The sequence below is a fragment of the Rhodoferax sp. GW822-FHT04A08 genome (assembly GCF_058801025.1).
This window is the reverse complement of sequence record NZ_JBXAMW010000011.1, coordinates 112,776-156,420: the sequence shown is the minus strand read 5'-3', so window position 1 is coordinate 156,420 and position 43,645 is coordinate 112,776. Positions and strand designations below refer to the sequence as shown.

Annotated in this window: 47 protein-coding genes, 1 tRNA gene and 1 pseudogene (1 of these 49 running past the window's edge); 19 read left to right on the top strand and 30 right to left on the bottom strand. The window is 60.7% G+C overall.

Annotated features, from left to right (window positions below; genetic code table 11):
• Together AC1RMF_RS19730 and AC1RMF_RS19725 are read left to right on the top strand one after the other, a co-directional pair.
• Positions 1-794 (top strand): annotated as a pseudogene (locus AC1RMF_RS19730) (hypothetical protein); the annotation flags it as partial.
• Between the two features lie 332 nt (positions 795-1,126).
• Entirely contained in the window at positions 1,127-1,501 is a 375-nt protein-coding gene (locus tag AC1RMF_RS19725; protein ID WP_342616509.1) for a hypothetical protein, read from the top strand.
• A 57-nt stretch (positions 1,502-1,558) separates the two neighbouring features.
• Here AC1RMF_RS19725 and AC1RMF_RS19720 read toward each other — a convergent pair whose 3' ends face one another.
• From AC1RMF_RS19720 to dmeF, 3 genes are all read right to left on the bottom strand, one after another.
• A complete protein-coding gene (locus tag AC1RMF_RS19720; protein WP_493143725.1) occupies positions 1,559-1,765 on the bottom strand; it encodes a CsbD family protein in 207 nt (68 codons plus the stop codon).
• Positions 1,766-1,932: 167 nt separating this feature from the next.
• Positions 1,933-3,087, bottom strand: a complete 1,155-nt coding sequence (locus AC1RMF_RS19715; protein ID WP_342621104.1) for an MFS transporter — start codon at positions 3,085-3,087, stop codon at positions 1,933-1,935.
• Positions 3,088-3,129: 42 nt separating this feature from the next.
• Positions 3,130-4,101 carry a CDF family Co(II)/Ni(II) efflux transporter DmeF gene (gene dmeF / locus AC1RMF_RS19710; RefSeq protein WP_493143724.1) on the bottom strand — a complete coding sequence of 324 codons (972 nt, stop codon included), beginning with the start codon at positions 4,099-4,101 and terminating at the stop codon, positions 3,130-3,132.
• A gap of 86 nt (positions 4,102-4,187) precedes the next feature.
• Here dmeF and AC1RMF_RS19705 point away from each other — a divergent pair.
• The 3 genes from AC1RMF_RS19705 (at position 4,188) to AC1RMF_RS19695 (ending at position 5,158) form a co-directional block, all read left to right on the top strand.
• Positions 4,188-4,264, top strand: a tRNA-Arg gene (locus tag AC1RMF_RS19705).
• 189 nt (positions 4,265-4,453) lie between these two features.
• Positions 4,454-4,630 carry a hypothetical protein gene (locus AC1RMF_RS19700; RefSeq protein ID WP_493143723.1) on the top strand — a complete coding sequence of 59 codons (177 nt, stop codon included), beginning with the start codon at positions 4,454-4,456 and terminating at the stop codon, positions 4,628-4,630.
• Positions 4,631-4,780: 150 nt separating this feature from the next.
• Positions 4,781-5,158 carry a hypothetical protein gene (locus AC1RMF_RS19695; protein ID WP_493143721.1) on the top strand — a complete coding sequence of 126 codons (378 nt, stop codon included), beginning with the start codon at positions 4,781-4,783 and terminating at the stop codon, positions 5,156-5,158.
• Between the two features lie 90 nt (positions 5,159-5,248).
• On the opposite strand, the gene AC1RMF_RS19690 is transcribed toward AC1RMF_RS19695, so the two are convergent.
• Positions 5,249-6,784: an amino acid permease gene (locus AC1RMF_RS19690; protein WP_493143719.1), complete on the bottom strand. Its 1,536-nt coding sequence runs from the start codon at positions 6,782-6,784 to the stop codon at positions 5,249-5,251.
• Positions 6,785-6,814: 30 nt separating this feature from the next.
• Positions 6,815-7,582 carry an SDR family NAD(P)-dependent oxidoreductase gene (locus AC1RMF_RS19685; protein ID WP_493143718.1) on the bottom strand — a complete coding sequence of 256 codons (768 nt, stop codon included), beginning with the start codon at positions 7,580-7,582 and terminating at the stop codon, positions 6,815-6,817.
• A gap of 140 nt (positions 7,583-7,722) precedes the next feature.
• Here AC1RMF_RS19685 and AC1RMF_RS19680 point away from each other — a divergent pair, with 140 nt between their 5' ends.
• Positions 7,723-8,766: a helix-turn-helix domain-containing protein gene (locus tag AC1RMF_RS19680; protein ID WP_493143716.1), complete on the top strand. Its 1,044-nt coding sequence runs from the start codon at positions 7,723-7,725 to the stop codon at positions 8,764-8,766.
• Between the two features lie 159 nt (positions 8,767-8,925).
• Entirely contained in the window at positions 8,926-9,591 is a 666-nt protein-coding gene (locus tag AC1RMF_RS19675) for a VIT1/CCC1 transporter family protein (RefSeq protein ID WP_342616517.1), read from the top strand.
• Here AC1RMF_RS19675 and AC1RMF_RS19670 read toward each other — a convergent pair.
• The gene (locus AC1RMF_RS19670; RefSeq protein WP_493143714.1) at positions 9,568-11,169 is read right to left on the bottom strand and encodes a methyl-accepting chemotaxis protein; all 1,602 of its coding nucleotides are present in this window, start codon (positions 11,167-11,169) and stop codon (positions 9,568-9,570) included. The genes AC1RMF_RS19675 and AC1RMF_RS19670 overlap by 24 nt on opposite strands.
• 242 nt (positions 11,170-11,411) lie before the next feature.
• Between AC1RMF_RS19670 and yihG the strand changes: the two genes are divergently transcribed.
• Complete coding sequence (gene yihG, locus AC1RMF_RS19665; protein WP_493143712.1) at positions 11,412-12,311, top strand: 1-acylglycerol-3-phosphate O-acyltransferase, YihG family; 900 nt, start codon at positions 11,412-11,414, stop codon at positions 12,309-12,311.
• Here the strand turns inward: yihG and AC1RMF_RS19660 are convergent.
• Positions 12,308-13,573 (bottom strand): nitronate monooxygenase, encoded by a 1,266-nt coding sequence (locus AC1RMF_RS19660; RefSeq protein ID WP_493143711.1) that lies wholly within the window; start codon positions 13,571-13,573, stop codon positions 12,308-12,310. The two genes, yihG and AC1RMF_RS19660, sit on opposite strands and share 4 nt — an antisense overlap.
• A gap of 212 nt (positions 13,574-13,785) precedes the next feature.
• Between AC1RMF_RS19660 and greB the strand changes: the two genes are divergently transcribed.
• A complete protein-coding gene (greB, locus tag AC1RMF_RS19655; RefSeq protein WP_493143709.1) occupies positions 13,786-14,343 on the top strand; it encodes a transcription elongation factor GreB in 558 nt (185 codons plus the stop codon).
• A gap of 13 nt (positions 14,344-14,356) precedes the next feature.
• On the opposite strand, the gene AC1RMF_RS19650 is transcribed toward greB, so the two are convergent.
• The 8 genes from AC1RMF_RS19650 to AC1RMF_RS19615 all read right to left on the bottom strand — a co-directional run bounded on the left by AC1RMF_RS19650 (position 14,357) and on the right by AC1RMF_RS19615 (position 20,970).
• Complete coding sequence (locus AC1RMF_RS19650; protein ID WP_493143707.1) at positions 14,357-16,603, bottom strand: RelA/SpoT family protein; 2,247 nt, start codon at positions 16,601-16,603, stop codon at positions 14,357-14,359.
• A gap of 100 nt (positions 16,604-16,703) precedes the next feature.
• On the bottom strand, positions 16,704-16,907 hold the full coding sequence (gene rpoZ, locus AC1RMF_RS19645; protein WP_342616523.1) for a DNA-directed RNA polymerase subunit omega: 204 nt from the start codon (positions 16,905-16,907) through the stop codon (positions 16,704-16,706).
• Positions 16,908-16,922: 15 nt separating this feature from the next.
• A complete protein-coding gene (gene gmk, locus AC1RMF_RS19640; RefSeq protein ID WP_493143705.1) occupies positions 16,923-17,543 on the bottom strand; it encodes a guanylate kinase in 621 nt (206 codons plus the stop codon).
• A gap of 82 nt (positions 17,544-17,625) precedes the next feature.
• Entirely contained in the window at positions 17,626-18,396 is a 771-nt protein-coding gene (locus tag AC1RMF_RS19635) for a response regulator (protein ID WP_493143703.1), read from the bottom strand.
• Between the two features lie 196 nt (positions 18,397-18,592).
• On the bottom strand, positions 18,593-19,216 hold the full coding sequence (locus AC1RMF_RS19630) for a chalcone isomerase family protein (RefSeq protein WP_493143701.1): 624 nt from the start codon (positions 19,214-19,216) through the stop codon (positions 18,593-18,595).
• 16 nt (positions 19,217-19,232) lie between these two features.
• Positions 19,233-19,973 carry a flagellar basal body L-ring protein FlgH gene (locus AC1RMF_RS19625; protein ID WP_342616527.1) on the bottom strand — a complete coding sequence of 247 codons (741 nt, stop codon included), beginning with the start codon at positions 19,971-19,973 and terminating at the stop codon, positions 19,233-19,235.
• Between the two features lie 39 nt (positions 19,974-20,012).
• Positions 20,013-20,540, bottom strand: a complete 528-nt coding sequence (locus AC1RMF_RS19620) for a cell division protein FtsI (RefSeq protein WP_342616528.1) — start codon at positions 20,538-20,540, stop codon at positions 20,013-20,015.
• 46 nt (positions 20,541-20,586) lie between these two features.
• The gene (locus AC1RMF_RS19615) at positions 20,587-20,970 is read right to left on the bottom strand and encodes a hypothetical protein (RefSeq protein WP_493143699.1); all 384 of its coding nucleotides are present in this window, start codon (positions 20,968-20,970) and stop codon (positions 20,587-20,589) included.
• Positions 20,971-21,313: 343 nt separating this feature from the next.
• On the opposite strand from AC1RMF_RS19615, the gene AC1RMF_RS19610 reads away from it, so the two are divergent.
• Positions 21,314-21,511 (top strand): hypothetical protein, encoded by a 198-nt coding sequence (locus AC1RMF_RS19610; protein ID WP_342616530.1) that lies wholly within the window; start codon positions 21,314-21,316, stop codon positions 21,509-21,511.
• 15 nt (positions 21,512-21,526) lie between these two features.
• Here the strand turns inward: AC1RMF_RS19610 and AC1RMF_RS19605 are convergent, their stop codons facing one another.
• A complete protein-coding gene (locus AC1RMF_RS19605; RefSeq protein ID WP_493143698.1) occupies positions 21,527-22,444 on the bottom strand; it encodes a YicC/YloC family endoribonuclease in 918 nt (305 codons plus the stop codon).
• Between the two features lie 79 nt (positions 22,445-22,523).
• Between AC1RMF_RS19605 and AC1RMF_RS19600 the strand changes: the two genes are divergently transcribed.
• The 6 genes from AC1RMF_RS19600 (at position 22,524) to AC1RMF_RS19575 (ending at position 27,824) form a co-directional block, all read left to right on the top strand.
• Positions 22,524-23,525, top strand: coding sequence for a serine/threonine protein kinase (locus AC1RMF_RS19600; protein ID WP_342616532.1), 1,002 nt, complete (start codon positions 22,524-22,526; stop codon positions 23,523-23,525).
• Complete coding sequence (locus AC1RMF_RS19595) at positions 23,522-24,436, top strand: PP2C family protein-serine/threonine phosphatase (protein WP_342616533.1); 915 nt, start codon at positions 23,522-23,524, stop codon at positions 24,434-24,436. The genes AC1RMF_RS19600 and AC1RMF_RS19595 overlap by 4 nt, the downstream gene beginning before the upstream one ends.
• Positions 24,437-24,475: 39 nt before the next feature.
• On the top strand, positions 24,476-25,204 hold the full coding sequence (gene rph / locus AC1RMF_RS19590) for a ribonuclease PH (protein ID WP_493143697.1): 729 nt from the start codon (positions 24,476-24,478) through the stop codon (positions 25,202-25,204).
• Between the two features lie 20 nt (positions 25,205-25,224).
• Complete coding sequence (gene rdgB, locus AC1RMF_RS19585) at positions 25,225-25,839, top strand: RdgB/HAM1 family non-canonical purine NTP pyrophosphatase (protein ID WP_493143695.1); 615 nt, start codon at positions 25,225-25,227, stop codon at positions 25,837-25,839.
• Positions 25,840-25,916: 77 nt separating this feature from the next.
• Positions 25,917-27,089 carry a radical SAM family heme chaperone HemW gene (hemW, locus tag AC1RMF_RS19580; protein WP_493143733.1) on the top strand — a complete coding sequence of 391 codons (1,173 nt, stop codon included), beginning with the start codon at positions 25,917-25,919 and terminating at the stop codon, positions 27,087-27,089.
• Between the two features lie 48 nt (positions 27,090-27,137).
• Positions 27,138-27,824, top strand: coding sequence for a CBS domain-containing protein (locus tag AC1RMF_RS19575; RefSeq protein ID WP_493143693.1), 687 nt, complete (start codon positions 27,138-27,140; stop codon positions 27,822-27,824).
• A 7-nt stretch (positions 27,825-27,831) separates the two neighbouring features.
• Here AC1RMF_RS19575 and AC1RMF_RS19570 read toward each other — a convergent pair whose 3' ends face one another.
• The 4 genes from AC1RMF_RS19570 to gspF form a co-directional block, all read right to left on the bottom strand.
• Positions 27,832-28,533, bottom strand: a complete 702-nt coding sequence (locus AC1RMF_RS19570; protein ID WP_493143692.1) for a type 1 glutamine amidotransferase — start codon at positions 28,531-28,533, stop codon at positions 27,832-27,834.
• Positions 28,534-28,549: 16 nt separating this feature from the next.
• A complete protein-coding gene (locus tag AC1RMF_RS19565; protein ID WP_493143690.1) occupies positions 28,550-29,788 on the bottom strand; it encodes a DUF3443 family protein in 1,239 nt (412 codons plus the stop codon).
• Between the two features lie 10 nt (positions 29,789-29,798).
• A complete protein-coding gene (locus AC1RMF_RS19560; RefSeq protein WP_493143688.1) occupies positions 29,799-30,251 on the bottom strand; it encodes a DUF2844 domain-containing protein in 453 nt (150 codons plus the stop codon).
• 77 nt (positions 30,252-30,328) lie between these two features.
• On the bottom strand, positions 30,329-31,558 hold the full coding sequence (gene gspF / locus AC1RMF_RS19555; protein WP_342616540.1) for a type II secretion system inner membrane protein GspF: 1,230 nt from the start codon (positions 31,556-31,558) through the stop codon (positions 30,329-30,331).
• A gap of 87 nt (positions 31,559-31,645) precedes the next feature.
• Between gspF and AC1RMF_RS19550 the strand changes: the two genes are divergently transcribed.
• Positions 31,646-32,413, top strand: a complete 768-nt coding sequence (locus tag AC1RMF_RS19550; protein WP_493143687.1) for a heparan-alpha-glucosaminide N-acetyltransferase — start codon at positions 31,646-31,648, stop codon at positions 32,411-32,413.
• Positions 32,414-32,424: 11 nt separating this feature from the next.
• On the opposite strand, the gene AC1RMF_RS19545 is transcribed toward AC1RMF_RS19550, so the two are convergent.
• From AC1RMF_RS19545 to gspG, 10 genes are read right to left on the bottom strand one after another with little or no spacing between them, the layout of a single operon-like run.
• Positions 32,425-33,819: a GspE/PulE family protein gene (locus AC1RMF_RS19545; protein ID WP_493143685.1), complete on the bottom strand. Its 1,395-nt coding sequence runs from the start codon at positions 33,817-33,819 to the stop codon at positions 32,425-32,427.
• Positions 33,820-33,830: 11 nt separating this feature from the next.
• Positions 33,831-35,927, bottom strand: coding sequence for a type II secretion system secretin GspD (gene gspD, locus AC1RMF_RS19540; protein ID WP_493143684.1), 2,097 nt, complete (start codon positions 35,925-35,927; stop codon positions 33,831-33,833).
• A gap of 4 nt (positions 35,928-35,931) precedes the next feature.
• A complete protein-coding gene (gene gspN / locus AC1RMF_RS19535) occupies positions 35,932-36,741 on the bottom strand; it encodes a type II secretion system protein N (RefSeq protein WP_493143682.1) in 810 nt (269 codons plus the stop codon).
• An 8-nt stretch (positions 36,742-36,749) separates the two neighbouring features.
• Positions 36,750-37,241, bottom strand: coding sequence for a type II secretion system protein M (locus AC1RMF_RS19530; protein ID WP_493143681.1), 492 nt, complete (start codon positions 37,239-37,241; stop codon positions 36,750-36,752).
• Positions 37,241-38,485 (bottom strand): type II secretion system protein GspL, encoded by a 1,245-nt coding sequence (gene gspL / locus AC1RMF_RS19525; RefSeq protein ID WP_493143680.1) that lies wholly within the window; start codon positions 38,483-38,485, stop codon positions 37,241-37,243. The genes AC1RMF_RS19530 and gspL overlap by 1 nt, the downstream gene beginning before the upstream one ends.
• Before the next feature lie 13 nt (positions 38,486-38,498).
• Positions 38,499-39,476, bottom strand: coding sequence for a type II secretion system minor pseudopilin GspK (gene gspK / locus AC1RMF_RS19520; RefSeq protein WP_493143679.1), 978 nt, complete (start codon positions 39,474-39,476; stop codon positions 38,499-38,501).
• Positions 39,473-40,162, bottom strand: coding sequence for a PulJ/GspJ family protein (locus AC1RMF_RS19515; protein ID WP_493143677.1), 690 nt, complete (start codon positions 40,160-40,162; stop codon positions 39,473-39,475). Before AC1RMF_RS19515 ends, gspK begins: the two co-directional genes overlap by 4 nt.
• Entirely contained in the window at positions 40,162-40,548 is a 387-nt protein-coding gene (gspI, locus tag AC1RMF_RS19510) for a type II secretion system minor pseudopilin GspI (RefSeq protein ID WP_493143675.1), read from the bottom strand. Before gspI ends, AC1RMF_RS19515 begins: the two co-directional genes overlap by 1 nt.
• Positions 40,545-41,048, bottom strand: coding sequence for a prepilin-type N-terminal cleavage/methylation domain-containing protein (locus tag AC1RMF_RS19505; protein WP_493143731.1), 504 nt, complete (start codon positions 41,046-41,048; stop codon positions 40,545-40,547). Before AC1RMF_RS19505 ends, gspI begins: the two co-directional genes overlap by 4 nt.
• A complete protein-coding gene (gene gspG / locus AC1RMF_RS19500) occupies positions 41,023-41,460 on the bottom strand; it encodes a type II secretion system major pseudopilin GspG (protein WP_342616549.1) in 438 nt (145 codons plus the stop codon). The genes AC1RMF_RS19505 and gspG overlap by 26 nt, the downstream gene beginning before the upstream one ends.
• Positions 41,461-41,506: 46 nt before the next feature.
• Here gspG and AC1RMF_RS19495 point away from each other — a divergent pair, with 46 nt between their 5' ends.
• Both AC1RMF_RS19495 and AC1RMF_RS19490 read left to right on the top strand, forming a co-directional pair.
• Positions 41,507-41,956, top strand: coding sequence for a type II secretion system protein N (locus AC1RMF_RS19495; RefSeq protein ID WP_493143673.1), 450 nt, complete (start codon positions 41,507-41,509; stop codon positions 41,954-41,956).
• Between the two features lie 67 nt (positions 41,957-42,023).
• Positions 42,024-43,645: the 5' portion of a PAS domain-containing protein gene (locus AC1RMF_RS19490; RefSeq protein ID WP_493143672.1), read on the top strand. 826 nt of this gene lie beyond the right edge of the window; only the first 1,622 of its 2,448 coding nucleotides appear in the window; the start codon lies at positions 42,024-42,026; its stop codon lies beyond the right edge, outside the window.

The window sequence follows — 43,645 nt, the reverse complement described above, 5'->3', positions numbered from 1 at the left end:
GGCTTTACCCTGATATTGAAACGTACATCCGAAGAGGCAAGTTGCCAGATGTTCACGTTCAATTAGTTCAAACAAAGGCAAATATCATGAAAAATTTGATTGGCACTGTGGCCGCGTTTGTTGCTGCCACATTGGTTGCCGCATGTGGCGGCGGCGGTGGCGGTGGCGGGACATCTGCAGCAACGGGACCAGTTGCCTCAACTAACACATTTAATTTGCAGTCAGGTTATGCCAACCTTGCAAGTGCAGGTTATACGAAAACCTTTTCAATAAGCGGAAGTTGCTCGGGCTCGCTTACGTTAACGCGAGGTGCGGCAACGACCGCAACAACATTTGAAGGTAGTGCAGCTAATTCAGGAACATCTGTAAGCACGCTAACCTTTACAAATTGCACGCCGTCGTCAACGGTGGCAACTTCAATTCAATACTATGACTCAAACTATTTGCCACTAGGATATTCAATACAAGGTGGTAGTTACGCGGTTTATGCAACGGCACCGGTCATTTCAAATGCCGCCAAGGTTGGAGACGTTGTAGTTGTGGGAAGAATAAATCTCTATACGGATAGTACAAAGGTTACCAGCGCTGGGCATGTCGATGAAACGTACGTAGTTGAACCTGACACATCGACGACGGCCATCGTGAATTTAATTGACAAGACTTACAACAGCAGCAATGTACTTACTTCCACTGAGCAGGATAGATATAGGGTCGCAGCCAATGGTGCATTAACCCCATTGTCTTTAGATATACAGTTTTCAAACGGTTCGACAAACCATTTTGTTGGGAATTAGTCGTTTTTGACTCTTGTGCCTTATTTGCAGCTACGGCGTGGTATTGGGCACTGGCCGGATTCGATGTATATTGGTTGTGCCGCTGTTCCAATTGGCTCAAATCGAGTTCTGGTTCAACAGCCAAGCCTGGAGCCAACTGAAACGGAGCAGGCATTGGCTGGAACTTTCGCCACAACAATGAAAAGCTTGCTACTTCAAGGTTGCGAGCTTTTTCGATTTTGACCTATGTGCGCCATATGTGACATATAGAACAGACCGCCATGGCTGGTGCATTTAAAACCGGAAGGTGCGCGCATCAATCCGTGAAAGGCGCCAAAAGCAAGGTGGGTGGCATGAATTTCAACCAAATGCGGGTCATTCTGGGTGTATCCAGTCTCAAGGCCTATGTGACGGCGCCCAAGGAGTTCCACGTGATCGGGATCGTGCGCTTGGGTCAGGAGTATGGGCTGTTGGCTACCGATGCCAGTGGCGTCTACTTTCGCGTCAACGGCTCCGTGGTTCAGGAGCTGGACGGTGGCAGGGTGCGGCGGGCGATTGACTATGCGTATGGGGAAGGAGGGCGATTTGCCGCAAGCGGGCCTCACTCTGCCATGCAGCCTGCCCCCGTCGTGGCCACCAAGGTGTCCATCCGAAAGCACCGACAGATCACTGAGGGTGCGTCGCAGAGGGCCACCGCAGAGATGGAGTCCTCTGCAAGTAGCTCCTGATCGGCGCGTGAGAAAGAAGGCGCTTACGGCGCCTTGGGATGAAGGCGCACGCTGTGTTTAAGGTCGCTTGCTGGCGTGTTTCACCGCATCTGTGAGGTCCTTGACTCCTTCTTTGGCGTTTCCGATGGCCTTTTCCGCGTTGCCAACGATCTGTTTCTGCAAACCATTGGCTTGCATCTCCTTGTTGTCGAGTGCCTTGCCGGCGGCTTCCTGCACCTTGCCTGTGAGGTCCTTGGCGCTACCTTTGATCTGTTCCTTGTTCATACTGGCTTTCTTGAAAGTGAATGGGAGTGCTGTGTGTGCCTGGGCATCACAGGGGTCATGCTAGGGTTTGCAAGACCATCCTTCCGTGCGCAGTCACACATAAGCCGCAGCAATCGGGCGCCGGCGTCGTAACCGGCGTGCCGCGCGGACCTGACGCTCCAAAGTTCTCAGTGGCTCTGTGGTTTGGCCAGCAAGGCCATCAGTGCCAGCCCGCATAGCGCGGCACTGCCGTAGAACGTGAAAGCTGCACCATAGGTATCCCATAGCCAGCCGGCTAGCGTACTCGCTATCAACATGGCGATACCGCTGAGCAGGTTGAAAAAGCCGAAGGCCGTGCCACGCAAGTCGGCTGGCGCGGTATCGGCCACCATGGTAGCGAGCAGTCCCTGGGTGATGGCCATGTGAATCCCCCAGAGAGCGATACCTGCAGCCAGTGCAAACCAATGGGTACTCCAGGCCAACACCAAGTCTGCGCCAACCATCACCAGCAGGCCTGCAGCCAGCAATAGGTTGTGGTTCAGCCGGTCAGACAATTTTCCGAAGGGATAGGCGCATGCCGCGTACACCACGTTCATGGCCACCATGACCAGCGGAATCCAGGCTATGGCAATACCGGATTGCTGAGCGCGCAGCACCAGGAACGCTTCACTGAAGCGTGCCAACGTGAACGCAAACCCAATGCCTACGGTCCACCAATAGGCACTGCTTAGACGCCTCAGATTGACGGTAGAAACAGGATTGCTGCGTTGACCGTGGTTGGACGAAACCGGTTCACGAATGCCTAGGCAGAGCAGGGCAACTGCCATCAGGCCGGGTATCACGGCAACCCAGAACACTGCGCGAAAGTCGTTGGCCCAGAGGAGCATCAGACCCACGGCAAGAAGCGGTCCCATGAACGCGCCCACAGTGTCCAGCGCCTGGCGCAAGCCAAACGCAGCGCCGCGCAGCTGGGCAGGCGCGATATCGGCCACCAGGGCATCACGTGGGGCGCCCCTTATCCCTTTGCCAACGCGGTCCAGCAATCGTGCGGTAATCACGATGCCGGTAGAGGACGCCATGGCAAATAGCGGTTTGGTGAGCGCCCCCAGCGCATAGCCGGCAACGGCCAGCGCCTTGCGTTTGCCAAGGTAGTCGCTGATGACGCCGGAGAACACCTTGACGATGAGTGCTGTGCTCTCGGCCAGGCCTTCAATCAGCCCGACGGTCAGTGTCGAAGTGCCCAGCACGGTCACCATGAATAGTGGCAACAGGCTGTGAATCATCTCGGACGAGATGTCCATGAGCATGCTCACGCCGCCCAGCACCCAGATGCCCGCGGGCATCTGCTTCAGTATGCTGGTTTTGCCTGCAGCCACAGTGGTGACTCAGGCAGCGGTTGGTGGGTAACGAAGCACTTCAATGGTGGCATGCACGATTTCTTCGTGCACAGCCAGACGCTCCCGGATATGGCTGGGCGTGAGGTCTGGGTCCTGGGTGACCACGCTTACAGCACAGGCATAAACGCTTTTGCCTACGCGCCAGACATGCAGGTCGGTAATGCGTGTCTGTGCCTGCGCGTCTTCGGCCAGTTCCACCACTTCGCGTATTTCCTGCACCACGGGGTGGTCCATTTCACGGTCCAGCAGCACCTTTGCAGTCTCTGCCAACAAGCCCTTGGCCCATACGGCTACCAGTACCGCGCCCAGAAGCCCCATGACCGGGTCCAGCCACGACCAGCCCAGTACCCAGCCGCCAATGAGTGCGGCAATGGCCAATACCGAAGTGGCTGCGTCGGCAATGACGTGAATGTAGGCGGACTTGAGGTTCAGGTCATGCGATCCGCCGTGCTCATGCGCGTGGTCTTGGTGAAGATCGTGAGTGTGGTGAGAGTGATCGTGATGGTGCGCCTTGCCCAGGATGAGTGCGCAGACGATGTTGACCAGCAAGCCCAGCACGGCAATGGCTATGGCTTCACGGTACTGAATGGGCTGGGGCGACAAAATACGCTCCACCGAGCCTACGATCATCAGCAGCGCCACGCCCATCAGGAAAATGGCACTGGCAAAACCGCCCAGCACCTCAATCTTCCAGGTGCCGAAGGCAAAGCGGTTGTCCCGTGCATAGCGCCGCGCTGCAGAGTAGGCGAACGCACTCAGGCCAATGGCGATGGCGTGGGAACTCATGTGCCAGCCATCCGCCAGCAGGGCCATGGAGTTGTACCACCAGCCCGCGCCGATCTCGATCACCATCATGGCAGCGGTGATCCACATCACCAGCCGGGTGCTGCGTTCGGCCAGCGGATTGGTCTGGTCAAACACGTGGTCGTGCATCCACAGGGAGAGGTCAGTACTTTGCATAAAGGCGTCCTTTGTGGACCATTGTGCCACCCGAGGGTTTTGCAAGGCTTAAAAGCCGGAAATCTTGTGCTATACTTCGAGGCTTAGCGGCTGTAGCTCAGTTGGATAGAGTACTTGGCTACGAACCAAGGGGTCGTGGGTTCAATTCCTGCCAGCCGCACCAAACGATGCCCCTCAAGCAGCAATGCTTGAGGGGTTTTTCGTTTCCGAAGCGTGACGAAGCTTGGTCCTGCACCACTGCGTTCATCGCTAAGCCGTGAAAAGCGAGGATTTTTAACCTCTTTTTGGCGCAAGCCCAAAAAGGTATATCCGCCAGACTCTTCGTACCTCATATCTTGGTAGGGAAGTCATCATGGCCATCAATTCGGTAGGAAGTGCGGCACCTGTCAAACCCATTGTTCCCTTGGGTTCCAACGTGCCAGCGGCAAAGGCTGCCGAAAGCAAATTACCTTTCAGCAATTCGGAACCCAAGCCTGTAACCAACACGATGGGCCAGCCCCTCGGGCAGATGTTGAACACCAAGGCATAGGTCTGCTACTTGGCGGGTGTGATTGACTGAGCCAAGGCAAGGTGTTCTGAAGCGATGCCTTGTTCTTCCTGTTTTGTTTAAGTCGGCTCAATGGAATGCCGATGTTAAAGATGGATGGAAGTTCGTATCCTTTACACCTATCCAAACGCTATGGACATTCACAACGCTTCCAGCATTGGCTCCTCCGGAAATCCAAGCCTTGTCGCAGGGGCAGCGGATCGCCCCAGCGCTTGGGCAGCGATTGGTGACAAGAGGTCTGCGGCTGTGGCTGCCAAGGCAAGCCCTCAGCCGGTCGCTGTGGGTGATCAGGTCACGATCAGCGAAGAGGCGCAAAACAAACTGAATGCGGAAACAGCCGGCACTGCGAATACTGACGCGCCGTCCGATATCAAGAAATTCGCCTACGGAGCACTGGGCTTGGATCGTCCGACGGCGGAGTCGGCAGCTCTCCCCAATGACAGCTTCACCTACGGGCGCTGGGCGTCAGCGGCGCTCACAACAGCCGCTATCGTATCTGTGCTCATTTGATTGCGCTGGCAAGCAGACTCCCGCGATGCGGGGAGTTTGAAAACGGACTCAGAAAGGTGGCCCCACTTTCTTGGCGCCACCTAGGTCAACTTATTGCGCAGCAGGTTCCACGAATTCGGATTCGATTTCTTGCATGTGCGATTGGCGTTCCGCAATGCGTTTGCCAATGGGTGGGCCGGCAAAGGTCTTGCGCACGCCAAAGACGAACCAGATGAGGTTCAGCAGCACGATGAGTGCTACCGTCACGTAGGCCACTTTTTCGTTGGGGGGTTGCATGCCCACATAGGCCAACACCAGTGCGCCAACAGTCCCGAACAGGGCAAACGGCTTGGACCACACGCCCAGGGTGAATGGGCCTTTTTTGGTCCAGCCCTTTCCTTCCACCAGGAAACCTGCGGCGATGGGCATGGCATAGGAGATGAACAGGAACACGGCAGAGCCAGCGCTGAGCACGGTGAAAGCATCGCCATACAGCGTGATGGAGATGGCCAGAATGGCGGTGACCCAGATGGCAGCGCCCGGAGTGCGTTGCACATGGTGCACTTGCCTGAGCAGACGCGAGCCGGGCAGGCCACCGTCACGGGCGAAGGCATACATCATGCGAGAGCAGGAGGTCACTGCAGCCAGACCACATACGAAGTTGATGAAGAACATCAACACCTCGATGGTGACGCGCAGCGGCGTGGGGATGGGGGCAAGAATGGCTTCAAAGAATCCAGTGCCCATCCTCATGCCCGCAGTGATATCGGGCATCACCAGCACAAAGCTGCACACCATTACGTAGCCGAACAGTACCGACCACAGCACCGAGCTGATGATGCCCTTGGGCACGTTCTTGGCGGCTTCATGGGTTTCTTCGGCAGTGTGGGCCGAGGCGTCAAAACCGGTGATGGTGTAGGCAGTCAGCAGCAGGCCAGAGAGAAAGGCCATCACCAGTGTCTGCTGCGGCCAGGCACTGCCTTCGGTGCCGGTGAGGTTGGTGAAAGTGAACAGACGGCTGAAGTCGAGCTTGCCAGGTGCATAGGCAATCAGCGATACCACTAGAACCACTGTCACCACAAAAATCAGATAGCCCGACAGGTCAGTGATGCGGCTGGCAATCTTGACAAAGCGGTGATTGAGCAGTGCCTGCAGGCCCGTGATCACGGTCAGGAACAGGGTCTGGTGCATCCAACCCAACGATTCCGGTGCCACACCAAACATAGGCGCGATCAAGGTCTTGAAGAACGGGTCATAGGTGCCGAAGTTGATCGCCGCCACCACAAACACCAGACCCAGCAGGTTGAACCAGGCGGTTAGCCAGCCCCAGCCCTTGCCGCCCAGAATGGAGCCCCAGTGATACAGGCCGCCCGCAGTGGGGTAGGCCGATGCGATCTGCGCCATGGAGGCCGCAACAATCATGGCAAACAAACCACCCAGGGGCCAGCCAAGCCCGATGGATGCGCCACCAGCGGCGGACAGACCCATCTGGAACGAAGTGATACCGCCCGAGAGAATGCAGATCAGCGAGAACGAAACCGCAAAGTTGGAGAAGCGGCCCATGCGCCGCGAGAGCTCCTGCGCATAGCCCATCTCATGAAGGAGTTTGACGTCCGGGTCCAGGGTTGTGGCAGCGTGAGTATTCATTGACAAGCCTTTCTGCAAGTGTGGAAAAAATTAAGCTGCGGTAAAGCAGTTATCGACGAAGAGATGGGCGCCGTTGACGAAGCTCGCATCGTCACTGGCAAGGAACAGTGCAGCCTTGGCAACTTCTTCGGGTTGGCACAGGCGGCCTTGCTGAACGGAGAGAGCGTCCACGGTGGCGTCAAAGCCGTGCTCCGCCAGCGCCTTGATTTCGCGTTGCCCGTGGGGCGTATCTATGAAGCCCGGACACACCGCATTGCAGCGGATGCCGCGGTCCCGGTATTCCACTGCCACGGCGCGCGCCAGCATGGCGCAGGCTCCCTTGGTCATGCAATACAGCACTTCCAGCGGAGTGGCTGCCACAGATGAAATGGACGCCGTGCAGACAATGCTGCCTTTGCCGGTAGCCAGCATCTGCGGCAACACTGCGCGCGTCACCATGAACATGCTCTTGACGTTGATGTCCATGAGCCGGTCGTAGTCTTCATCGGTGGTGTCCAGAAAGGGTTTCACAATAATGGTGCCCGCATGGTTGAACAGCACAGAGATGGGGCCGAAGTGCGCCTGTGCGCCCGCCACGGCCTGCTCCACTTGCTCACGCTGCGATACGTCCGCGTGAAAAAATGCAGCCTCTCCGCCTGCTTGCAGGATCTGGGCCACCACCGCTTCGCCAGCGGGCGCGTTGATGTCCATTACCGCAACGCGTGCGCCTTCTGCTGCAAACAGCAACGATGCTGCGCCGCCAGCGCCTGTAGCGCCTCCTGAAATAAGGGCGACCTTGCCCGCCAATCTGCCTGCCATGTATACGTTCCTCAGAGGGGTGAACCGATGTGTTGAACGCAGTTTAGGAATAGCGGGTTTTCCGCACTATCCCGGATTGGCAAAAAAATTGCTTAATTGCCCGGGCCCGAATTCAATGTTCCCGACAGACTGGAGCCGCCTTGACTACCAACCTTGCACCCCAGCCCAATCCGGGGCATTTCCAGACCTTCCAGTGCAACGATACGCACCAACAAGCGGCCATGCTGCAGGCCTGGAACCAGTCGTACTGCCAGTTGTCGGCAGGCCACTTTGAAGGCAGCGTGACCGAGATCGATACGGGTGCCGTGCGAGTCATTGTGGAGCGGCTCAACCGTGCGGTGCTACAGCGTGGTGCGTTGTCACCCGATTGCATTGCAATCGGTGTGCCGCTGCAGTTGCATGGACACGCGCGCCTGTGCGGACACGTCAGCCATGTCAATGGACTGCATATTTTTTCGGGCAACAGCGGCTTTGAATTCTTGTCGCCCGAGCGGCATCTGGTGGTGGATATCGAGTTTTATCCGCGGCGCTTTGCCAACCCGGCCCTGCGCAGGAGTCTGGATCGCATTGCCGCGCGATTGGGGAACCAGTCGACCGTGCTGGACCTTCCTGCGCAGCGCATGGAAGCAACGCGGAACACTTTGCGCACGATGCTGGAAGCAGTAGCCGCTTCCCCCAATCTGCTGCACAACGCGGCGGTACGCCAGGCATTTGAGAAGTCGTTGGTGTATGCGCTGTCGGACCTGCTGGAAGTCGATGCACATATTGCAGGCGCACCAGAGTGCAACCCGCCGCGCAGCTGGCGCCTGGCGCAGGCGGCCCGCTCACACATCGAACAGACGTCGCGGGATTGCCCGCTTTCAGTGGCTGAGCTGGTCGCAGCATTGGACGTCAGCCGGCGCAATCTGCAGTACGCGTTCCAGGACGCGCTGGGTATCAATCCCGCCAGCTACCTGCGGGTGGAGCGGCTCAACCGTGTGCGCCGCGTGCTGGGTGATGCACAGTCGGTAACCGAGGCTGCAACACGATTCGGTTTCTGGCACTTCGGCCACTTTGCGACGGAATATCGCTCCTTGTTTGGTGAACTTCCTTCCGAAACCTTCCGACGTCGCAGAGGTGTGTCTGCAATGGAACCATCTTCGACAAGCGTGGCTGTCCGGCCGCCAGGCGGCTGGCTGAATTGATGGCGTAACTTTCGTACGAGCTGAACCACCTGCAGGAGCAGGAGTTGTTCCAGCACTATGATCGTCCCAATTACTGGGAACGCGAGCACGCAAAGGAAACCATTGCACCCTAGAACAACCAGGCGACGCACTGTGGCGGTCCATACGGAGCAACACCGTATGGACCGCATCGGTTGGCTGCGCGCCGCGGTGCTGGGGGCCAATGATGGCATCGTGTCCACGGCCAGCCTGATGGTCGGTGTTGCCGCGGCACATGCATCCATGCAGAACATCGTGTTGTCGGGCGTGGCCGGCCTGGTGGCGGGTGCCATGTCGATGGCAGCCGGTGAATATGTGTCGGTCCATTCGCAGGCGGATACCGAACAGGCGGACCTTGCGCGGGAACGCTCTGAGTTGCAGACTGACCCGGTGGCTGAGTTGAAGGAGCTGGAAAACATCTACATTGCTCGCGGCGTAGAAGCCTCGCTTGCTTCGCAGGTGGCTCGGCAACTGATGCAGCACGATGCACTGGGCGCGCATGCGCGAGACGAACTGGGCATCACGCAGATCGTGTCCGCGCGACCGGTTCAGGCGGCCCTTGCTTCAGCGGCCAGTTTTGCGGTGGGCGCTGCCTTGCCGTTGCTGGTGGCAGTAGTCGCCCCCAGGGACGCCCTGGTTCTGTGGATCGCCTGCACCGCGCTGGCATTTCTGGCCTGCATGGGCGCCATCGCTGCGCGTATCGGTGCGGTCAGCCCCTTCATCAGTGTGGTGCGCGTCACGTTCTGGGGTGCGCTTGCCATCGCGGTGACTGCCGGGGTGGGCTCACTGTTCGGCGTGACGGCCTGAATCACCTGCCAGCTTGAAAACCGCCACGGTTTGCACCAGTTCCTGCGCCAGGTTGTTCAGGCTGCTGGCTGCAGCGGCCATTTCTTCCACCAGCGCCGCATTCTGCTGAGTAGCCTCGTCCATTTGGGAAATGGCCTGACCGACCTGAGCCACCCCATTGGCTTGTTCGTTGCTGGCGGTGGTGATGGAGGCCATGATGTCGGACACCCGCTTGATGGCATCCACCACGGCGTTCATCGTGGCACCCGCGTTGTCCACGAGGGTGGAACCCAGCTCCACCTTTTCCAGGCTGGTCTGGATCAGGTCCTTGATCTCCTTGGCGGCAGTGGCACTGCGGCCGGCCAGTGAACGCACTTCGGTGGCCACTACGGCAAAGCCGCGCCCCTGCTCACCGGCGCGCGCAGCTTCCACTGCAGCATTCAGAGCCAGGATATTGGTCTGAAAAGCAATGCTGTCGATGACGCTGATGATGGCTGATATCTGGTGCGATGAGGCGTTGATGCCACGCATGGTGGATACCACTTCGGCTACCACCTGGCCACCTTTCTCTGCCACCTGTGTAGCGTCCAGTGCCAGTTGGTTGGCTTCCCGCGCATGGTCGGCGTTCTGTCGCACGGTGGCACCCAGCTGCTCCATCGACGAGGCTGTTTGCTCCAGTGCGGCTGCCTGTTGTTCGGTGCGTGCAGACAAGTCATTGTTGCCCTCAGCAATCTCCCGGCTGGCCACGGCAACGCCTTCCGAGCCGCTGCGCACCCGCGCCACGATGCCAGACAGGCTGCTTTGCATGTGGCCGAGCTGGGCCATCATGCTCTGGGTGTCTTTGGGCTTGACCTGGATGGGAGTGCACAAGTCCCCCTCAGCCACGCGCCTGGCCAGCAGCGTGGCTTGCGAAGGCTCGGCGCCCAGTGCGCTGAGCTGGTGGCGCACGATGATGCGGATGACAAAGAACAGTGCGATCTGCACCAGTGCCTGGCCCAGCCACAGCCACTGGTTGATGCGACGAATGCTCTCCTTGTCCGATTGAATGTCTGCAGTGACGCTGATGGCTCCCAGCACTGCACCTTCGTCCACACCGTGGCACTCCAGGCATTTGGAGCCCCGGAAGTTCTTCTTGGCGATGTAGGGAATGACGGCGCGCAAGGTTTCATCACCCTGGTTGCTGCTGATGCGGTAGACGGGTTTGCCATTGGCAAGCACCTCGCGGTCCAGGTCGTCAACCGGCTTCTGATTGGGCAAACCTTCCCCGAATTCGTCAATCACGCCTTTGCCACGAATGACCCGCAGTTCCTTGAGACCCTCGGACTCGCCCATCTTGCGGATGAACATCTCACGTACCTTGGGGTCGTCTATCACGTCGTGCTCGCCTACCTTGGCGGACATCAGGGTGGTGAGGGCATTGATGACGCCGTCCGCCACGGTGGCAATGCGTTCTTCGGCGGCGCGCAGGGAACGGTTTTCAATCTGGTTGGAAATCCATAGCTGGGTGGCCAGCAACATCAGCAACACGAACCCTTGAATAAGGATCTGGAGCTTCGATTGCAGACCCAGCTGCGACCATTGTTTGGCGAAAGTGTTCATGGCAACCCGGAGATAGTTGAAAGGCCCAACCCCCCAACGGCGCAAGAGCCGCCATCCCTGGGTAAGCTGGACGGATGGATGCTATGCGATTCGTCCACAGTGAGGAAACTAATCGGCCCACAATTGATTTGCATCAGTTTTGCTTGGAATGCCGTTGCCCGCAGTATCTGGCGCAATCTTTGCGACAATCCGATAACTCCGCCCCCGCCTGGGGCGCTTGCTTGTTTGGATTGGGTTTGCTCATGTTGGGTTTTCTGCCGCCATTTGTGCGTGGCGCGCTGTCATTTTTGGTGCTGGCGGTCAATACATTGTTTTGGTGCCTGCTGCTGTTCGCCCTGGCGCTAGTCAAGTTCTGCCTGCCGTTCGAAGGTGTCCTCAAGCGTCTGGACCCTCTGATCAATGCAACGGCCTCGGCCTGGACCAAATGCAACAGCCTGTGGATGCGTTTTGCCCACAGGACCGACTGGAGTGTGGAGGGCGTGCAGTCCTTGCGCTACAACGACTGGTACCTGGTGAACTGCAACCATCAGTCCTGGGTCGACATCTTTGTGCTGCAGGATGCGCTCAATGGTCGCATCCCGGTGCTGAAGTTTTTCCTCAAGGCCGAGCTGATCTACGTACCGGTCATCGGTCTGGCCTGGTGGGCACTGGACTTCCCCTTCATGAAGCGCCACTCCCGCGCCGCCCTGCGCAAGAACCCCGATTTGCGCAATGACGACCGCGATGCCGCCCGCAAGGCCTGTGCGAAGTTTGCCAAGGTGCCGACGTCGGTCATGAACTTTGTGGAGGGAACCCGCTTTACCGCAGAAAAGCACCAGACCCAGGCCTCACCCTACCAGCACCTGCTCAAGCCCAAAGCCGGAGCCATGGCGATGGCGCTCAACGCCATGGGTGCGCAGTTCCACTCTTTGGTAGATGCCACCATTGCGTACCCGGACGGCATTCCCACCTTCTGGCAGTACCTGTGCGGCCAATCGCCGCGCGTCATGCTGCATGTGCAGCAGCTGGATATCCCACTGGAGTTCTGCACCGGTGACTATGAGAACGACCGGGCCTTGCGCAAGTCGTTCCATCGCTGGCTGGACGATATCTGGAAGCAGAAGGATGCAACGCTGCAGGACATGCTGCAGCGTGCTGCTTAGGCCTTGACCGCCTCTGGCATCTCAGGCAACGCAATCTTGTCATCCACGCTGAACTGGTAGTCGCGGAAGATGTGCTCAGCCGTGAGCTCCATGTAGGTGCCATCGGGCAGCTTGCGCGTAGTGTCCTTGAGGCGATTGGTGGTGCTGCCGCAGGTCCAGCAGTTGTAGTTGCGCATATGGGTGCACAGGCAGGTCTTGTCCATCACCGAGATGTTCTTGCCATCCGGATGTTGGGCGATCTGCTCGTTGTAGGCCACGATGTAGGAGCAGCTGCCATTTCCGTCCAGCAGATAGCCGTAGGCCTCGCAATTGGGACGAATGCCCGAGCCGATGGCTGGCGTGTTCTTGAGCATGCGCATCGGGTAGCCGGTAGGCGAGATGGTGTTGACGATGATGTCTTCTTCGCTGGCGCGAAAGTACTCCTGCTTGACCTTGGATGGAAGGCCGCATTCCTTGGCGACGGTGAAGCGCGTGGCAACTTGCACGGCCGAAGCGCCCATTTCCAGGAAGCGGACAGCATCGCTGCCGGTGAAGATGCCGCCGGCGGCCACCAGTGGGATATCCAGTTTTTCCGAATCCAGATACTGCTTGATTTCCACCAGGATGGTGCCCAGATCGTATTGGGCCCAGTCCATGCCAAACCCCAGGTGCCCGCCGGCAAGCGGCCCCTCGATGATGATGAAGTCCGGAAGGCGGTTCAGGCGTGAAGTCTTGCGCAGGAAAAGCTGCAGCGCGCGCACCGAAGACACGATGATGCCTAGCTTGGCTTCGCGAAAGCGTGGATGGTCGGCCATCAGTGCAAAGGAACCCAGATGCAGGCCGGCGCTGAGGGTGATGCCGTCAATGCCAGCGTCCAGGGCGGAGTTCAGCCGCACTTGCAGCGTCTCCTTGGGGCCGTTCATGGTCAGCTTTTCCATGCAGTTGATGAAAATCATCCCGGGGCCTTCTTTGGCCTGCATGGTCTTGCCCACGTGCAAGCGGGTGGCCTCGGCCAAGCGGCCCAGGTCGAACTGCACCACGCTCTTGTCGGAGTTGTCGATGTTGTGTTTGAAGAGCTTGGTCTTCTCTTTGACGAAAGAAGTGTCAAAGCGCCGGTCCGACACGTCCTGCACCATGGCGTCGGAGATATGGCCTATGCCTCCCAGCCGCGCGGCTTCCAAGGCCAGCTCAGCAGTGGAAATGTCCACCCCCATGCCGCCAATCATGATTGGCACCAATTCCTTGTTGCCAAAACGCAGCCGAAAATCATCAAGTCGTTTCATTGCCATCCCGTTCGGGGTCATTTAGTACTGTTCAAAGGTGCATTTGCCGCATGGCGGCAGCCCTTGATTATCTTCCAGCGCGCGCAGCATCTTTGTGCGCCGCGTCAAGAATTCATTCTATGGCCGCGGTTTCAACCCTTTGATCATCATGCTTTCTCGTGCGCGCGCTGGTACAGTCTGGCCTTTTCACAGGACGTGCAGACCGCGAATCCATGAGCAAGGCCTTTACCAAAGAGTCCGATGATGCGGACGATGACGAACTGCAATTGCCTTCCTTGCCGGTGGGGGGCAAGAACTACATCACGCCGCAGGGGTATTCAGTTTTGCGCGCGGAACTGCTGGATCTGATCGACAACGAGCGCCCCAAAGTCGTTGAAGTGGTGCATTGGGCGGCCAGTAACGGCGACCGCTCGGAAAACGGGGACTACCTGTACGGCAAGAAGCGCCTGAGGGAAATAGACCGGCGCATCCGCTTTCTGACCAAGCGGCTGGAAATTGCCGAGGTGACGGACCCCACGGTGCACCACGGGAACGAGCAGATATTCTTTGGTGCAACTGTGACCTACGCGGACGAGACAGGCCAGGAGCGTACGGTGCGCATCATCGGAATCGATGAGGCGGACAGCTCCAAAGGCGAGGTCAGCTGGATTTCACCTATTGCGCGAACCTTGCTCAAGGCGCGCATCGGGGATGAACTCAAGCTGGTCATGCCGGACCGTGTGGGCGATATCGAGGTCATCGCGGTCGAATACCCCGCGCCAGCCAGGTAATGACAGTGCGCGCTTAGCTTGGCTCCGCGTTGCCGGCAGCACCGCTGCGCTCCGCCTTGAGCACGCTGGGGGTATGGCGCAAATTGCGCAGTGCCACTTCCAGGTGGGCGGTGTCGCGAACGGATACCAGGAAGCGCAACTGCCTGGCCTCCTGGCCGCCTTCCTGTCCCATGTCGATATCAATGATGTCCGCCTCGGCCGCAGCCAGCGCGGTTGCCATCTTGGCCAGCATGCCTTTGCTGTTGCTGCCGGTGACGGTGATGCTGGTCTTGAAGGAGCGCACCGGTTCCTCCGACCATTCCACACCAATGAAACGCTCCGCGTCCTTGTGGCGCAGCCTGCGCGCCACCTGGCAATCTTGTGTGTGTACCACCAGCCCCTCGCCGCGTCCCAGGTAGCCCACGATCTTGTCGCCCGGAATGGGCATGCAACACTTGGCAAACTGAACCGAGGCGCTCTCGCTGCCGTCCAGAACGATGCCGGCCGCGGCACCCGATTCGTGCGCAGTAAAGCGCTCGCGCGTCAGCAGCAGGGCATCGGGCTTGTGCCCCGCTTCTGTCAGCAGGTGCACCAGGCGCTTGGCCACGATATTGGCAATGCGTTTGCCCAGACCGATGTCGGTCAACAGTTCGTTGCGTGTCTTGTTGCCGGTAAAGCGCAGCAGTTTGTCCCAGATCGCTGCAAAGTCGGCTTGATCTCCGGTGAAGGTGTCAAACCCCTCGGCGCGCAGAGCCTGTTGCAACAAGCGCTCTCCCAGGCTCTCCGACTCGGTCTGCTCCATGGTCTTGAGGTGGTGGCGTATCTTGGAGCGTGCCCGTCCGGTGCGCACAAAGTCTAGCCAGTTCGGGTTGGGCGCGGATATCTGTGCGGTGACCACCTCCACCACATCCCCGTTTTTCAGCTCGGTACGCAGCGGGACCTGTTCGCCGTTGATGCGGGCTGCCACCGTGCGGTCCCCCACGTTGCTGTGGATGGCATAGGCAAAGTCGACCACGGTGGCGCCGCGCGGCAGCGCCAGAATCTGCGACTTCGGGGTAAACACGTACACAGCGTCGGGGAACAGATCCACCTTGACGTGGTCCCAGAATTCGGCGGCGTCACGGGTTTCGTCCTGGATGTCGAGCAGGCTTTGCAGCCACTGGCTTCCCAGCCGGTCACTCGACGCATCGGGGTGGCTGGCCTTGTACAGCCAATGCGCTGCCACGCCGGACTCGGCCACGATGTGCATGGCCTCGGTACGCATCTGGAACTCGACGTTGATGCCCGCCGGGCCCACCAAGGTAGTGTGCAGCGATTGGTAGCCGTTGAGCTTGGCAATGGCGATGTGGTCCTTGAAGCGGCCAGGAACCGGCTTGTAGAGCTGGTGCAGCAGTCCCAGTGCCTTGTAACAGTCGATCACCGTGGGCACCAGGATGCGCAGACCGTAGATGTCGGTCACCTGGGCAAAGCTCAGGTGCTTGTTCTGCATCTTCTTGTAGATGGAGAAGAGGGATTTTTCACGCCCGGCGATGCGCACCGGCATGTTCGCTCCGGCAAACACGGCCTCTACGTCCTTTTGCACTTTCTGGATCAGGTCGCGCCTGCGGCTGCGGGCCTTGGTGACGGCCTTGGTGAGAATCGCATAGCGCCAGGGCCTCAGGTGCTTGAAGGACAGGTCCTGCAGCTCCCGGTAGGTGTTGTTCAGCCCCAGGCGGTGGGCAATCGGCGCGTAAATGTCCAGTGTTTCGGAGGCAATGCGTCCCCATTTGGAGCGCGGGCTGTCCGACAGCGTGCGCATGTTGTGGGAGCGGTCAGCCAGCTTGATCAGGATGACGCGCACGTCGCGCGCCATGGCCAGCAGCATCTTGCGGAAGGATTCGGCCTGGTTTTCCTCGCGCGTGTTGAACTGCAGCTTGTCCAGCTTGGTCAGACCGTCCACCAGCTCGGCCACGGGAGAACCGAAGCGCTCAATCAGCTCGATCTTGGTGACGCCGCAATCTTCCAGCGCGTCATGCAGCAAGGCGGCCATCAGGGCCTGGGCGTCGAGTTTCCATTCCGCGCACTGCGCCGCCACGGCAATCGGGTGGGTGATGTAAGGCTCGCCGCTGTTGCGTAGCTGGCCCAGGTGGGCCTGGTCTGCAAAACGGTAGGCCGCGCGCACCTGCTCCACGTCGCTGGCAGACAGGTAGTCCAGCTTGGCGGTGAGGCCGGCAAAGCTGGCGGAGGCCGCGTTGGCGACTGCCGCGTTGACCGGTATTGGAGTGGTTGTGGCGTTACCCATGCTCTAAATGTAGCGCAGGGTCAATAAAAGTGTGAAGTGGAAGACTAAGGACGAAAAAAAACACCGCAAGCGGTGTTTTCCTCGGTGCCGAGGCAATGAATCAGAGAGGTACCTTCTTGAGCATCTCGATGCCGATCTTGCCAGCGGCGATTTCGCGCAAAGCGGTCACGCCAGGCTTGTTCTTGCTCTCGATCTTGGCGGTGTGGCCTTGGCTGAGCATGCGGGCGCGATAGGTGGCTGCCAACACGAGCTGAAAGCGATTGGGGATCTTTTCCAGGCAATCTTCAACGGTAATACGGGCCATGATTTCTCCAAAAGACTACGGAATTTGCAACGCTTTGAATGTTTCGGCCCGGGCACGACGCTGTGCCGAAAACTTGAGCCGTTGCGAGTGGACTATGGCTTTCAGATCGAAGAGCGCACGGTCAAACAACTCGTTGATTATAACGAAGTCAAATTTATCCACCTGAGCCACCTCGGCCTGGGCGTTTTTCATGCGTAGTTCGATCACCTCAGGTGCGTCTTCGCCGCGGCGTTCCAGGCGTGAGCGCAGTTCTTCCCAACTGGGCGGCAGGATGAAGATGCACACCGCGTTGGAGAAGATCTTCTTGATCTGCAGTGCGCCCTGGAAGTCGATCTCCAGAATCACGTCTGCACCCTGGGCCATGCGTTCTTCAATCGCCTTCTTGGAAGTTCCGTAGCGCTGGCTGTGCACATGGGCCCATTCCACGAACGCGTCTGCCGCCACCATGGCGTCGAACTCGCTGTTGGACACAAAGAAGTACTCGCGACCGTGCTTTTCCTGGCCGCGCGGCGGGCGCGTGGTGTGGGACACCGATGGCTGCACATGCGAATCCAGTTCCAGCAACGCCTTGACCAGACTGGACTTGCCAGCCCCGCTGGGAGCCGCGACGACAAAGAGGTTTCCTGGGTAGTCCATGGTTGGGCGTGTGAATTGGCAAAAAAGTCTGCCTATTCTATGTTCTGCACCCAAGGCGCGGGATTAGCCCTCCAATACCGCTTCAGTGACCGCTCAGTCCTGCAATCCGTTGGTGCTGGCGGCTTTGCGTCCGGTCCAGCACGGAGCGCACGTTGAACATATAGCCGCCGCCACGCACGGTCTTGATCATGTTCTGGCCGTCGGGCATGCAGGCAAGCTTTTGGCGCAGGCGCGAAACAAGCAAATCAATGCTGCGGCCAATCGTGTCGGTGGACCCTTCACGCGCCAGCTTCAACAGCTGAGCGCGCTGGAAAAGCTGCTGTGGATTGTGGAGAAAGGTGCACATGAGGCGGAATTCCGCCTCGGACAGCGCCACAACCAATCCATCCGGCGAATACAGGCAGCGGTTGTCGCAATGCAGCTCCCAACCGTCAAAGCAGATGACGCTGTTGCCAACAGAGGCGGCGGGCGTTTCCTTGGCAACGAAACTGCGGCGCAGTACGGACTGGATGCGTGACACCAGTTCGCGGGGTTCGAACGGCTTTCCCATGTAGTCATCCGCACCGCTTTCCAGTCCCAGAATGCGGTCATATGCGCTGCTGCGCGCGGTGAGCATGATGATGGGGATGCGGGAATGTCGCCGCATGTCGCGGACCAGGGACATGCCGTCGGCGCCGGGCAGCATGGCGTCCAGCACTATCAGGTCGATGGCATGCGCGCCCAACTGCCGGAACATTTCCACGCCGTCATTTGCCACATGGGCTGTGTAGCCATAGCGAACCAGAAAATCGGCCAGCAAGGCGGTGATTTCAGTGTCGTCATCGACAATCAATATCTGTCTACGTGCGTGCATTGGCTGCGGGAATCTGTCGGTTTTGAAGGCGCCATTAGAAGATGGATTGCGCCTGATTCACGCATTCACATTGCTGGCGCGCTCTGTCTTTACCATCGCTTTGCACACAGGTTTCTTTTGGGATGCATTGATACAAAGTGGTGACAAATTTCCCGAGCCTGCGCGCAAGCATGCATTGACAAACCGTCTGCACAGGTCAGTTCATTACCGTGCGCATGGGCATTGGGCCGCCCAGCAGCTTGGCCTTGAGGGCGGGGTCGGTCGGTTTGTCGCCCAGCCATATGTTGAGCAGGGCGTTGTAGAACGCAATATCGGGTACAGGGTCCGTCAATCGCCTCCTGTTCAGCTCAATGACTGTGCCGGTTCCAGGGACCCAGTCCAGCGTCAGCGTGTCGCCCTTGCGCAAACCCTGGGGCTGGGCGCTGATGGTCTTGGCTAGTTGCAGCATGCGTGCTGCAATTTCTGCGGGCGTGGTGTTGCCTTCGCCGGATATGGAGCGTAGGACTCTCTCTTCAAAATCGCCGCCACTGACATCGCGCAACAATGCGATGAACAGACGCCGTGGGCCGTTGGAAGCCAGCACGTCTTCCACGGTACTTCGGTGATCCAGCAGATACAGGCCCATGGCATAGACCTTGAAGAACAGGTGGAAGCTGATACCCGCTCCGTTGAGCCGAAGGTGCTTTCCGGCAACCTGTGCCGTTTCGTTCAGTATGGCAGTATCCGGGTCGGTATCGGCCATGGCGGATGTGCAAGTGGCATTGCATGCCAACACAAGGGCCAGGATGCGCAAAGGTGGGGTAAGCAGGGTGTGCATCATGGTAGCAGCCCACCTTTCACCAGACCGACAGATTGCTGTTCATCACGCGCTGTAGCCAGGTGCGCTTGGAACTCTCCGAGGCATCTCCTTGCGCGACCACTTCGAGGCGGGCATTGACTACGTCGCTGGATGCAACGATGTTGCTGTCGTTGAGGTCCATTGGATCCACAATGCCGGAGAAACGCATGGTGCTGATGCCGCCATTGAGCGCAATGCTGCGCTCGCCAGCCACTACCAGATTCCCGTTGCTCAGCACGCGAACGACGGAGGCCGCCAGCTGCCCAGTGAAACTGCTGCTGCTCTTGTCGGTTCCGCTGCCCTTGAAGGAGCTGTTACCCGACGCTGTGATGTTCTGGTTCAGCAGCCCTTGCAGCAGACTGGAAGGTGAGTTGGAACCCCCTGGCCCTATGGACTTCAGCGAGCTTTCACGCCCTGAGTCGGTGTTGACGCTGCTGTTTGCGCTGTAGCTTTCCAAGATGTCCACTTTCAGCGTGTCGCCCACATTGTGCGGTTTGCGCCTGCCAGAAAACAGGGCGCCCGACGTTCCCTTGACAAACAAGGATCCCGTATTCACGCGCTCGATATTGGCCGGTGGGGGCAAGGGCGCAGCGGTCAATGGCCCCTGCACGATGGACACCGGTGCATCGGCGCAACCTGCCAGAAAGCCCGTGCAGACCAGTGCCGTGACCAGAACGTGGACGGGCTCATGGCAAATTCTTGCGATGGCCTGGAAAAGGATTGGAATGTACGGATGCATGGGATTCTTTCGCTGTGGTGGGAGGTGGGCGTTCATGTTTCAAAAACCAGTGATGAGCGCGGTGACTACAGGCCCCAATTTGTCCTGGGTGGTCGCCCATTTACTGGTTAAGAAGCTGGAGTCCAGGATGTAGTTGCTGCTCGACAGGACCATTCCGGCCGACGTCTGCAATGTGAGGGCCGCGTTGCTGATGTACGGTCTGAAGTCATCGCTGGATGGAGGCGTTCCCCATTCAACCAGCGCGCTGTACTTCAGCCAGATGCTGCACTTGGTTGTCACCGTGGACGTCTCGTACAGACGACTCTCGATGTTGAGATGGCGAAGTGCCGACTGAAGGGCTGGCACTATGTCGGCGACCTGCGTCTGAGGGTTGTATTCAATACAAAGCTCCGAGAAGGGCGCGTGGTAGTGATACACCGTGTTTTTTGCCTCACCCGGCCGACTCATGATCGCAGTGCTGCTTGCCGACCCGGCCGCCTTGATCAGTTCCCAAGTGGGTATGGGACTGATGATGGAGCACGCGGTCTGGCTGATGCAAAGCGCGGACAAGGCGAATATCTTGTACATGGTTTGGCCAGGTAATCCGGTTGGTGGGGAGACTCCTTCTGGCTGCTCAAACCTTCTCGTTGATGCCGCTCGCGGTGTCTGAAGAGCCCATGCCAAGGTAGGCGGCTGTGCTGCTGGCTGCATTGCTGATGGATTTGCCCATGGACGAAAACGCGTCGCTGACTGAAGTCGCAGCCTTGGACACGCCGTCTTCCACGTACTGCACACCTTCTTCCACCGTGTCCTTGACCGAAGTGGCGGCGCTGCTGATGGAGTTCCCCAGCTTGGCCATGCTTTCTTCGCTGAACTTGACGATGGAACTACTCGTGTCGGCGGCAGTGTCCGCTGCCGTGGTGGAAGCATTTGCTACGTCGGACGCTGCAGTCCTGGCGGTGGTTGCGATGCTGGAAGGAACCGTTGTGAGGGATGAAACGGAACTGATGCTGCTCATACTATTCTCCTGGAAAGGTGGTTAATGGATGTATGAATAGTAGATAGATGCCTTCAGGCCAATATCGCCATCAAACCAGGAAAGCGCCGCCAATAGAAAGTCACAAAAGCCGATTTCTAAACGCGCTCGATATATATATTTTCAATGCCGAAATATTGAACTCGTTAGGGTGAAAAACAGAAATAGTGTCGATACACAGATACACATTCGATATATATCAACTGTGCAAAGTAGAAGACGAGATTTTTTGTGTCTTGCAATACTCCTGCCCATGGGTTGCATACCTTCCCATGAGAACAAGCAAGTACCAACACGAATCCGAGGGCCTACGCGGTAAGAAAATATGACAAAGAATCAGAAGAGTGAAATGCCACCGGCAAGAATTGCACTGCTGCACTGGACGGCCACAGCTTGCGTTATTTTTTTACTGCAAGGCTGTGCCGTAGTTGCAGTGGCGGACGCCGCGGTCACCGTGGTGGCGACCGGAGTCAAAGTGACTGCCAAGGCGGTGGGTGCTGCGGCTAGTGCCGTGATACCTTAGCTCCCACCAAAAAAATTACTCGATGTTCTGCACCTGCTCGCGCATCTGCTCGATCAGCACCTTCATGTCCACCGAGATGCGGGTGAGTTCCAGGGCCGATGACTTGGAGCCCAGGGTGTTGGCTTCGCGATGCAATTCCTGGATCAGGAAGTCCAGGCGCTTGCCGACTTCTCCGCCCTTTTTCAGCAGGCGCTCGATTTCATCCAGATGGGAGTCCAGACGGGTGATTTCCTCAGCCACATCAATGCGGATGGCAAAGGCGGTGGCTTCCGTCAGAGCGCGATCCAGTGCCGCTTCGGGTAGGTTGGCGCCGTCGGCAAGTGCCATGGCTTCCTTCCAGCGGTCCAAAAAGCGCTGACGCTGCTGTTCCACCAATTGCGGAACCAAGGGCGTGGCCTGCGCCGCCAGCGCGCGCAGCTGCCCCAGGCGTTCGCTCAGCATGGCAGACAGTCGGGTGCCTTCACGCTGGCGCGCGGCCAGAAGCTCTTTCAAAACCTTTTCCGCCAGGGGGGTGACGGCTTGGCTCCAGTCACGGGTGCCACTTTGCTCGGCGGCGGCCAGGCGCAATACGTCGGCCACGCTCAGCGGCGTGGCCTGGGGTAGCCAGGAGCGCACGCTGTCCTGGGCGCTGTTGAGGCGCTGCAGCAGCTTGGGGCTGGGTTCGGTCACGCCGGTGGCATTGGCGGTTTCAATGGAGGCACGGACCTCCACCTTGCCCCGCTTGAGCTTGGCAATGATCAATTCGCGCAGGCTGGGCTCAAACTGGCGCAGGTCTTCCGGAAGACGGAAAGTCAGGTCCAGAAAACGGCTGTTGACCGACCGGATCTCAAGCCCCAGTTGGGCTGCAGGCGGAGTACGTACTTCGGAATCGGGTTGGCTGTTGGCTGTGCTGTGCTGGGCACTGGCATAGCCAGTCATGCTGTAAACTGGCATTGCGGGTTCTCGGGTCAATAGGGATGGCCCTGAGAATAACCTGATTTAGATCGCACCGACCAGCACAGCCAATCCATCCATGTCCAAGGTCAAGCCTTCACCACTGCCCCCCGATACGGTTGTAGGGGGTTACCGCATCGTGCGCAAAGTCGCCGCTGGCGGTTTTGGCCTGGTGTACCTGGCACTGGACTCCGAAGGCCAACAGGTGGCGATCAAGGAATATCTACCTTCCTCCCTGGCGGCGCGGGCGCCTGGCGAATTGCTGCCCCAGGTGCTGCCGGAGAAGCTCTCACTCTATCGCTTGGGCCTCAAGAGTTTTTTTGAGGAAGGCCGGTCGCTGGCGCAGATTTCCCACCCCTCGGTGGTGAGCGTGTTGAACTTTTTCCGTGAAAACGAAACCGTTTACATGGTGATGAACTACCTGGAAGGCAGTGCCTTGCAGGATTTCATCGTGACCGCGCGCGAACTCAAGCAAAGTAAGGTGTTCCGCGAATCCACCATCCGCTCCCTGTTTGATGAAATCCTGCGCGGACTGCGCATCGTGCACCAGCACAAGATGCTGCATCTGGACATCAAGCCGGCCAACATCTTCATCACCGACGACAACAAAGCGGTGCTGATTGATTTCGGTGCGGCACGCGAAGTGCTGAGCAAGGAAGGCAGCTTCATCCGCCCCATGTACACGCCGGGCTTCGCTGCTCCGGAAATGTATCGGCGCGACGCGGCCATGGGGCCCTGGACCGACATCTACGCCATCGGTGCCTGCATGTATGCCTGCATGCAGGGCTATCCGCCCAGCGAGGCGCCGCAGCGCCAGGATAAGGACCGGATTGCCATCGCCTTGGCGCGCCTGCGTGGCGTGTATTCCGACAACCTGATCGAAGTGGTGGAGTGGTGCATGGCATTGGACCCGCTGTCGCGGCCCCAATCCGTGTTTGCCTTGCAAAAGGAGCTCAGCCGCGAAGGCGAGCGTCGTTACACCAAGCTCTCGGTGGCCGAAAAGGTGCGCATGCAATTTGACAACATGGTGGCTGAAACCAAGAAGTCGGCAGCGCCCGTTCCGGCGGGCAAACCCAAATGAAGTTTTCCGTTTTCCAGATCAGCCGCAAGGGCGGCCGTGAGAAGAATGAAGACCGCATGGGCTACTGCTACACCAATAGCTCGGGGCTGTTCCTGTTGGCCGATGGCATGGGCGGCCACCCCGAAGGCGAAGTGGCGGCACAGCTCGCCTTGCAAACCATTTCAGCGCTCTATCAGAAGGAAGCCAAACCCGAACTGCATGACGTCAAGGCATTCCTGAACACCGCTGTGATGGCTGCGCACCGCCAGATCTTGCGCTATGCGGTGGACGGTGGCCTGAGCGATACGCCCCGTACTACCCTGGTCGTGGCGGTGGTGCAGGGCGGAATGGCGCATTGGGCCCATTGCGGCGATTCCCGCCTGTACTTCGTGCGCGAAGGAGAGCTTCTGGCCCGCACCCGGGACCACTCCTATCTGGAACAGCAGCGCGACTCCAAGCGGCCCCCGTCGTCCAAGGATGTCAATCGCAACGTTCTCTTCACCTGTCTGGGCTCTCCCACCAAGCCGGTGTTCGATATTGCCGGCCCGGTTCCGCTGCAGCAAGGTGACAAGATCCTGCTGTGTTCCGATGGGCTGTGGGGCAGTCTGGAAGATCCGGAAATCGTTCTGCATCTGGGACAAAAAGCCGTTTCCGTGGCGGCGCCGGAGCTGGTTGAACGCGCCCTGATCAAGGCCGGTGCCAGCAGTGACAACGTCACCCTGATTGCCATGGAGTGGGAAACGCCCGACGTGTTCGAAACCACCCGCGGCGACATCAGCACCCAGAACATGGATGACGACATGTTTGCCTCTACCGTGCAGGCCGCCTGGCTGGATTCCGAGGCAGAAGAACTGGACGACGAAGCCATTGAGCGTTCGATTGCCGAGATCAACGCGGCCATACGCCGCACCGCCTTTTCCCGCAAGCACTGAGTGCTGTGCGGTCCCCTTTGAGTTAAAAGAGAAAATTCCATGACCGCCTTTACGCGCACATCCCTCCGTGCGGCCGACGCCTTGCGCCCGGTACGCATCACTCGCGGCTACACCATCCACGCCGAAGGATCGGTGCTGATCGAGTTTGGCGCCACCAAGGTGCTGTGCACCGCATCGGTCGAAGAAAAGGTGCCTCCGCACAAGCGTGGCAGCGGCGAAGGCTGGGTCACTGCCGAATACGGCATGCTGCCGCGCTCCACCCACACCCGCAGCGACCGTGAGGCGGCGCGCGGCAAGCAAAGCGGTCGCACCCAGGAAATCCAGCGCCTCATAGGCCGCTCCCTGCGCGCCGTGTTTGACCTCAAACTGCTGGGCGAGCGCACCATTCAGCTCGATTGCGATGTGCTGCAGGCCGATGGGGGCACCCGCACAGCCGCCATCACCGGCGCTTTCGTGGCTGCTCAGGACGCCGTCAACGGATTGCTGGCAGCGGGCAAGATCAGCCAGAGCCCCATCATCGCGCCCGTGGCGGCCATCTCCGTGGGCATTGTGCAAGGCACGCCCCTGCTGGATCTGGAGTACGTGGAAGACTCTGCCTGTGACACCGACATGAACGTGGTCATGACCGGCGCCGGGCATTTTGTGGAAGTGCAGGGCACTGCCGAAGGCGTTGCCTTCAGCCGTATGGAAATGAATACCCTGCTGGACCTGGCCGAAAAAGGCATCACTGAGCTGATGGCGCTGCAGCAGCAGGCGCTGGCTGCCTGAGCAGACGCATCGGACTGCCCATGAAAATCGTCCTGGCCTCCAACAACAAGGGCAAGCTGGTCGAGCTGCAGGCGCTGTTCGGTCCCTTGGGCTGCACATTGATCACCCAGAGTGAGTTGGGCGTACCCGAAGCACCCGAGCCACATCGCACCTTTGTGGAAAACGCGCTGGCCAAGGCCCGCAATGCGGCTCACTACACCGGCTTGCCGGCGCTGGCCGACGATGCCGGGCTGTGCGTGGATGCACTGGGCGGATTGCCCGGCGTGGACACCGCGTACTACGCCACCCAGTTCGGCTATCCCAAGGGCGACGACAACAACGTCATCGCCTTGTTGAAGCAGATGCGCGGTATGGAGAACCGCCGCGCCGCCCTGGTCAGCACATTGGTAGCGGTGCGATCAGAGAACGATCCTGAGCCGCTGATCGCCATGGGCCGCGCCCGTGGCCTGCTGACGCAGGAGCCCATGGGGAGCAACGGCTTTGGCTTTGATCCGGTGATGTGGATTCCGGAGTTTGGCCAGACCTTCGCCCAGCTGGCGCCGGAGGTGAAGAATGCCAACAGCCACCGCGGCCGCGCTGCGCGCACCATGGTCCAGTTGATGCGTGAACAATGGCTGGGCCAGGACGCGGCTTGAAGACCGTGCCTGTCATCCCCGTCACGCCGCACGAACAGTTGCAAGAGGCGGTGGTGCAGCATGACATCCAGTACTACATGCGCCCTGGCGGCCTGCAGCTGTCGTCCCTGCCACCCTTGAGCCTCTACATCCATCTGCCCTGGTGCCTGAAAAAGTGCCCCTACTGCGATTTCAATTCGCATGCGGTGCAAGGCGACGGGCTGCCCGAACAGCGCTACCTGGATGCCCTGGTGGCCGATCTGGATGCCGCCTTGCCGCTGATCTGGGGCCGCCCGGTACACAGCATCTTCATCGGGGGTGGCACACCCAGCCTGTTCTCGCCAGCCTCTATAGACCGGTTGCTGGGGGACGTGCGGGCACGGTTGCCGTTGACGCCGGATTGCGAGATCACCATGGAGGCCAACCCCGGCACTTTCGAGAAGGACCGCTTCCGTGCCTTCCGCCAGGCGGGTGTCACGCGCCTGTCGATTGGCGTGCAAAGCTTTAACGACGCACACCTGAAGGCACTGGGCCGCGTGCACGACAGCGCTCAGGCGTTGGCCGCCGTGGAAGAGGCGACGCAGGCCTTTGACACCTTCAACCTGGACATCATGTATGCGTTGCCCGGGCAAACCTTGCAGCAGGTAGATGAAGACATTGCCCGGGCCTTGCAGTTCAAGCCGCCGCACATTTCGATCTACCACCTGACCATAGAGCCCAACACCTATTTCGCCAAGTACCCGCCGGTGGTGCCAGAGGATGATGCGGCTTACGCCATGTTGGATCTGATCACCGAACGCACCCAGACCGCCGGCCTGCAGCGTTACGAGGTGTCGGCGTATGCGCGAGATGGCCACCGCTGCTGGCACAACCTCAACTACTGGCAGTTTGGTGACTATCTGGGTATTGGCGCGGGCGCCCACAGCAAGATCAGCTTTGCCCACCGGGTCGTGCGCCAGGTGCGCTTTCGCGATCCGGCGCGCTACATGCAGCAGGCGTTGGCCGGAGCTGCGCTGGCGCAGGATGAGGAAGTGGCGCGCAACGACCTGGCGTTTGAATACATGCTCAACGCCTTGCGCCTGCGCCATGGATTCGGGCTGCGTGATTTCACCGAACGCACCGGCCTGTCTTCCAGCAGCATTGAAGCAGCACTGGTGGAGGCCGAGCGCAAGGGACTGATCGAGCGGGACTTTGCCCGCGTGCGGCCCACCGTGCGCGGCTTTGACTTTTTGAGTGACTTGCAGGAACTTTTCCTGTCCAATGCTTCCTAGTGCGCTGTCTGCCTGCGCAGGGAGCTCACGGTGGAATAAGGGGCGTCTATGTTCTCGGTATATGGCAAGGCGGGGCGTCTGTTTCGCGGCTCCATGGAAGAGTTGCGCAGGATCGGCCCGACCGCAGCGCTGGGGCGAACCCAGAAAATTCTCGGCGTAGCCCGCGATGGCCTGGGTGATCCCGTGCCCGGAATGGTGTTGCCCAAGCCCGGAGGTGGGGCAGGCACACCGGCGCAGGACCTGGTGCACCGTGGTGCCATGGCCGCGTATGAGCAGGCCAGCAAGACCTTCATACCACGCCATCCTCTGACGTTGGTGCGCGACATCATGAATTCCGGCGCCATGACGCTGCGCGATGACGCCACCGTGGCCGGTGCCTGGAGCATGCTGGCAGAGCACCACCTGGGGCAGGCGCCGGTGGTGGATGCGCAGGGCACGCTGGTGGGGCTGCTCAGCCGTGCCGACCTGATGCGGTCCGATCGCTTGCCGGGGCCGCAAACCCACGCCTTGGTATGGCAGTCATTCCTGATGCAGAACGTGCAGGACATCATGTGGACACCGGTGCCCAGTGTGGCGCCGGAAACCGATATCCGCAGGCTCGCCAGGGTGTTGCTGGATACGGGGCTGCCGGGATTGCCGGTGGTGGACGAGCAGGGGGCGGTGGTGGCCTTTGTCTCGCGCACCGACATCCTGCGTGCCGTGGTGTCCGATCCGCCGCTGGATCTGTGGAGCTGAAGGCGCCTTAGCGCTGCAGGCCCTGGGCCCAGCGGCTGTAGATGCGGTCGGCCGTACGCTGGCTGCGTTCCAGATCGGCTTGCAGCGTTTGCAGGATGGCGTCGGGCCTCTGCACACCGGGTGACGTGCTGCGTTGCATCTCGCTCGCTCCCAGTTCCAGCCAGCATTGCAGCTTGGGCAGATCGACCTCGCAATGGAACTGCATGCCCAGATGCATGTCGTCCAGCACATAGGCCTGGTTGGCGCAGTGCTGGCCCACCAGCAGGTGGGTCGCTCCTGGCGGAATGCTGAAGGACTCGCCATGCCACTGGAACAGTTGCACGGGCAAAGGCCCAAACCAGTCAGCTGCTTCCACATGCGCAGGGTCAAGCCGACTCCAGCCGATTTCCAGGTTGGCCGATGCCTGCACCGTACCGCCCAACGCGCGGCTGAGCAACTGACCCCCCAGGCAATGGCCTATCACCGGTTGCCGCAGTTGCACCGCTGCGCGCACCAGGCGCAACAGTTGCGGGTAATAGGGAAGTGCGTCATTGGCGCTCATGGGCCCGCCCAGCATGCACAGGCCGCTGAAACGGGAAAGATCTGTCGGCAGGGTATGGCCGTCAAACATGGCAAACACTTCAAAGCCTATGCCCTGGCCTTGCAGCCAGGTTGCAAAGTAGCTTGGGCCGTCATGGATATCGTGCTGGACGATGGCAACCGGTTTCATGCGCGCAGAAAGCGAATCAGTTGGTGAATGCGTAGAACGGACCGGTCTGGGCTCCCACGGTTTTGCCTTCGACTACGGTATAGACGTAGCGTCCGAAGAAGAACGGCAAACCCCAGTCAAAGTATCCCGTCGCCAGAGTGCCGCCCAGGTTGTTGAAGGCGTAATTGCTTGCGCCGGAAGAAAACAGGCTGTCCGCGTTAGCGATGGAAAAATTCACCGAAGCCGAACCCAGCGTCGCAGACAGGGACAGAGACGATGGTGGGCAATAAAAGCCTGTGGCTGCGTAGGTGCAGGAGGTCGAGATGGATGCGTCGTCGAAATACAGCCCGTTGGAGCCACTGTCGATAAAGCTGTGGGTGAAATTTGAGCCTTTGTAGCTGGTAGTGAAGTAGCCGCTGTTGGCATTCACCGCAACCACATTGGCGCTTCCCAGCGAATTGTTGGATTGGGTGCCCACGCCGAAGATCAGGTATCCCTGCGCACTGGTATTCCCGGTGGAGGAGATTGTCGGCAACTGCACCACGACGCCATTGTTGTCGCTGGCGAACTGGGTGACCGGGTTCTGCACTTGCTGGTTGGTCGCTGGAATGAAGTAGCAAGCCGTGGTCGGACTGGCGCAATAGAAATAGTGTTGCCCATCATTGGCAAACAGACTCACTCCCAGAATGCCGTTGGCACTCAGTGCGGTCTGGTTGCCAGTTGCGGTGCCAGGCGGAACCATGACCGGGTTGCTGCTGCAGACGGAGCTCAGGCCAGCCGGCATGTTGGAATCCATCACCTGTACTGCCACCGAGTTAGCCGTCTTGTTGCCTATTCTGACGTCGGCATTTTTGATGGAACCCCAGGCTACCGAATTCAGAAATTGTGCGCATTCCGTTATCGTGGAACTGCCATTGATGGTCTGCGCCGGCAGACTCAATGCTGGCGCAGCACTGAGATTGCTGGAAAAGATGCGCAAGCCGGTGGAGCCGGTGTCCAGCAGCACATGGTCAATGGACTTGCAGGTTGTGGTGCCGGGAACGCACAGAGTGACAGTGACGTAGGGAATATTTACATTGCTTCCTGGTCCGGCTTCGACACTGACGATGGCCACATTGGAGTCACTAGCGCTGGCCGCACTGGGAGGCAGGCTGGCTGCCGATGTGGACGCCGAATTGCCCGAACCGCCGCCACCGCAACCAGTGAGCATCGCCAGGCACAACGCGGAACAGAAAACCAGACTGCGCAGGTGACCCAAAAAAGGTAGCAAGTTCATGTGAAGTCCGTCAGTGGATGCTCTGGGCGGAGAGCGCCGAAGGCAATTGCGCTGGCAAAAAGGCGCGTCCCATGAAAGAGCGCATCATGCCGCCGGACTCGATGACCAAGCTCGGCGTCTGCAGACGCACCCCGCGCTGCTGCTGCAGTACCGCTTGCTGGTAACTGGGGTAGGAAGCGCCGAGCAGGCGCTGGAAGTCCGGCAGTACCGGGCCTTCCCAGGCCACGGCGTAGACGTTGCCGGCCGCATCCACGTACTGGCGGATGATCAGACTGTTGGGGAGTGTTTGCGTGTATAACGTGCCGCCTGCCAAGGACGTTTGCGCATTGGTCGCCGCGAAGGCTTGCTGGTCACTTTGTACCGAGGCCAGATTGCCGCCCAGTGCGGCCCATACAGAGCCACTCATTAAAAGCAGCGCGGTGGTTGCCAGCCGGACGCGTGCGAAGCCACGGTAAGTGTGCATACATGTATTTAAAAGTTGTTCCCTCGCCTAAAGATTACCACTTTGTCACCAGTTTTGCGCTCCCTGTTAGTGACAAATTATTTCACCCACTGGTTCAACTGGATGATAGGCATGAGCACCGCCAGCACAATGAGCATGACCACCAGGCCCATGGCAACGATCAGCAGGGGCTCCAGCAAGGTGGCCAGGTGCATGGCGCGGCGCTGCACTTCGGTACTGAGCTGCTTGGCCGCACGGTCCAACATGGTGGGCAATTGGCCGGTCTGTTCACCCAGCCGGGCAAACATGGACAGCAGGCCGGGAAAGCGCTTCTTCTGCGACAGGGCCGCCGCCAGGGGCGCGCCTTCGCGCACCAGCACCAGCGCATCCAGCGCGTCACGCTTGAGCGCCTGGTTGCTCAGCGTCTGGGCTGCGGCCTGCAGCGCCTGCAGAATGGGCACGCCTGCAGCACTCAGCATGGCCAGGGTGCTGGCAAAGCGGGCCGCGTTGTAGCCGCGCGCCAGTTTGCCCAGGATGGGCAGGTTGAGCCACCCCGCATCCCACTGTTCCCGCAGGCCGGGGTTCTTCAGCAATTGCCAGAGCAGCGCCGCGGCGGCTAGCAAGAGCAGCAGCACCATCCAGCCATAGCCGCGCACAAAGTCACTGATGGCCATCATGGCCACGGTGAGAAAGGGCAGCGCATGCTTGCTGCCAGCAAACACATGGGCCACTTGGGGCACCACATAACCTACCAGAAACAGCACGATCAGCACTGCCACGGCCGAGACAATGGCCGGATAGAGCGCGGCACCTATCAGCTTGGATTTCAGGGCCTGGCGCTCCTCCAGATCTTCGGCCAGACGCGCCAGCACCAGCGCCAGGTGCCCGCTTTGTTCCCCGGCGCCGACCACCGCCACATAAATGTCAGCAAACTCGCGCGGATGCTGCTCCAGCGCCTTGGCAAAACTGCTGCCGCCGTTGACCGAAGCGCGCAGCGATGCATTGAGGTTGCGATGGGCTTCGGTTTCCGCCTCTTCCGACAGGGAGCCCAGCGCCTGCTCCAGCGGCAGTCCGGAGCCGACCAGCTCGGCCAGTTGCCTTGTCCATATGGCCAGCGTGTTGCTGTTGAAGACGCTGGCGCGCCAACCGCGGCCTGCGAGTTCGCCGCCGGACTCCGACTGGGCCCGTCCGGCCAGCACCTGTACCGACAGCGGGATGAAAGACTGGGCGCGCAGCTGCGTACGTGCCGACTTGGCACTGTCGGCCTCCAGAGTCCCTTTGCGGGTTTGCCCCTGGCCGTCCAGGGCGATAAAGGAGTAGGCGGGCATGGGGCAACCTTATCACGAAGATGCCGGTGCAGGCCGCGCAGCGGCGATGCTCTGGAAGAGGGCCGGCACCTCGGTGACAATGGCGCCATGCCCGTTTCAACCACGCCCCGTTTTGCCGCCATCGATGTGTTGCGGGGCCTTGCCATGGTGTGGATGACGGTGTTTCATTTCTGCTTTGACCTGCAGTATTTCGGCTACCTGCACACCAGCTTTTACGCCAATCCGTTGTGGACCGTGCAGCGTGCCGCCATCGTCACCCTGTTTGTCCTATGCGCGGGGCTGGGTCAGGCGGTTGCTGTCGAGCAGGGGCAGAGCTGGGCGCGCTTCTGGCGGCGCTGGTACCAGATTGCGGGGTGCGCGCTGCTGGTGACTGCGGGGTCCTGGCTCATGTTTCCGAACAGCTTCATCTACTTTGGCATCCTGCATGGCATGGCGCTGATGCTGTTGCTGGCGCGGCGCTCTGCTGGCGCGGATGCTTGGCTGTTGCCGGTGGGTGTGGTGTCACTGGTGCTGCCGGCGTTGGCAGCCAAGGCGCATGCCGCCTGGCCCGCGCTGGATTTTCTGAATGAGCGCGGCTTCAACTGGCTGGGCCTGATCAGCCACAAGCCCATTACCGAGGATTACGCGCCGCTGTTTCCCTGGTTTGGCGTGATGTGTTTCGGACTGGTGCTGGGGCAATGGCTGTTGCGTCGCCACGCACGTGTGCTGGAGCGGCTGGGTGCAACGCTGTTGCAAGGGCCGTTGCGGGCACCGGTGCGCGGCCTGGCTTTTCTGGGGCGCTGGAGCCTGAGCTATTACATGTTGCACCAGCCGGTGCTGCTTGCCAGCTTCACCTTGGTGGGCACGCTGCGCTGAATGCGCACACACTAATCGCGCGTCACGCGAATCAGCTCTTCTGCGGATGTCACACCCGACTGCACCAGCCGTGCGCCGTCGTCGCGCATCAACACCATACCGGCCTGCAGCGCGGCTTCACGCAGTTCGGCATCGGACGCCTGGCGGTGGATCAAAGCGCGCTGGGTGTCATCGGTCACCAGCAGTTCAAAGATGCCGGTACGGCCCAGGTAGCCGGTCTGTGAACACTCGGCACATCCTGCGCCGTGGCAATGGGTGCAGAGCTTGCGCACCAGGCGCTGGGCCAGCACACCCAGCAGGCTGGAGCTGAGCAGGAAAGGCTCCACGCCCATGTCGATCAGGCGGGTGACGGCGCTGGCGGCATCGTTGGTGTGCAGCGTGGCCAGTACCAGGTGACCGGTGAGGGACGCCTGGATGGCAATGTGCGCGGTCTCGAAGTCGCGGATTTCGCCGATCATGATCACGTCCGGGTCCTGCCGCAGGATGGCACGCAGGGCCTTGGCAAAGGTCAGGTCGATCTTGGCATTGACCTGGGTCTGTCCCACGCCGGCCAGTTCGTATTCGATCGGGTCTTCCACCGTCATGATGTTGCTGCGGCTGGCGTCCAGCCGGCTGAGCGCCGCATACAGCGTGGTGGTCTTGCCGGAGCCGGTGGGGCCGGTCACCAGGATGATGCCGTGGGGCTGGGCAATCAGCCCCTCCATGCGTTGCAACACATCGCCCTGCATGCCCACCGATTCCAGATCGAGCTTGCTCTGGCTCTTGTCCAGCAGGCGCAGTACAGCGCGCTCGCCATGCGCGCTGGGCAGGGTGCTCACGCGCACGTCCATGGCGCGCGTGCCTATGCGCAGGGAGATGCGGCCGTCTTGCGGCAGGCGTCGCTCGGCGATGTCCAGCTGCGCCATGATCTTCAGGCGCGAGATCAGCGCGGCGTGCAGGGCGCGGTTGGGTTGCACCACTTCGCGCAGGGTGCCATCGACACGAAAGCGCACGCTGCTGTGGCGCTCGAAGGGCTCGATGTGGATGTCGCTGGCACCGTCGCGCGCGGCCTGGGTCAGCAGTGCGTTGAGCATGCGGATGATGGGCGCGTCGCCAGCGCTCTCCAGCAGGTCTTCCACGGCGGGCAGCTCCTGCATCATGCGGGTCAGGTCGGCGTCGCTCTGCACTTCGCTGACCACTGAGGCAGCGCTGGACTCGCCTTGTGCATAGGCCGCGCTGATGCGCTGCTGCAGGGTGTCGGCGGACAGTAGCTCGACGCGGTCCGCGCGGTATTTGCGCAGGGCTTCGCTGATGCCACCGGGCGATGTGGTGGCATGCACCCACAGGGTCAGCGTGTCGCCGTCCTGCTCCAGCAACAGCTGCTGGTTGCGTGCGAAGGCGTAGGGAAGGGGGTAGCGGGACGCCATGGGCTCAGGGCTTACTGGGGCGCAACGATGGTGGTCGGCTTGCTCTTCACCGAGTCGGGTGGCAGTGCGGGCATGACGGAAGATTCGTTGATGGGAATCACCGTGTTGGGCAGCGGCTGGCCGGTTTGCTGCAGGCCGCGCATCTGGTCATAGCGGGTGCTGGAAAGGGCTTGCATCGCGCTGGCGTCGCGCACCACTACTGGTCGCAGAAACACCATCAGGTTGGTCTTGCTGCGGCTGCGTGACTCGCTGCGGAACAACGCACCCAGAATGGGAATGTCGGCCAGGCCGGGCACGCGGTCGTTGTTGCCCGCGTAGGTGTCCTGCAGCAGGCCGCCCAGCACGACGATGGAGCCATCATCTACCAGCACATTGGATTCGATGGAGCGCTTGTTGGTGATCAGGCCGGTGGCCGAGTTCACGCTCGAAGCTTGCACGGTGGAGACTTCCTGGAAGATGGTGAGCTTGACCGTGCCGTTCTCGCTGATCTGCGGCTTGACCTTGAGCGTCAGGCCCACGTCCTTGCGTTCGATGGTCTGGAACGGGTTGACCGTGCCGGACGTGGTGGTGCTGGAATTGGTGTACTGGCCGGTAACGAAGGGCACGTTCTGGCCAATGACGATCTTGGCCTCTTCGTTGTCCAGCGTCAGCAGATTGGGTGTGGACAGCACGTTGCCATCGCCGTTCTGCTCCAGGAAGCGAGCAAGGAAGCCCAGGGTGTAGACACCGTTGTTGAGCGTGGCCGCACCAATATTCAGCCCGGCGCCAGGGGTAACGGTGCCAGATGCTGCACCGGTTGCAAGATTGATGATGTTCTTGCCGCCGCTGCCGAAATTGGTACCCAGCAGTCCGATGACGGAATCTCCGTTGCTGCCACTGGCGCCTTGCCACTGGATGCCGAATTCGGCAGCGCGGTCGGCATTGACTTCGACGATCAGGCTTTCCACAAAGACCTGGGCACGGCGGCCATCGAGCTGATCGATGACGGCGCGCAGCTGGCGGTACTGCGGGTCGGGTGCCGTGATGATGAGCGAGTTGGTGGCCACATCCGCCTGCACTTGCCCACCCGTGGTGGTTTGCGAGGCAGTGGACGCCGTTGTCGAGGTTCCAGAGGCGCCGCTTGCAGGTGTGGCTGCGCTACTGGCGGCATGCACTTCGCCGGACATGACGGCGCGCAGTGTGGCGGCCAGCTTGGTGGCGTCGGCGTTCTTGAGCGTGACTACGTGGATGTTGCCGGTACCGCCATCACCCTGCACTGTGGGCTGGTCCAACCGGGCAACCAGGGATTTCACCAGCGCCACACGCGCCGGGTTGGCGGCGCGCACGATGAGTGCGTTGCTGCGCGGTTCAGCAATGATGGTGGTCTTGAAGCTGGTGTCGGCCTGACCGGCCGCAGGCGCGGCGCTCACGCCACTGTCCACCAGGCGCAGTACCAGGGGCGCGAGATCGTTGGCAATGGCGTACTTCAGCGGCAGGATTTCCAGGTCGCTGCCATTGGCCACGTCGCTTGCCGCGATGATGCGGGCGATGCGCTGTAGGTTGTCCGCGTAGTCGGTGATGATGAGCGAGTTGTTGCCGGGGTTGACGTTGATGACGTTGTTGGGACTGATCAGTGGACGCAGCACCGGCAGCAGGTTGGCCGCACTCTCGAAGTTGAGCTTGAAGATCTGCGTGACGATCTGGTTGCCTAGCGCCGTCTTGCCACTGGCATCGGCGCTGACCGAACCGCTTTGCAGCTTGGCATCGGCTTCGGGTACGACCTTGTCCAGCCCTGCAGACTCCACCACGGTGAAGCCTTGCAGGCGCAGCGCGGCCAGGAACTGGTTGTAGGCAGCAGCCGGGGAGACCGGTTTGTCGCTGCTCAGGTTGATGGTGCCCTTCACGCGCGGGTCCAACACCACCTGGCGGCCTGTCATGCTGGACATGGCGCGGGCGACCGATTCGATTTCGGCGTTGACAAAGTTCAGGGTGACCGGTGCGCCCTTGGCCGGCATGTCGGCAGCAGGCGTGGCGGATTGGGCGAAGGCAAGGCCGCAGGTCAGGCCCATGACCAGACCCAGGCTGCATGCCCAGGTGCTGACGGGTGTAAATGGCAAGGTGTTTCGCATGGTGCTAGCCCAGGGTAATGACAGACCGCGCGCCATCGCGCCGTCCCATGATGTTGAGAAGATTGGAAAGCTCGGCTTCGTGGTCGGCATCGGCGCGCGCTTCGCCGGTAAAGCGCAAGTGTGCCGCGGTCCAGCGGCCCGTGCCTTGCAGTTGCAGGCTGCCCTGCACCGTGCTCAGGTCCAGCTGCGGCTGGTCACCGCCCTGCAGCGACAGCTTGTATGAGCCCAGTGGACGCAAGGTGGAAAGCCGGGAACTCAGGGCTGGCATTTCCAGGACCATGGCACCCTCCACGCGGATACGGTCCACTGCGGAAACAAGAGTCAGGCCCGGTGTGTGGAGCAGAAACGAACCTTCAAATTGCGCCGTGTTCCAGGGTGTGCCCAGGCCCGCCAAGAGGGCTGCAGGCCAGGTGGATTCGCCAGGCAGAACTTGCAGGCGCCATCCGCGCAGACCCGGTGTGAATGTCAGTTGCTGGGGCTGGGTGGTACAGCAGTCGGCCTGCAGGGACAGGTGCATGGTGCCTAGGCCGGGGCGCAGGTCCCAATGCACACGACCCGGCAATCGCGCCGCGTCGCTGCTGCCGGGACCGCCGGTAAGGCCCACCTGGGCCGAACCATGCCAGACCGTACCGCGGCTTTCGCGTAGTACTAGCTGGCCGTTGGTTGCGGCAAAAGCGGCGCGCTGCACCCATACCGCGGGCGCAAACACCAGCGTGGCGGCGATGGCTCCGAGCAAAGCGCCCATGCCCGCCCACCACCAGGTGCCGCGGCTGGCCGACATGCGGGAGGAGGAGCGTGCGCGTGGACGGGCCATGGGGAGATTCAGCGCGCTGCGGGCGGCAATTGGAACACCAGCGTGCCAGTCCACAGCGGCAGCGCCGAACCGGCGTCGCGCTGCAGATGGGCCTCCACCGGGCTCAGGCCCGAAGCCGATTGCGGCGCCAGCCATTGCGCCAGATCCTGCGCACTGACCTGTTTGAGCGAGAGTGTGGCCTGCTCACCCAGCACCTGCAGGGTGGCGTTCTTGCCCAGCGCGTTGGCAGCGGACTGCAGGGTCTTGAGGGAGTCTTTGGGAATCAGGGCCGGCTTGGCCTGCAACTGGGTGGCGCGCACTTGCAGTGCCTGCATGCGCTCCAGCTCGGCGGCCAAGGCGGCACGCTGGGGTTCCACGCTCTTGAGTGTGCGCAATGCCGGCGCCACCAGAATGCCCCAGAAGACGGCTAGCACGACCACCAGTGCGGCAACAGCCAGGCCACGTCGCTCCCGTGCGGCCAGCGCGGCCCAGCGGACTTGGAGTGTTTTCTGCCAGGCCATTAGCGTTGTTCCTTGGGTTCGATCACCAGCGCGTCGTCCTGCAGGCGCGAGCGCAGACCGCGCGACTCCAGTGCCGTGTTGAGGTCCGTGACATGGCCTGGCGGCAGGCCAGTTGTCTTCAGGCGAATCTGCCGGCCACTGAAATCGATGCTGGAAACGGCGGTGGTCGGCGGCGCCATGGTGGTGACCAGAGACAGCACCCGGCCCAGGTCCGCATCAGACCCCATGCCGCGTGCGCGCGCCAGGTCATCGACCGCCCTTTGCATTTGCAGCGGCGCGTCAATGACCAGCTGAATGTCCGGAAAGGTCTGGCGCAGCACGCGCTGGATGGCGCTGCGCTGCTCATCCAGGCTGCGTCGTTGCTGCCAGGCCATGGCGTTGAGTGCCACCACATGCACCAGCAGCAATGCGGTCAGGCCCCAACGCACGGGCCGCCACTGGGGTGCCTGCAACAGTTGTTGCCAGCCTGCACGCAGGCGCTTGCCCAGTCGGCCGCTGGCCGAGGCGGTGAGTTCCATCTGCGCCAGGTTCCAGGGCGAGCGGGCGGCCTCCAGCACATGCTCTGCATGGGACTGTAGCGACACGCGGTTGCCAAAATGGGTTTGCGCCAGAGCCATTGCCGCGGGCTCGGCGCGGATTTCCAGATCGGCATCGGCCATAGCCAATGCCAGGCCTGCACCCTGCAAAGGCAGCAGGCGCACGCCCTGGGCGTCGCAGATCTGCAGTTGGGCATCAGGTCCTTCACCTACCAGCAGCGCGTGGGCAGCGCCTGCGGGCGCCGGCGTGCACTCAGCCGCAATGCGGCTTACCGCGCGGCCTGCCACTTCCAGCGCCTGCAGGTGGCCGTGCAGCCAGGCGCGGTCGCATATGGCGACCCAGGCGTTGGCAGCGGGTGCCGGCTCGCTGGTCATGGCCGCAAAGACGGCGAAATGCAGGTTGTCGGCATCGTCCAGCAACTGCTCTTCCAGCACGCCGGATAGCACCGCGCGTGCACGCGCTGGCTCCAGGCGGGCGCTCAACAGGCTGCGCAGCACGCGCTCGGGCACGGTGACACAGTGCCAGGACACGGACTGCGCCGGAATCAGGGCTACCACTTCGGTACCGCGCCCTGGCTGCGCCGGCAGCAACGAAGCCGCGGCACGGCCGTGGGCGCCCACCTGCTGGCCGTCTGGCGTGAGCACGTAGTCGTATTCAGGCGTGGCTGCGACGGCGGTGGGTGGGAGGGTGAGGATCAATGTGGACATGGCTTCAGTGCGCTCATTGTAGGGAAGCCGTTGTGGCGCCATGCAGCGCCTCGCGCTGGCGCCAGATCACCTTGGTCACGGTGCCGTTGCGCTCTACCAGTGAGACCTCCTGCACGGCGGAGTCTCCCAGGCGCAAACGGCCGCGCACTGCGAAGTAGTGGCTGCCCACACTGAAGTCCTTGGCATCTGGCTGCGTAGCGGAGCCCTCGCGTATGCCGGCGGCCTTGAGTGCCTCGGAAACGGTCTTGTAGTGCATGGTGGCGCGCTCGGTCACCATTTGCTGGGCCCGTGCCAGCTCCAGGCCTGGCACGGCTGCGTGCAGCACTTCGGCTCCGGCCGTGTTGAGGTTCAGCGGCGTGGCCACGGGCAGCAGTGTCGCGTAGGGGAGAAGGGCATCCACGGTGTCCTGCGTCAGTCCCAGCCACACCAGTTGGTCCATGCGATAGGGTTTGAGCGGTACCGTATCGGAATTGTTGTTCGTCTTCGTATCGGTACGGCTTGCTTCGCTGGCGGCATAGTTGTCCAACATGCGTTGGAGCTGGGCCTTGGGTAGCCCCAGCGTGTCAAACAGCCGGGCAAAGGCCAGGTAGCTGGACGGGTTGGGCTTGCCGTCCTGCACCAGATTGCGCACGTTCAACAGGGCCTGCTGGTCGCTGATCTGGCCCGACAGAAAGGCGTCCATGGCGTCGTCGGTGTTGTTCTTGTCCACGGCCAGGAAGCTGGAAAGGCGGGCCTCCTGCAGCGGCAAGGCCCAGGGCTCGGACAGGTGGTCCACATCGCCATTGCGTGCGTCCTCCTGCAGGATCAGGCGCGCCCAGTCCAGGGCGCCGTTAAGTACCCATTGCATTTGCGTGCGGGTGCGCTCGGCAGCTTCGATCTCCACACTGCGCCACTGTTGCCACAGGGCGGCCGCGGCAAAAGTGGCGACCAGCGTCACCGTAAGCATGGCAGTGAGCAGGGCCGCACCGCGATTGCGCAGCATGCGGGTCATGACTTGGTTCCTGAAGCGGTGGAGCGCATCCAGTCGTGGCTGATCTTGCCGCTCAGCGGTGAGTCCTGTGGTAGCGTCAGTTGCAGGCGCACGCCGTCCGGGTTGACGGCTGATGCCTCGCTGCTGGAACCAGGGTTGGTCCAGGCATCGCCCCGGTAGTAGAAGATCTGCCAGTCCACCAGCGGCACGATCTGCACCTGCTGTTTGCGGGTTGTGTCATCGGGGCTTTGGGCCCAGAGTGCGGCCTGGGTCCAGGCGTCTTGCAGGGCGTTGCGGCTTTGCACTACCGGCGATTGCCAGCGCAGCCAGACCTTGCGTCCGTTTTCGGCTCTGCTGGTCCAGGCCACCACGCGCAGGCCGGGCGCACCGGCCGTGCTGCTGTAGCGTGTGATGCGAAACACCAGGCCGTTCCATTCGAGCGGGCTGGGCAAGGTATTGATGGCGCGCGGGTTGGTCAGGTCTGTCGCCATGGCGTCGAGGTCGGCGCTCCACTGGGCCAGGCCATTGCGCAGTGTCTGCAGCGCATCTGCGCGCGCCTGGGTCTGCGCTTGCGCCTTGCCCATGGCATCCAGTCCGCGCCAGCTCATCAGGCTGAGCAGGGCCATCACCATCAGCGCCACCAACAACTCCACCAGAGTGAAGCCCCGGCTGTCCCGGCGTGGTGTCGGGATGGGCAGGCTGTGCATCAGTTGCGCCCCATCACGGTGGTGATCTGCATCAGCACGTCCGTGTCCTTGAATACCCGCGCATCCAGGCGCAGGAAGTTGGGGTTGGGTGTGGGGCGTACGCTGGTCTGCACCCGCAGGTGCTGGCCGGCCTGCTCGCAGTCGGTATCGGTATCGCCCACGCCAGGCATCTGGCGTGCCAGGCGTTGCTTGATGAGTTCGTTCTCGGCACAGAGCTGTGCCAGCAATGCGTCAGACTGACGCTCCGCATTGCGGGTCAGCGAGGCGGTGGCCTTCAGGCCGGCGGTCAGTGCGATCGCCACAATGCCCAGTGCGACCAGGACTTCTATCAGGGTAAAGCCGTTGTGCCGCTTGCGTGGCAGGCCATCTGCGTGTGGGCGGTTCATGGCGAATTTCCGCTTGGTGCATCCGCTTGTCCGGCAACCACTGGCTGCACGGTGAACGGACGCAGCCCGTCGGTTTGTACACGCCACACAGCTCCGGCCATGCGCGCATTGCCCAGCGTCACCGCCTGTGGCGCAATGATGGGGTCGGGGCCCAGCTCCAGCAATGCGGGTGTCGCGGTGGTATCGGCATCCAGCCAGTTGCCGGGCAACGCATCCTTGGGCAGGCCATCAAAACGAAAGCCGCTGCCTGTATTGCGCCAACTGACGGCTACGCCCAGCATGCGCGATTGCGCGCGGGCGGATTCCAGCAGGGCGGCCAGCCGCTGGGCTTCACGTTCTATCTGGGTCTGCGCGCTGTCGCGCATGGCAAAGGCCACACCCACTGTGGCCATGGCGATGATGCTGACCACCACCAGCAGCTCCAGCAGCGTGAAGCCGCGCTGGCGCGCTGGTGCATGGCCTCCAGGGAATGTCTTACTGCCAGCTGCCGATATCCGCATCTTTGCCTTCGCCACCAGGCTTGCCATCGGCACCCAGCGACAACACATCCACTTCGCCCTTGATGCCCGGGTTCAGGTATTGGTAAGCGCCGCCCCAGGGATCGGTGGGCAATTTGTCCAGATACGGTTTCCAGTTGGGAGGGATCGGGTCGGTGGTGGGCTTGGCCACCAGTGCCTGCAGGCCTTGCGCGGCGGTGGGGTAGCGCTGGTTGTCCAGCTTGTAGAGTTTGAGTGCCTGCACCAGGTTGCCCACATCGGTCTTGGCGGCGGTGACGCGTGCATCGTCTGCTCGGTCCAGCACATTGGGCACGATCAGCGCGGCCAGCACGCCAATGATGACCAGCACCACCATCAGTTCAATCAGTGTGAAGCCCCGCGCCTGACGGCGGGTGCGAGCGGAAACAAAATTCATTGGGCAAACCCTTGGGGACTAAGGCGTCACGATGATAATCGCGAATATGCAAGTTACCACGCCCAACCTCTGGATACCGCGCCTGTCTGCGTTTGTGCTCGGACTGCTGCTGGCGCTGAGCGTTGGCTACTGGGTGTTGCACTGGCCGTCCAAGGAGTTGGGCCGAGAGCTGCCGGCTCCAGCCGCTGCCAACGATGCCGTCCTGGCCAAGCCGGAGGAAATCGCACGGCTGTTGGGGGCTGTGGCCGCACCGATGGGCAATACCGCGACAGTGGATGCAGCCAGCCGCATCCGTCTGACCGGCATCATTGCGTCTCCCGGTGGTCAGGGTGTGGCTCTGCTGTCCATCGATGGCAAACCGCCCAAACCGTATCGTGTGGGCAGCACACTGGAAGAAGGGCTGGTGCTGCAATCCGTCGAGTCGCGGCGCGTGGCGTTGTCCGGTGATGCCAAGGGACCGGTGCGTATGCGCCTGGAGCTGCCGACACGTCCGTAAGCCGGATTGCTGGATAGTTTGTCTATGATCTTCGCAAGCTGCGGGGCAGTGCTTGGATCATTGATCAATGTCAATTACAAAATACAAACTATCCATCCGGACGTGGCTTTTCATTCTGGTGCTGGCATGCTGGATTCCGTTGGGGGTTTTTGTATTCGGTCAGTTTCTGGCCAATGACCAGAACGCGGCACGCGTAGCCGCAGTGGCCCAGATGCGCGAGCTGGCGCGCACAACCTCCATGGCCATAGACCTGACGCTGCGTGACAACGAAGCCATGATGCGTCTGCTGGCCGAGGAGTTCAAGGGCAATCCGCCTGTCAAGATGCCAGGCTTCCAGGCCGAACAGTTCATGGGAATTCATCCGCTGGTGAACAACCTGACGCTGCATGATTTGAATGCCAACAACCTGTATTCGTATCTGCCCAACCCCACGCCTGCCCAGGATGCCAAGGACTTTGCCTGGGTACAGACTGCAATTGCCGCCGAGGGGTTTCATGCCAGCGACGCTTTTCAGGGGCGCTTGAGCGGCAGATGGGTCAGTGTCTTCACCTATCCAACCCATGACCGCATGGGCCGCAGAACAGGTTTCATCAGCGCATCCATCGATTTGATGCGTCTCAACGCGCGCCTGCTGGCCAAGATCCCCAGCACCGTTGCGGTTGCCGTGCTGGACCGCGATGGCAAATTCTTGCTGCGCACACAAAGCCCCGAGGCTTGGATCGGCAAGCCCGGTCCTCTGGGGCTCTCACCCGCATTTACTTTGCAACGCGAAGGCGTGTTGCAAGTGCAGAGCGTAGAAGGTGTGAGCAAGCTGGTCGCCTATGAGACAAATCCCGCGACAGGTTGGCGTGTGGTTGCCGGCGTGTCGGAAGACCGCGCCTTGGCCGACTATTACGCGTTGCGCAGGCAAACCCTGTTCACAGGATTGGTACTGGTCCTGACCTCTTTGGGCTTGGCCTGGGGCATTGCCTCACTCATTGCTGCACCCATAACCGCACTGGCGCAGGCATCGCAGAACAATACGGAGTCTGCAATTCCGATTCCCGTGGTGCCCAGCGGCCCGTTGGAAATACAGACCGTGGCCCAGCAATTCAACCGCATGGTCGAGTCGCAGCACAGGAGTCTGGCTCGTCTGGCCGAGTCCGAGGCACGCTGGAAATTTGCCCTGGAAGGTTCTGGGGATGGTGTCTGGGACTGGAACTTTGTAACCCGGCACGCCTTCTACTCACGCAGATGCAATGAAATACTCGGCTTTGAGGACGGTGAGCTGCCCAGCACCATTGACGAATGGGCAGTTCGTACCCACCAGGAGGACTACGCGAGGGTGGTTGCGGTCGGCAGGGCCCACATGGACGGGGAGTCGCCGTCCTATGCCACGACGTTTCGCATCCGTTGCAAGGATGATTCCTACAAGTGGGTCCTGTCCCGTGGCCTGGTGGTGGAACGCGACTACAAGGGCCATCCCTTGCGCATGGTGGGCACCATCACCGACTTCTCCCAAATCAAGCAGCGTGATGACGACTTGCGCACCGCAGCCATCGCGTTTGACAGCCAATTGCCCATGTACATCCTGGATGACGAGCGCCATTTCAGGCGCGTCAATCGCGCGTTCTCCGAGATGACCGGCCTTTCCATCGAGGAGTTGAGAGGCCAAAGGCCGGAGGTGTTGCTGGCGCATGGACAGAACGA

Coding starts and splice junctions, on each gene's coding strand:
- AC1RMF_RS19530 (WP_493143681.1), bottom strand. CDS start 37,241: ATGGCCTGGCAGAAAACACTCCAAGTCCGCTGGGCCGCGCTGGCCGCA.
- AC1RMF_RS19605 (WP_493143698.1), bottom strand. CDS start 22,444: ATGCCAGTTTACAGCATGACTGGCTATGCCAGTGCCCAGCACAGCACA.
- dmeF (WP_493143724.1), bottom strand. CDS start 4,101: ATGCAAAGTACTGACCTCTCCCTGTGGATGCACGACCACGTGTTTGAC.
- yihG (WP_493143712.1), top strand. CDS start 11,412: ATGTTGGGTTTTCTGCCGCCATTTGTGCGTGGCGCGCTGTCATTTTTG.
- AC1RMF_RS19615 (WP_493143699.1), bottom strand. CDS start 20,970: ATGAGCAGCATCAGTTCCGTTTCATCCCTCACAACGGTTCCTTCCAGC.
- AC1RMF_RS19560 (WP_493143688.1), bottom strand. CDS start 30,251: ATGCACACTTACCGTGGCTTCGCACGCGTCCGGCTGGCAACCACCGCG.
- gspD (WP_493143684.1), bottom strand. CDS start 35,927: ATGCGAAACACCTTGCCATTTACACCCGTCAGCACCTGGGCATGCAGC.
- AC1RMF_RS19690 (WP_493143719.1), bottom strand. CDS start 6,784: ATGAATACTCACGCTGCCACAACCCTGGACCCGGACGTCAAACTCCTT.
- rph (WP_493143697.1), top strand. CDS start 24,476: ATGACCGCCTTTACGCGCACATCCCTCCGTGCGGCCGACGCCTTGCGC.
- AC1RMF_RS19600 (WP_342616532.1), top strand. CDS start 22,524: ATGTCCAAGGTCAAGCCTTCACCACTGCCCCCCGATACGGTTGTAGGG.
- AC1RMF_RS19570 (WP_493143692.1), bottom strand. CDS start 28,533: ATGAAACCGGTTGCCATCGTCCAGCACGATATCCATGACGGCCCAAGC.
- AC1RMF_RS19725 (WP_342616509.1), top strand. CDS start 1,127: ATGAATTTCAACCAAATGCGGGTCATTCTGGGTGTATCCAGTCTCAAG.
- AC1RMF_RS19720 (WP_493143725.1), bottom strand. CDS start 1,765: ATGAACAAGGAACAGATCAAAGGTAGCGCCAAGGACCTCACAGGCAAG.
- gmk (WP_493143705.1), bottom strand. CDS start 17,543: ATGGACTACCCAGGAAACCTCTTTGTCGTCGCGGCTCCCAGCGGGGCT.
- AC1RMF_RS19595 (WP_342616533.1), top strand. CDS start 23,522: ATGAAGTTTTCCGTTTTCCAGATCAGCCGCAAGGGCGGCCGTGAGAAG.
- AC1RMF_RS19575 (WP_493143693.1), top strand. CDS start 27,138: ATGTTCTCGGTATATGGCAAGGCGGGGCGTCTGTTTCGCGGCTCCATG.
- AC1RMF_RS19630 (WP_493143701.1), bottom strand. CDS start 19,216: ATGATGCACACCCTGCTTACCCCACCTTTGCGCATCCTGGCCCTTGTG.
- AC1RMF_RS19675 (WP_342616517.1), top strand. CDS start 8,926: ATGGACCGCATCGGTTGGCTGCGCGCCGCGGTGCTGGGGGCCAATGAT.
- AC1RMF_RS19565 (WP_493143690.1), bottom strand. CDS start 29,788: ATGAACTTGCTACCTTTTTTGGGTCACCTGCGCAGTCTGGTTTTCTGT.
- hemW (WP_493143733.1), top strand. CDS start 25,917: ATGCGCCCTGGCGGCCTGCAGCTGTCGTCCCTGCCACCCTTGAGCCTC.
- AC1RMF_RS19505 (WP_493143731.1), bottom strand. CDS start 41,048: ATGCGGATATCGGCAGCTGGCAGTAAGACATTCCCTGGAGGCCATGCA.
- AC1RMF_RS19685 (WP_493143718.1), bottom strand. CDS start 7,582: ATGGCAGGCAGATTGGCGGGCAAGGTCGCCCTTATTTCAGGAGGCGCT.
- AC1RMF_RS19550 (WP_493143687.1), top strand. CDS start 31,646: ATGCCCGTTTCAACCACGCCCCGTTTTGCCGCCATCGATGTGTTGCGG.
- AC1RMF_RS19715 (WP_342621104.1), bottom strand. CDS start 3,087: ATGCCCGCGGGCATCTGGGTGCTGGGCGGCGTGAGCATGCTCATGGAC.
- greB (WP_493143709.1), top strand. CDS start 13,786: ATGAGCAAGGCCTTTACCAAAGAGTCCGATGATGCGGACGATGACGAA.
- gspG (WP_342616549.1), bottom strand. CDS start 41,460: ATGAATTTTGTTTCCGCTCGCACCCGCCGTCAGGCGCGGGGCTTCACA.
- AC1RMF_RS19515 (WP_493143677.1), bottom strand. CDS start 40,162: ATGCACAGCCTGCCCATCCCGACACCACGCCGGGACAGCCGGGGCTTC.
- AC1RMF_RS19670 (WP_493143714.1), bottom strand. CDS start 11,169: ATGAACACTTTCGCCAAACAATGGTCGCAGCTGGGTCTGCAATCGAAG.
- AC1RMF_RS19700 (WP_493143723.1), top strand. CDS start 4,454: ATGGCCATCAATTCGGTAGGAAGTGCGGCACCTGTCAAACCCATTGTT.
- gspN (WP_493143682.1), bottom strand. CDS start 36,741: ATGGCCCGTCCACGCGCACGCTCCTCCTCCCGCATGTCGGCCAGCCGC.
- AC1RMF_RS19695 (WP_493143721.1), top strand. CDS start 4,781: ATGGACATTCACAACGCTTCCAGCATTGGCTCCTCCGGAAATCCAAGC.
- AC1RMF_RS19495 (WP_493143673.1), top strand. CDS start 41,507: ATGCAAGTTACCACGCCCAACCTCTGGATACCGCGCCTGTCTGCGTTT.
- rdgB (WP_493143695.1), top strand. CDS start 25,225: ATGAAAATCGTCCTGGCCTCCAACAACAAGGGCAAGCTGGTCGAGCTG.
- gspK (WP_493143679.1), bottom strand. CDS start 39,476: ATGACCCGCATGCTGCGCAATCGCGGTGCGGCCCTGCTCACTGCCATG.
- AC1RMF_RS19635 (WP_493143703.1), bottom strand. CDS start 18,396: ATGCACGCACGTAGACAGATATTGATTGTCGATGACGACACTGAAATC.
- gspI (WP_493143675.1), bottom strand. CDS start 40,548: ATGAACCGCCCACACGCAGATGGCCTGCCACGCAAGCGGCACAACGGC.
- AC1RMF_RS19660 (WP_493143711.1), bottom strand. CDS start 13,573: ATGAAACGACTTGATGATTTTCGGCTGCGTTTTGGCAACAAGGAATTG.
- rpoZ (WP_342616523.1), bottom strand. CDS start 16,907: ATGGCCCGTATTACCGTTGAAGATTGCCTGGAAAAGATCCCCAATCGC.
- gspF (WP_342616540.1), bottom strand. CDS start 31,558: ATGCCCGCCTACTCCTTTATCGCCCTGGACGGCCAGGGGCAAACCCGC.
- gspL (WP_493143680.1), bottom strand. CDS start 38,485: ATGTCCACATTGATCCTCACCCTCCCACCCACCGCCGTCGCAGCCACG.
- AC1RMF_RS19545 (WP_493143685.1), bottom strand. CDS start 33,819: ATGGCGTCCCGCTACCCCCTTCCCTACGCCTTCGCACGCAACCAGCAG.
- AC1RMF_RS19620 (WP_342616528.1), bottom strand. CDS start 20,540: ATGTACAAGATATTCGCCTTGTCCGCGCTTTGCATCAGCCAGACCGCG.
- AC1RMF_RS19610 (WP_342616530.1), top strand. CDS start 21,314: ATGACAAAGAATCAGAAGAGTGAAATGCCACCGGCAAGAATTGCACTG.
- AC1RMF_RS19625 (WP_342616527.1), bottom strand. CDS start 19,973: ATGCATCCGTACATTCCAATCCTTTTCCAGGCCATCGCAAGAATTTGC.
- AC1RMF_RS19650 (WP_493143707.1), bottom strand. CDS start 16,603: ATGGGTAACGCCACAACCACTCCAATACCGGTCAACGCGGCAGTCGCC.